Here is a 56,475-nt window from a genome sequence, read left to right as displayed (position 1 = left end):
CCGACCGTGGACCGTCCGCCGGACCGCCCATGGCCCCGGAACGAGAACGTGATCACGGCCGTACGCTGCTGAAACGCCGATGCCACCCGCCGTAGCGCGGGGCGCTCCAGGGCGCCGGAGAAGCCGTGTCCGACCACCAGCGCGAGCCGGCCGGAGGGTTCGGTGTCGGGCCCCGGGGAAGGCTGGTAGCGCGCCTCGATCGAGACCCCGTCATCGGTCAGCAGCATGGCCCGTTGCTCCCCCTCGGCGACCGCGGAAGGACAACGGGGAGCAGATTGAGCCTCTCCGGCGCATGTCATGTGGGTTATTCTGTCGTGAAGAGGATCCGGGCAACGTAGCCCCCGGGTCCTTTTGTGCTTTCAGGGCGGGGTGCGCGTTTGAGCGCACCGCCGCTCCAAGGGCGCTGAGCGTGACCGTACGAAGTAGTAGCCGCAGACTCCCCCGGGCACGGCCCGGGAGGTGCCCCTCTCGCACAGGGACCGAGGAGGAACCGACGTAATGGGCGAGCGAAGCGCGCACAACCTCGAGAAGACGGCCAGGGCAGGTGATGGACGATGAGTTCCCTCCTGCTGCTGACCAACGCACTCCAGCCCTCGACGGAGGTGCTCCCCGCCCTCGGCCTGCTGCTGCACAGCGTGCGGGTGGCCCCCGCCGAAGGCCCCGCCCTGGTGGACACCCCGGGCGCCGACGTCATCCTGATCGACGGCCGCCGCGATCTGCCGCAGGTGCGCAGCCTGTGCCAGCTGCTGCGGTCCACCGGCCCCGGCTGTCCGCTGATCCTGGTGGTGACCGAGGGCGGGCTCGCCGCCGTCACCGCCGACTGGGGCATCGACGACGTCCTGCTGGACACCGCGGGCCCGGCGGAGGTCGAGGCCCGGCTGCGGCTGGCCATGGGCCGCCAGCAGATCACCACGGACGACAGCCCGATGGAGATCCGCAACGGCGATCTGTCGGTCGACGAGGCCACCTACAGCGCCAAGCTCAAGGGGCGTGTGCTCGATCTCACATTCAAGGAGTTCGAGCTGCTGAAGTACCTCGCCCAGCACCCCGGCCGGGTCTTCACCCGGGCGCAGCTGCTCCAGGAGGTCTGGGGCTACGACTACTTCGGCGGCACCCGCACCGTGGACGTCCACGTCCGGCGGCTGCGCGCCAAGCTGGGCCCGGAGCACGAGTCCCTGATCGGCACGGTGCGGAACGTGGGCTACCGCTTCGTCGCGCCGGAGAAGGTCGAGCGCGCCGCCGAGGAGGCCCGGGCCAAGGCGGCGGCACGGGACGCCGGAGCGGGTGGCGCGGCGCGGGACGCCGGAGCGGGCGGCGCGGCACGGGACGTCGGGGCGGCCGGCGCGGCGCGGGGCGGGGTCCCCGACGGCGGGGCCGGCTCCGCGGCGAGGACCACTGCCGCACGACCGGCCAACAGCTAGCTGGACCCGCGTAGACTTCGCGCGTGGCCAAGGTGACGCGGGATGATGTGGCAAGGCTTGCGGGAACGTCGACCGCGGTCGTCAGTTACGTCATCAATAACGGACCCCGGCCGGTCGCCCCGGCCACGCGCGAGCGGGTGCTCGCCGCGATCAAGGAGCTCGGCTACCGGCCGGACCGGGTCGCGCAGGCGATGGCGAGCCGCCGGACCGATCTCATAGGGCTGATCGTTCCGGATGCCCGGCAGCCGTTCTTCGCGGAGATGGCGCACGCCGTCGAGCAGGCGGCCGCCGAGCGCGGAAAGATGGTGCTGGTCGGCAACTCGGACTACCTGGACGAGCGCGAGGTGCACTATCTGCGCGCCTTCCTGGGGATGCGGGTGTCCGGGCTGATCCTCATCAGCCAGGGCCCGAGCGAGAACGCGGCGGCGGAGATCGAGGCCTGGGACGCCCGGGTGGTGCTGCTGCACGAGCGGCCCGAGGCGATCGACGACGTGGCGGTGGTGCTGGACGACGTCGGCGGCGCGCAGCTCGCGGTGCGGCATCTGCTGGAGCACGGCCATGACTATGTGGCCTGCCTCGGCGGCACCGAGATAACCCCGACCGTCGGCGACCCGGTCACCGACCATGTGGAGGGCTGGCGCCGTGCGATGCACGAGGCCGGGCGGCCGACCGACGGGCGGCTCTTCCAGGCCCCTTACAACCGCTACGACGCCTATAAGGTCGCGCTCGATCTGCTCGCCGGCCCCGACCGGCCCCCGGCCATCTTCTGCGCCACCGACGACCAGGCGTTCGGGGTGCTGCGGGCGGCGCGTGAGCTGCGGATCGATGTCCCCGGGGAACTCGCGGTGGCCGGTTTCGACGATGTGAAGGAAGCCCACCTCACCGACCCCCCGCTGACCACGGTCGGCTCCGACCGCCCCGCGATGGCGCGCGCCGCGGTCGACCTGGTCCTGGACGACGGCGTCCGCCTCGCCGGGTCCCGCCGCGAACGCGTCAAGCAGTTCCCGTCGGCCCTGGTGGTCCGCCACTCCTGCGGCTGCGCATAGCGCCTGAGCGCTCCGCGGGAAGTGCCACGAGATGCCGTCGTGCGTCTGGGGCCGCATCGTGGCTGGTCGCCCACGCGGCGGAGCCGCATATCGACACAGCCGCGGCGGAGCCGCACATCGACACAGCCCGCGCCCCTTCGGGGCGCTGCCCGCGCATGGGCGCCGCTGTCGGCAGTGCGGATCCGAGGGCCCGCGCGGTGATCGCGACGGCGTTCGCGTGCATGGACGCCGCGTCGATGGCGTGGGTCGACAACGACGGTAAGGGCGACATCATGGACCTGTACGACGAGTGCCTGGCCGCGGTGCGCGGCTGATCCGCGGTGACACCCTTATGTCGGGCATACCGACTTCTGGTGGGGTTCTCAGCGGGCACTCAGGGGACTCTCATACTCCGGCCGCACAGTCATAGCCATGACGGACAGCACACGCCGCAGCGGCGCAGACGAGCCCTATCCCTACGCGTACGGTGGCGGCGCGGGGTATCCCGATCCGCCCGCGTACCAGCCTCAGCAGCCGGTCACCACGCCGTCCGGGGTCACCGTATGGCCGGGTGACGGCAGCGGCGGTGGCAGTGGCAGTGGCAGTGGGAACGGAGCGGGGGAGGACGGCGGCGCGTTCGCGAGCGAGGGGGCGCACAGGGGCGAGGGACGGCGCAGGGCACGGGTCTCGCGGCCGGTCGCGCTGATCGCGGCGGTGGCCGCGGTCTCGGCGCTCGCGGGCGGCGGGGCGGCCGCGCTGGTCACCAACGCCACCCAGAAGTCCGACACCACGGTCTCCACCCCGGTCGTCAACGCCAACTCCGCCAGCCACAGCGGGGTTTCGGCCGTCGCGGCGGCCGTCAGCCCCAGCATCGTGGAGGTCAGCGCCACCGGTACCAGCGGCCAGTCCACCGGCTCCGGCGTGGTCATCACCAGCGGCGGCGAGATCATCACCAACAACCACGTGGTCTCCGGCGCCGACGCGATCAAGGTGACGTTCAGCGACGGCAGCAAGAAGACCGCCACGGTCGTCGGCACGGACAGCAAGAAGGACCTCGCCCTGATCAAGGTGGAGGGCGCGAGCGGGCTGAAGGCCGCGTCCCTCGGCGACTCCAGCAAGGTCGCGGTGGGCGACCAGGTCGTCGCCATCGGCTCGCCGGAGGGCCTCACCGGCACCGTCACCAGCGGCATCGTCTCCGCGCTCGACCGTGACGTCACCGTCTCCACGGACCAGGGCCAGGGCCAGGACGGTCAGGGGCCGGGCGGCGGCGGGCAGTGGCCGTTCGAGTTCGGCGGCGGCCGGTACAACGGCGACGTCGGCTCCTCGACCACCACCTACAAGGCCATCCAGACCGACGCCTCGCTCAACCCCGGCAACTCCGGCGGCGCGCTGATCAACATGAGCGGCCAGGTGATCGGCATCAACTCCGCGATGTACTCCGCGGCCTCGGGCCAGAGCGCCGGCAGCGCGGGCAGTGTCGGCCTCGGCTTCTCGATCCCGGTCAACACCGTCAAGTCCGATCTCGCCTCCCTGCGCGCGGGCGGAAGTGACAGCAACACCTGATGGACGTGCGAGGCTGGCAGCAGCGCCGCACAGCCCGCCGCGGCCACCCTCCCCGTCCCGCCGTCACCCGCTTTGAGGAAACCGACCCATGAGCCCCGCCGACCACGGCGATCAGCCGTCCCGCATCCTGATCGTCGACGACGAGCCGGCCGTCCGGGAAGCCCTTCAGCGCAGCCTCGTCTTCGAGGGCTACGCGACCGAGACCGCCGTGGACGGACTGGACGCGCTGGCCAAGGTCGGCTCCTACGACCCCGAGCTGATCGTGCTCGATGTGCTGATGCCCCGGATGGACGGGCTGACCGCCGCGCGGCGGCTGCGCGCCACCGGGGTGACGCTGCCGATCCTCATGCTCACCGCGCGGGACACGGTCGGCGACCGGGTCACCGGGCTCGACGCGGGCGCCGACGACTACCTCGTCAAACCCTTCGAACTGGACGAACTGCTGGCCCGCATCCGCGCCCTGCTCCGCCGCAGCTCCTACGCCGCCCAGCAGGGCGCGGCGCTGCCCGAGGGGGACGTACTGGCCTTCGGCGATCTGCGGATGGACCTGACGACCCGCGAGGTCGTCCGGGGCGCGCGCCGCGTGGAGCTGACCCGGACCGAGTTCACCCTGCTGGAGATGTTCCTGGCCCATCCCCGTCAGGTGCTCACCCGCGAGCAGATCCTGAAGGCGGTGTGGGGCTTCGACTTCGAGCCGTCGTCCAACTCGCTGGACGTGTACGTGATGTATCTGCGCCGTAAGACCGAGGCGGGCGGCGAGCCGCGGCTCGTGCACACCGTGCGCGGGGTGGGGTACGTCCTGCGGCCCGCGGAGGGCGAGCCCTCGTGAGGTTCCGCAGACTGCCGCTGCGCTCGCGGCTGGCCCTGCTGACCGCCGTGGCGGTCGCGGTCGCGGTGGCGGTGTCCGCGTTCGCGTCCTGGCTGATCGTCCGGGAGCAGCTCAGCGCCCAGCTCGACTCGTCCCTGCGCAACGTGACGGTGGACGAGCGCAATGTGCTGAGCATCCTGGAGGCGTGCCAGAGCCCCGACGGCGCCGACGACCGCACCCCGCACGCCCTCGGCTCGTACTCCGTGCAGATCGTGCTGGCCGACGGGAGCCGCTGCACCCAGCCCGGGGCGACCAAGCTGCCGGTGACCACCGCCGATGTGGCCGTGGCCGTCGGGGAGCGGCCGAGCGCGCTGCATGACGCGACGGGCGCGGGCGGCGAGGACATGCGGGTGTTCACCTACCGGCCGACCTCCGGCCCCGGCAGCCCGCTGCCGCGCGGGATCGCCGTCTCCATGGCGCGCCCGCTGAGCGAGGTCGCGCATCCGCTGGGCACGCTCGCGCTGGTCCTGGCCCTCGTCGCCGGGGTGGGCGTCGTGGGCGCGGGAGCGGCGGGCCTGTGGATCGCCAGGACCGGGCTCAAGCCGGTGGACCGGCTGACCGAGGCGGTCGAGCATGTGGCCCGCACCGAGGATCTGGCCGTGCGCATTCCGACGGAGGGCGATGACGAGATCGCCCGGCTGTCCCGGTCGTTCAACTCCATGACGGCGGCCCTCGCCTCCTCCCGCGACCGTCAGCAGCAGCTGATCGCGGACGCGGGGCATGAGCTGCGCACCCCGCTGACCTCGCTGCGCACCAATATCGAGCTGCTCGCGCGCAGCGAGGAGACCGGCCGCGCGCTCCCGCCCGCCGACCGTAAGGCGCTCATGGGGAGCGTCAAGGCGCAGATGACCGAGCTGGCGGCGCTGATCGGCGACCTTCAGGAGCTGTCCCGCCCCGACGCCGTGCCCGGCAGCGGGCCCCTACAGGTGGTCGCCCTGCACGAGGTGGCGCGAACGGCCCTGGAGCGGGCCCGGCTGCGCGGCGCCCATCTCACGATCAACGCCTCGATCGAACCCTGGTACGTCCGCGGCGAGGCGACCGCCCTGGAGCGGGCGCTGGTCAATCTGCTCGACAACGCCGTGAAGTTCAGCCCTTCGGGTGGTGTGGTCGACGTCGTCCTCAGAAGCGGAGAGGTACGGGTGCGCGACCATGGCCCCGGCATCCCCGCCGAGGAACTGCCGCATGTCTTCAAGCGCTTCTGGCGCTCCCCGTCCGCCCGCAGCATGCCCGGCTCGGGCCTCGGCCTGTCGATCGTGGCCCGTACGGTCCAGCAGTCGGGCGGCCAGGTGGGCCTGGAACCGGCCCCGGGCGGCGGCACGGTCGCCTGGCTCAAACTCCCGGGCGCGCCAACGGCTCCACCCGAGATCGCCCTGGGCTGACCCCGGCCCCGTCCGGCCCGGAGCCGTGCAGCCGTGCGTACGTCCCGCCCAGCGCCAGCAGTTCGTGATGGGTGCCCGACTCCACGACCCGCCCGTGGTCCAGCACCAGGATGCGGTCCGCGTCCGGCGCCAGGTTCAGATCGTGGGTGATCATGATCGTGGTGCGGCCGGACATCAGCCGCCGCAGCGGCCGTACGACCCGCCGCGCGGCCAGCGCGTCCAGCCCCGTGGTGGGCTCGTCCAGGACGAGGACGGGCGCGTCGCGCAGCATCGCGCGGGCGATGGCGATGCGCTGGAGCTGCCCGCCGGACAGCCGTGCCGTACGCGGGTCGATCCGGGTGTCGTAGCCCTCGGGCAGCGCCGCGATGAAGTCGTGCGCGGCGGCGTCCCGCGCCCGCCCGGACGATCTCGTGCTCGGTGGCCCCGGGGCGGCCGCAGGCGATGTTCTCGCGGATGGTGTCGTGCAGGAGAGCGTCTCCTGCGGCAGCAGCGTCACATGCGTCCGCAGGAAGCCCAGCGGCATCGCGTACAGCGGTACGCCGTCGAGCCGTACGAACCCCTCCGCCGGGTCGTAGAAGCGGGTCAGCAGCTTGGAGACGGTGGACTTGCCCGCCCCGCTCGCCCCGGTGATCAGCACGAACTCACCGGGCCTGGCGGTGAACGAGACCCCGGCCAGGGTGCGCCGGTCGCCCCCGGGATAGCGGAAGCCGACACCGTCGAACTCCACCGTGCCGTGCACCCGCCACGGCGCCATCGCGGCCCCCGGCGGCGGATCGCTCACGGCGGGCTCGGCGTCGAGGATCTCGGCCAGCCGCTCGGCGCCCGCGGTGGCGGCCGTAAGGGTGAGACCGAGCTGTCCGAGGTTGCGGATCGGCGGATAGAGGTAGCCGAGGAAGGCGGCGAAGGCCAGCAACTGGCCGATGGTCATCCGGTCCTGGGAGATCTCCCAGGCACCCAGCCCGATCACGGCGAGCACGCACAGCGTCTCGATGACCTCGACCAGTTGCTCGTACAGCTCGCTCATCCGGGCACCGGCCACCGACGCCCGCAGCCACGCACCGGCCTCCCGGCCCAGCCGCCGCTCCTCGGCGTCCTTACGGTGGTACGCCTGCGTCAGCACGACGTTGCCGAGCGACTCCTCGACCACGGAGGTGATCGCGCCATCGGCGACCCGCTCGTCCCGCGCGACCGAGCTGATCCGCCCGGAGAAGCGCCGCGCGGCCAGCCAGAACAGCGGCGCCAGGACGAAGGTGACCAGCGCCAGGTCCCAGCGCAGCCGGAAGGCGGCCACGGAGAAGAAGACCGTGCTGAAGACGGCGGAGACGGTGCTCACCACCCCGGAGACCACCATCTGCTCGATGGACTCCACGTCCCCGGTGAGCCGTTCGACCAGATCGCCCTGGCGGTGCCGCTGGAAGAAGTGCGGCGGCAGATCCTGTACATGCGCGAAGACCCGGGCCCGCAGCCGCAGTACGAACCGTTCCGCGGTCCATACGGCGAGCGAGTTGCCCATATAGCCGACACCCGCGCCGAGCACCGCGACCGTGAGCCACTGCGCGGCGGGAACCCAGAAGGCGCCGAGCGAGCCCTGCCGCAGGGCGTTGTCGGTCAGATCGGAGAAGAGGAGGATGGCGGCGGTCTCGGCGAGCGCCGCGGCGATGACACAGGCGCAGATGAGCACCAGCCAGCGCCGGTCGCCCCTGGTGAGCGGCCAGAACCGGCGGAACGCCTGCCGCGCGGCCAGCCGCGGAGCGGCGGTCCGTTCCGCCTCCTCGCCGCCGGGCTCGCCGTCCCCCGCGTCTACCGGCAGATACTCCTCGGGGAGGTGCGGGAGCTGCGGGAGCTGCGGGGTGGCCTTCGGCTGATGACGACCGTAAGGGCGCGGCCGCCCGGAGCGCCGATGCCGTCCCAGGCCACCGGCCGGGTCGGACCCGAGCGCGCGCAGCTGCATGGTGGGCGGGTCTTCGTATGGGGTCACGGTCGGTCTCTCCCGCTCGGCTCCGGACAAGGCCGAGGCGGGCCCGCGGCGCGCTGCCGCGGACCCGCCTCTCGAGGTGTGGGGTCAGCCGCCGATGGGGCGGCGGTGGGGCTTCTTCGGGGCCGGCTTCGGGCCCGGCTTGTGGGCGTGGTGCTTCTTCTTCGGCTCGGCCTTGCGGGCGGGCTTGACCGGGACGATCTTGTGGAAGCTCATGATGGTGCCTTTCGGAATTCGCTGTTTCTTTTCCTTCGCCGTAGCCGTTCGGCTTCGACACGGAAGACATTAGGAGCGATATCCGTGAGGGAGATCGGACTGAGCTGTGCGTTTGCCCAGAACGGTAGAGGGTGCGGGGCATGCGAAAGGGGCTGGTGGCTAGCGCCACCAGCCCCTTTCATGAAACCGAATTCGTCAGCGGGTTTTTCCGAAATTCAGCCCCGCACCGGTCAGATCCGCCCTGATCCCCTCCGGGGAGACACCGATGTTCGCCAACCGGATTCCCTTGGCCTTTTCGGGCAGCTGGAAGGAGAGCTCCAGCTTGTCCGTCAGCTCCGGCACCTTCATCCGCGCCAGCGCGGCGGCGACCGTCGGATCGATGCCGAGCTTCCTGGCCAGCTGGGGATGGTCGTTGGCCGCCTGGACGAGGTTGACCGCGAGCAGCGCGGGGACGAACCGCGGCGAGCCCGTGATCTCGTCCAGCTTCCGCTCGTCGTTCAGCGCCTGCCCCGCCTCCGCCGGCGGCACCCCGAGCTTCTCCGCCACCGACGGGATCGACAGCAGCGCCTCCGCCTTCTCGGAGTCCTCGCTGATCTGCGTGGCCGCCTTCTTGTGCAGATACAGCCCGGGGCGCGGCTCGGGGCCCGGCCGGTAGGTTGCGATCCCGGGGATGTCCAGCCGCATATCGGTGACGCTGGTGGAGATCCCACGGTCTCCCTGGCGCCGGATATGTGCCTGGGCGTGCAGCGACACCTGCTGGCCCGCGACCGGCAGCTTCCCGTCCGCGCGCACCGAGTTGGGCCCCAGCGCCCGGAACCGCACCTGGGAGGCGCCCAGTTCACGGCTGAGGTCCTCGAAGGACAGCAGCACATCGCCCTTCATCCGGCCCACCGTCGCGCCCCTGAAGGAGCTGGGCAGATCCCCCACGATCCGGATGTCCTGAACCTGGGCGCGCACCTCGGCGAGCGAGACCCGGTCGGCCGCCACGTCCGGCACGGCGATGTCGACCTGCTGGAGGTCCTTGCCCAGCACCTGGGTGAGGAACGGGAAGCCGTGGATGGTCACGTTCGGTGCCGTGGCCAGATTCAGCTTCTTCTGGAGCTCCTGCTCGGCCTTGCGCTCGGCGTACATCACCGCGCAGCGGTCGGCCAGCACCAGCAGCAGCGCCAGCACGACCACCCCGATCAGCGCCTTCGCGGTGCGCGGCACCGCCCGGAAGCGGCCGCGCCGACGCCGGGACGAGCGGCGGTGGTTGGGCGGTGACCACTGCTCGCCGTCGTCCCCGGAGCCCGAGGCGGCCGGCTTGTCTCTGCGCCCGCCGAGGTCGGCGTCGTCGTCATCGTCCGACGTCAGGCCGAGACCCAGGGGATCGTCCGGATCGTACGGGTCGGCCAGTTCGGCGAGTTCCTCGTACGGGTTCCGGTAGTGAACGCCAGGTGAACCGTCGTGAGGGTATGAGGGCTGTGGTGAAGGTATGCGTGTGGGGGATCGCATCACTCAATACCACCACGGGACACTACTCCACCCGCAAGTCCTAGCGGCGATACGTGGCGAACGGCACGTTCCGTTTTTGCCTTCCGTGCACGTGCCGTTCTTCAGCGCGTGCCGCGTGATACCGCCTCAGCGCGTGCCGCGTGATACCGCCCTACCGCGTGCCGCGCGAGACCGCCCTCGCCTCGGTGACCGTCACCGCCCTGCCGTCCATCTCGCAGCCGTCGAGCTGGGCCATCGCCTTCTCCGCGGCCATCTCGTCCATCTCCACGAACCCGAACCCCCGCGAGCGGCCGCTCTCCCGGTCGGTGATCACGGTCGCGTCCAGCACCTCGCCGAACTGCCCGAACAGGGTCGCCAGGTCCCGTGTCGTCGTCTGATAGCTCAAGTTGCCCACATGCAGTCGTTTGGACATGACCGGCTCTCCTTGTTCTCCGTGGTTCCCAGGGGAGCGAACCGGCTCAATCCTCTCAGCGAGGTAGGAAACCGGCCATTCGCATGGGCTGAACCGGTCATCCCGTACGACTGCTCAGTGCAGCGTGCCGAGCTGCTCCACGGAGTACGGCACGAGTGCGTCCGCGCGTCCGGTCAGCACCTTCTCGGCCCACTCGGGGTCGGCGAGCAGGGCCCGCCCGATGGCCACGAGATCGAACTCGTCCCGCTCCAGCCGGTCCAGCAGATTCTCGATGTCCGCCACCTGGGCCGACCCGCTGCCGGTGCCCGGCACGAACGTCGGCAGGAAGTCCTGGTTCAGGCCGACCGAGCCGACCGTGATCGTCGACTTCCCGGTGAGCTTCTTCGTCCACCCCGCGAGGTTCAGGTCCGAGCCCTCGAACTCCGGCGTCCAGTAGCGCCGGGTGGACGAGTGGAAGACGTCCACCCCCGCCTCCGCCAGCGGCGTGAGCAGCGCCTCCAGCTCCTGCGGGGTCTCGGCCATGCGCACGTCGTAGTGGTCCTGCTTCCACTGGGACATACGGAAGATGATCGGGAACTCGGCGGAGACGGCCTTACGGCAGGCGGCCACCAACTCGGCCGCGAAGCGGACCCGGGACACCGGGTCGCCGCCGTACGCGTCGGTGCGGCGGTTGGTGGTGCCCCACAGGAACTGGTCGATCAAGTACCCATGCGCCCCGTGCAGTTCGACCCCGTCAAAGCCGATCCGCTCGGCCGCGGCGGCCGCGTCGGCGAAGGCGGCGATCACCGCGTCCACGTCGTCCTGCGTCATCGCCCGCCCGACCGGCCGGCCGTCCAGCCCGACACCGGACGGACTCAGCACGGGCGCCTCGGGGTACGGGGGTGCCCCCTCCTCCCGCGAAACCCCCACATGCCAGATCTGCGGCGCGATCCGCCCACCGGCGCTGTGCACCTGCTGCACGACCTCGGCCCACCCGTTCAGGGCGTCCTCCCCGTAGAACCGCGGCACGCTGTCGCTCAGTCCGGCCGATCGATGATCGACATAGGTCCCCTCGGTAATGATCAGCCCCACCCCGGCGGCGGCGCGACGCGCGTAGTACGCCACCACATCGGCATTCGGCACCCCGCCCGGCGAGAACATGCGGGTCATCGGCGCCATGGCGATCCGATTGCGTACGGTGAGCCCACCCACGCTGAACGGACGGGACAGCACCTGGGCCGCGCGCTCGGCACCACTGCTTATGGACACGTGAACACTCCTTGACCTGACGTCATCACCACGCGGAATCGCGCGGCCCGGCCAAGCTAAAACCTGACGCCAACGTCAGAGGCAAGTACCGGAGGCTGCCTCCGGGGAGCCTGCTCAGTCGGCCCGTCGGGTGGAGCCGAGAAGCTCGCGGTAGCGCTTGGCGTGCGTGGCGAGGTCCTCGTCGGAGACGGTGCGGGCGCCGTGCAGAACCAGCGGCTCGGCGAGCCGCATGCCGATCAGGCGGGCGGTGGCGTCGAGGGGCGCCAGCAGCTGGGTCATCGTGAAACGGGAAGTGGGATCGACGGCGGCGTACGACTCTTCCGGCCCGCCGGTGGAGGTGACCAGTTGGAGGGTCTTGCCGCGCAGCGCGGAGCCGCCGCTGCCGTAGGCGAAGCCGTGGGTGAGGACCTGGTCGATCCATGCCTTCAGCACCGCGGGGACGGAGTACCAGTACCAGGGGAACTGCCACACGATCCGGCCGTGGTCCCGCAGCAGTCGCTGCTCACGGGCAATGTCGAAGCGGCCGTCGCGGTAGGCGGCGCCGAGCTCATGGACGGTGACATGCGCGAGGTCGCGCACGGCCTCGGCCAGGCGGGCGGTGATGCGGGAGGAGGTCAGGTCGGGGTGGGCAACGACAACGAGGGTGCGCATCGGGGGTGATCCTTGACTGTGGTCGTTGAATGTGACGGATCGTTCCGTCACGGAGTTTGTGACGGAACGATCCGTCTGTCAAGCTGAGCCCGTGCCCACCGCGCGCCGCGTCATAGCAAGCAGAAGGAGCGCACCATGCCTCGCAAGACAGCGGAGGAGAACCGGCGCCACGTCCTGGCCGTGGCGAGCCGCCTGTACTACCAGCGCGGCATCCGCGCTGTCGGTATGGACCTGGTCGTCAAGGAGAGCGGCGTCGGCAACGCCACCGTCTATCGGCAGTTCCCCACCAAAGACGCTCTCGCCAGCGCCTACACACAGGACCGCGCCGACGCCTGGTTCGCGCGTATGCGCCAGGTCGCTGACCAGGCCGACGACCCGCGCGAGAAGCTTCTCGCGATCTTCACGGCCGTCATCGAGGAGACCAGGCAGCCCACCTTTCGCGGCTGCCCCATGCTCAACACCCACACCGAGTTTCCCGACCCGCAGCATCCCGCTAACCGTGTGGCGGTCACCCACGAGCAGCGGGTCCGTGACTGGATGCGTGACTTGGCGGCCGACGCCCGCGCCTCCGACCCCGAGCAGCTCGCCGACGACCTGACGCTCGTCCTCAACGGCGTCTACGTCACCGCCACCGTCCTCGGCCCCCAGGGCCCCGCTCAGCGCACCGGCGAGCTCGCCCGCCGCCTCATCTGGACCGCCTGCGACGAATCTGACCGCGCCTGAATCCGGGCCTGATCGGCCGGTTGGTGCATACGCGCTCTACTGCCCCTCGACGGGCGAAGCCCACACTGGTTGCTTGACCAACGATGCGAGGAGACGCACCGCACGTGACCGACCTGGAAGGGCTGCACGCGCGGGCGGCCGAGACGCTCGACATCGCCGAGCCGTGGGTACGGCGCGCGTTCGAGGCCGTCCCGCGGCACGAGTTCGTCCCCCGCACCGTATGGGTGGTGGACGGCGGCGTATACCGGCCGCTCCGCCGAGCGGACGACCCGGAACGGTGGGCCCGCATGGTGTACGACCCCGCACAGGCCATTGCCATCCAGGTGGATGACGGTGCCCCCGATCCCGCCGGCGGCGATGTTCCCACCAGCTCCATCTCGGCATTGGCCGCCGTGGTGACCATGCTCGCCGCGCTGGACCTGCGGCCGGGACATCGAGTGCTGGAGATCGGGGCGGGCACCGGGTACAACGCGGCGCTGCTGGCCGAGCGGGTGGGCGTTGAGCGAGTGACCACCCTGGAGATCGACCCGGACGTGGCCGACGGCGCACGAGTCGCGCTGCACCGGGCCGGGTACGGCGGGGCGACGGTGCTGGAAGCGGACGGCGAGCAGGGGTGGCGCAGCGGCGCACCGTACGACCGGCTGGTGGCGACGGCCTCGGTGACGTCGATCCCCTGGCCATGGGTGGAGCAGGTGTGGCCGGGCGGCCTGATCCTGGCCCCCTTCCGCACCGCGTTCTGCTCGCATGGACTCGCGCGGCTGACCGTCTCGGAGGGCCGCGCCGAGGGCCGGTTCGCGGGCGCGGTGACGTTCATGGCGGTGCGGGGCCAGCGCGCGCGCCCGCGCATCGATGCGGTCTTCTCCACGGAAGCGTGGGAGGAGAGCCGCGAGAGCAAGGCCGATCTGGACGTCGCGGTTCTCGCCGACCCCCACGCCGAGTTCGCGGTCGGACTGAGGCTCGCCGACGTGGCGCACTGGCCGCAGGACGGTGGGCACTGGTGGTGCAGCCGGGACTCGTGGGCGTACGCGACGGATGGCGCGGTGCATCAGTGGGGCCCGCGAAACCTGGCCGACGAGACCGCCCAGGCCCTCGCCTGGTGGGAGGGCGCCGGGCGCCCGGAGCTGTTCGACTTCGGGCTGACGGTCACGACCGACGGTCACCGGGTGTGGCTCGGCGACCCCTCGGCGGCGTGGCCCTTGTCCGCCGCGTATCCGGACCGCCTACGCCGGGGCGCATCGGGCGGGTGCGGTGCGTAGGTCGGGTGCGGTGCGTGGGTTGGGTGCGGCGCCGTCTCGCGCGCTTCGCGCGATTGAGCAGCGGGGCAGGGGGCGGGGGCGCAGGGCGCGTTGCCGACCGCCGGGCCGGTGGGAGCGACCGCCGGTGGCGGCATCCGTCTGCGGGGGCGAGGCCCGTCGCCGGACCGCCGCACTCAGGGGGTACCTCTCCCGAAAACCTTTGACAAGGTAGTTGCTTCAGATCAAGTGTTTTCGGAGAGGGTACCCGGAGGGGGCGCCCCACCGGGCCGCGCTCCGGATCGGCATCGGCCCCCGGTCGCGGTTGCCGTCAAGGCGCGCACCCCCACCGGCCCGCTGGCCGGCAACGCGCCCCGCGCCCCGGCCCCCCTGCCCCGCTGCTCAATCGCGCGAAGCGCGCGAGACGATGCCCGCGCATGACATCCGGCCCGCGCTCAGAGGGTGTGGTCCAGACGGCCAGTCTTTATGGCGCGTATGAAGCCGCCGAGCGCGGCAGGCGTCGTACGGACCACCGCGTCCGGCTCGTCGCTCTCGCGTATGTGGAGGCCGTCGGGGGCGACGGCGAGTTCCATGCAGTTTTGGTGGACGTCCGCGCTGAAGGATGACTTGCGCCACTTGAGGTCAAGCATGACCACGCTTCCTAGTAATGGCTGTAGAGGATGTGTTGGATCAGGCCAAGTGAATCCCGAACGTCATGGCTGATCGCGGAAGGGCTGGTATCCACTGGCGGTAGGGCTACGCCACGGAGCCGATCGAAGTGCCTTCCGTACTGGGCGACCGAGTCCGGGTCGTGGAGGAACATGGACTGGCTTGCGTGGTCCAACTGGATCGTTTCCAGAATCCCGCCGTGTGAAGCGATCAGGTTGAAGGGCGTCTTCACCATTGGGAGGCCGTCCGCCGTAAAGGGCAGGATCTGAACGGTCACATGCGGCAGTTCCGCTAATTCCACGAGCCGCAGCAACTGCTTGCGCGTCGTAGCCGAGCCGCCGAACCGCATGTGCAGCGCGGCCTCGTGGACGACGGCATGGACCGTGGGCGGATCTTCAACGGTGAGCGCTGCCTGGCGCTGCATGCGGAACTCGACCGCCCGATCGATGTCCACGGGATTCGTCACTACGTCGCTGACCCGGAAGATGGCGCGGGTGTAATCCTCCGACTGGAAGATCCCGGGGATGAACAGCGACTCGTAGGAGCGGAGGCCGACAGCGCGGGACTCAAGTTCCGCCAAATCGAGGGCTGCGGCGGGCATGTCGCCTTTGTAGCCGCTCCACCAGCCCTTGCCCTTGTCTTCCGCCAGGCTGACCAACGCCTCGACAAAGGGCACACTTGTGCACCCGTAGCCCTTGCAAAGCCGACGCAGTCGGTCGGTCGGGATCGCCGTGCGGCCGCCCTCGACATGCGTCAGGTGCACACGACCCATGTCGATGAGCGCGCCCGCCTCATGCAGCGTCAACCCGGCTTGCTCGCGCAACCTTCGCAGCTCTGCGCCAAGGCGGCGCTGTCTCTCGGTGGGGTTGGTTCGCAGTGCCAACGGGGTCTCTCCTCAGGGTGTGGGCCACAGTCTGCCGTCAGGGGGTGGGCCGGTCCACTCATTCTCGCGATTAGGTTGAACTTGTCATCCTTCATCTCTACCGTATGTGTGGTGGCAGTCACACAGCGGAGCTGTGTTGGGCCGCACGATGCCCGTTCACGAAGCGCCACGGAGGCGTCGCATGGGAGCACCCGCACACCCGGAACACCCGCACCGCTACACCCTCTCCGCCCCCGCTCTCCCCACCTCACCCCGGCTGTGCCGCGACTTCGTGCGCGGGGTCTTCGCGGCCTCAGGACTCTCCCAACTGGCCGACGCGGCAGCGATCTGCACGTCGGAGTTAGTCACCAACGTCCACCGGCACGGCAAGGGCGACGTACGGATGGCCGCCACCGTCCAGCACGACCGCGTCCGGGTGACCGTCCACGACGACAGCCCCGAACTCCCCTCGCCGCGCCGCGCGGCGACCGATGAGACCAACGGGCGCGGCCTCTTCCTGGTCACGGCCCTCTCCGATGTCTGCGGCATGACCCCCGACGAACCCACCGAAGGCACCGGCAAAGCGGTGTGGTTCGAGTTCAACGTCCCGCCCACGCACACGAAAAGCCCCGCATGAACCCCACCCCCGCCGAGCGGGTCGCCGCGATCCTCCGCGACGAGTTCGCCGCCCACGGCGTACGGCTCCCCGACATACGAACGGACCTCAGCGACCCCCGCCACCCACAACTGGAACTCGGCACCGTCCCCCTCGGCACGGGCTTCGCGCTGCTCCGCGTGCTCACGGATTACCAGCGGCTGCTGAAGGCCGAACGGGCCCGGTCGGACCGGAGGGGTTAGTGGGCAGTTCTCAGGTGCCCAGAACTTGGCGGGCACGAAGCGTTTCGGGGTGATGGGGGCCAAGGACACGCTCACATAGCGGAAGGGCTACGCGTGCCGTACTTTCGGCTTCCGCCGTCCGCCCCGCGCCAGCAAGATAGTGGGCCAACTGGCTGTAGTTCTCCACCAGAACGGGACTATCAGCGGGGAGCGCTTGCTCACGTCCAGCGATGGCCCGGCGGGTCAGTTCAACCGCTTCTTCCCAGTGCCCGCGCTTCGCCAGTACCTGACTGAGTAGAACGACAACGCCGAGCGTCATGGGGTGGGCGAACCCCTGTACGCGTTCCCGATCCGTCAGAACTCGGCGGACAAGGGGTTCCGCTTCCGCAGGGTCACCGAGTCGGGAGACGCCAAAGGCGTATGCGTGCCGGGCGGACAAGGAAGTGGGGTGATCTGCGCCAAGGTACCGCTCGCAGTCGACCACGATCTCCGTTGATACGCGCGTGAACTCCTCGTTCTTGCCCGATGTGGCCAGTTCTTCGATCAACATGGCCCGGCTGCGCAGCGCTTTAGGGTGCTCCACGCCCAAAGCGCTCCGCAGCCCATTCGCCGCGCGACGCAGCAGAGAGAGCGCTTCGGACCGTCGCCGCATTCTGAAAAGCGGTTGCTGGAGTCCGTGGCAGGATTCAAGCGTGTCGGGGTGGTCAGGGCCCAAGACCCGTTCACGTACTCGTAGCACCCGGCTGTGCACGTCCTCCGACTCCGCGATGCGACCAAGCCGGAACAGCGAGCGCCCCGTGCGCTGGAGCGCGCTCAGCGTCAGAGGATGCTCAGCCCCAAGCACTCGTTCCCCCGCCCCCGCGGCCTCCTGAGCCAAGGCCAGGGCGGCGGCGTAATCACCGGTCTCGTGGATGCGCTCCGAGAGACGTACGGACAGATCCACCACCTGCTCCACCGCTTCACCGTCCACGCGCCGCAGCAGCCCCGCCGCGTGCGGGACCAGCAGCGCCACGTACCCGTCCCCGCCGCCGGACCCGGCCTCCGCCGGAAGGGCCGCCTCGAGCAACGACGCCGCAGCCTCGGTGAGAGCGGCGCGCTGGTCAGCGAGGATGCCCGAGGAGATGCTGTCGAGGAGCACCCCATGCACCTGGACGCAGCGCACCGGCCGTTCGCCATCCGCACTCGCAGGCGCGGAGACGATCGTGGCCAGCGAGTGGTCGATCAGCCCGCGCAGCGCCGGTTCGACGCGCGCGCTGTCCAGTAGGCCCGTTCCGCCCAGCGATGCTGGAGACAGAACGGCGAGCGGCAGTGGGTCCGCGCTCCAGCAGGACAGCAGCCGCAGCAGCGTCGTCGCTTCGGGGAGGCCCTGGTCGGCGAGGGCGTCCAGGGACAGCTGCCAGGTGCGGCTGACCAGGTGACGCGACTCCGAACGGCTGGAGTCGAGGGCCGCTCCCTGGTCGATGAGACCGATCGGGTCGTCTTCGAGGCGGCTTCGGTATTCGTCCATGGACCAGGACTCCAGTAACTGGTGGTGCAGATAGGAACCCGCGAGGGTCAGCGCGAGCGGCAGGCAACCGAGGCGGATGGCGACCTGTTCCGCCGCCGCCGGAGTGCCCGCATGCGGCGCGAGGTCACACAGGACCTGGGCCGCGTCCCCGCTCGGCAACACGCCGACAGGGTGGAGGATCGCGCCTTGCCAGACGCGCGAGGTCGCGTATCGCGTGGTGACCAGCACGGTGCCGCGAGGACTGGCACGCAACCAGCCGCCTTCCACCAGAATCGCCGGATCGTCAGCGTTGTCGATCACCAGGAGCCAGGGCTCCGGGGAGCGGTCCAGGTGGCGCCATACGAGGTCCGCGGCGGCGCGCTGCCCGCTGTGCGCGGCGGCCAGTTCGCCGGGGCCCGCGCCCCGGTCGGCGGCGACAGCCAGCATGCCCGCGCGCAGGGACATCCGCTCCGAGGCGTTGACCCACAAGCCAATGCGGGCCTGGTCGTGGACGGCCTCGGTGAACAGGGCATGGGCCACCGCCGTCTTGCCGCAGCCGCCCATGCCGTGCAGTACGTGGATCTGTCCGCCGTCGCCCTCCACGGCCGTCCGTAATCGCCGCATCAGGTCCGCGCGGTCGCGCAGGACGGACGGGGCTCGGCCGACCAGCGGGATCCGCACGGAGTCCGGGCCCATCACCGTGGCGGAGAGCGATGGAGACGACGGGGCGGCCGTCTCAGCGAACAAGGAGGCGCCGGGGCCCGGCGCGTAGTGGTGATGGTGTTCGGTGATGTGCTGGTCGCCGGTCGACTGAAAGACCCGGCCCTGCCCCGAGGCGCGGCCCTCCGCGTACGGCGGCGGGCCCTCCGCGTACGGGGGCGGCGGGCCGCTCACCGCTCGGTGATGTGCTGGTCGCGGCCCGTCCGGTGGACGCGGCCCCCGCCGGACGCCTCGGCGCGCATACGAATGGTGGTATTCATCGCCTGATGCTTGCCCGGCAGGGACGGGCTCGACTCGTCCACCATCCGCTGCGACTCGTCGACGACGTCCGGGCGCCCGGTACGCCTGCTGCCGTGACCGCATTGGTTCGCCGGATTGCGTGTGGCCCGTGGCCGTCACTCGCGGCGGCTGGCGCGGTCGGCGGTGAGGCGGGCCTCGAAGCCGTCCAGGATGGACTGAAGGCCGAACGCGAAGGTGTCGTCGGGCGCCGCGGCGTACTCCGTGGCGGCCGTGGTGCCGAGGCGCTCGCGCAGGCGGGGGAATCGCATGGCGGTCTCCCGGGCATGGGCCATGGCGTCGGCCATCAGTTGCCCGGTATCCGCGCCGTCCTTGCTCAGCCGGCGGTTCAGCGAGACCTGTGCGGCAGGGCCGAGCGCGCTGCCGAGCACGAAGGTGAGCACGGTGGCGGCCGCCCGGTCCGCGTCGGCGGCGGCGAAGCCCGCCTTTTCGTAGAGGGAAAGGCTGAAGTCGTTGTGCCGGGCCTGGCCGGGTCCGTACAGGAAGTGGCTGCCGAATGCCTGGACGAGCCAGGGGTGCCGGGTGAGCATCGCGTGCATGGCCGAGGCATGGGCGGTGGCGGCCGTGCGCCAGTCGGTGGCGTCGAGATCGGGCAGCTCGACCTCGTGCCAGATCGCGTCGCTGGCGAGTCGGACGAGGTCGTCCTTGGTCTTGATGTGCCAGTAGACGGCCGTGGCGGCCGAGCCGAGCCGTTTCGCCAGGCTCCGCATGTTGAGACCGTCCAGTCCCTCGTCATCGAGCAGTTCGACGGCCGCACGGATGATCCGGTCTGCGGTCAGTGTGTCTCGCCCCATGGCCACCATCTTACTTGTACTTAGTTCATGCCAGGTCTTGCACTTTGTTCAAGCGGCCGTCTACGCTCACTCTCGTACTTAGTTCAAGTGCCTGGAAGGGGAGCCATGTCGCAGGAGAAGCTGTCGGAGTTCGTCACGGCGCAGGCCACGGAGCTGGGAGTGCCCGGTGTCGCCGTCGGGGTGCTCCTGGACGGCCAGGAGATCTACGCCTCGCACGGTGTGACGAGCCTCGGCAATCCGCTGCCGGTCGACGAGAAGACGCTGTTCCCCCTGGCGTCGGTGTCCAAGACCTTCACGGCGACCGCGTTGATGCGCCTGGTGGCCGAGGGGAAGGTGGACCTGGACGCACCGGTGCGGGCTTACGTCCCCGAGCTGGTCCTCGCCGACGAGGAGGCCGCGGCGCGGATCACCGTTCTGAACCTGCTCAACCACACCGCGGGGCTGGACTGGAACTTGATCGACGACGGCGAGGGCGACCGCTCCCTGGCCGGGCTCGTGGCGAAGCTGCCCCAGCTGCCGCTGATCGCGCGGCCCGGGGCCCGCGCCTCCTACAGCCAGGCCGGGTACAACCTGGCCGGGCGGATCATCGAGAAGATCACGGGGCAGTCCTTCGAGCAGGCCATGGCCTCACTCGTCCTGGAGCCGGTGGGCCTTGCGGACACCGTGTACGGCCTGTCCGAGGTGATGGTCCGCAAGTTCGCCGTGGGCTATAACCGCGGCGACGACGGCGAACTGCGAGCCGCCCGGCCCTGGGGAGCGTTCAAGGAGGGGGCGCGCGGCGACAACCCCGGCGGCGGCCTCGCCTCCTCGGTGAGCGATCTGCTGCGCTGGGCACGGTTCCAACTCGGCAACGGCAAGGGCGTGTTGCCCGCATCGGCGCTGCGCCGGATGCGGGAGCGGACGATCGAGCTGCGCGCCAGCACGCTCGGCGACGGCTTCGGCATCTGCTGGTTCCTGCACGACCTGGACGGCCTCCAGGGGATCGGCCACGGCGGCTCGGGCAACGGCCAGTTCGCCGAACTGCTCATCGTGCCCGAGCGCGACTTCGCGGTGGTCTCGCTGGCCAACGCCGGTCCGGACGGCTACCCCTTCAACCAGTCCGTCGTACGGTGGGCGCTCGAGCACTGCCTCGGCATCGTCGAGAAGCCGGCGGAGCCCGTTCCGTACGACCGGAGCCAGGCCCAACAGGTCGTCGGCCGTTACGAGATCGACGCCATGAACCTCCACATCGCCACCGAGGGCAGCCACCTCACCCTGGCGGTCGGGATCAAGCCGGAGATCCGCGAGGCATCGGATACGGACATGCCCCCGGACTACCCGGCCGCGGCCATCGGCTTCCTTCCCGGCGACGGCGACGAGTACATCGTCACCGAAGGCGGCCTCAGAGGGCAGCGCGGCTACTTCTCCCGTGACGTCAACGGCGTGGTCACCGGCGTCGATCTCGCAGGCCGGCTCTTCAGCCGAGTCTCGGACCCATCCTGATCACATCCCGTCCCTCGTCAGCGCGACAGGGGCAGGGCCGTCACGGTGACGCCGGGGAGCGCATGCGGGTCCGTGACCTCCGCGTTGGCGATCGTGACGGTCTCCAGGTCGGGGAGGGCGGCGAGCGGGGACAGGTCGAGGGGGCGGTCGGCGCCATGGAGAAACGCGACGTTCAGATGACGAAGCCTCGGGAACACCATGGCCAGCCAGGTGGCGTCCAGGCTTTCGGCCCGGATACTCAGATCCAGCCAGGTGATGCCGGGTGGGAAGTGGCGGGGGTGGGTGCCCGCCTGGTCGATGAAGATCTTCAGCCGCTCCAGAGCCGTCAGCTCGCCCAGGCCCTTGGGGAAGATGGTCCTGCCCGCCGGGCCCGGTGGTTCGTAGACCAGGGTGTGGAGGGGGAGTCCGGCCAGGCGGGAGAGGTCGCGGGCCGCGAAGCAGCCGGTCAGATAGAGCGTTCCGAGGCCCGACAGGTGGCCGAGCGCGGTGCCGAGGTCGCTGACCACGTCGTTCCTGTTCAGCCGCAGCCGGGTCACCTCCTCCCCCCTGAGGTTGTCCCTGATCTCGTCCGCCGTGAAATCCCCGCGCAGGATCAGCCAAGGACGCGGACCCGTGTCCAGGAGCATGCGCAATTGCTCCATGGACTCGGCCACGAAATACAAGCCGTCCCGGTCCAGGCGGAGGATCACCTCATGGAAGTACCGCTCGGTGTCGAACCGGCCCCAGCTCGACGCCAGTTGCGCGCGCACCCCGACCGCCGGGTGGTCGGCGAACCTCGCCAGATACGGGATCGCCGCGTCCACCGGTATGCGTGAGGCCGTCACCACACAGCACTCCGCCACCTCGTCCGTCAGCCCCTCCGGCCCCGGAAGCAGCTCCAGCACCAGGGGGCCCACCGTGGCCAGCTCCCGGGCTCGCGGGACGGTCAGGGGCGGGACGAACTCCATCGCGTTCCGCGTGACCTCGTCCCGTATCGCCGGATCCAGATCGGGCGCGTGCTCCAGGCAGGCCATGGCCAGCAGAAACAGCCGAAGGGCCGACTCGGCGCTGTTCTCGTGCCGTGCCACCTCCAGCAGCTTGCGCAGCAGCTCCGCCCGCTCGCGCGGCCGCCCGTGCGCGACGGCCATGCGGATGACGTCCTCCCACTGCGCGTCATGCGCGTTGCGGATCAGCAGGCCGACGTCCCACGCCTCGACCGCCGCCTTGGCGCCCAGGTAGTCCTGGAAGGTGCGGTGGACGAAGTCCACCGTGCTCACGGACGGCTCGCGCAAGAGGCCGCTGCGCAGCAGCAGATGGCGCAGGATGGCGGGCGCGTCGCCGAGGGCGCGGGCGGCGGGGACCGAGGGGAGGGCCTCCTCGATGAGGTGTTCCGCGCGGTCGCGGTCCAGCTCGGCCTCGCCGTTGCGGATCAGGTAGTAGGCGAGCCGCTGGAGGAGCTGGATCTGCGGCTCCTCGTCCAGCTGGACGTCGCCCGGCGCGTAGATGTGGCGCTCGGTGTCGCGCCGCGTCAGCAGCATGGACAGCGCCGCGTCGTACAGCGCCTTGCGGCCCGGCGGCAGATAGCCGCGGCGGGCGCGGTGCAGGGCGCAGATCAGGCCGCACATCAGGGGGTTGGTGGCGAGCCGGGTCAGGTCCTGTTTGGTGCGGACGGCGGTGTGCAGGGCCGCTTGATACGCGTTCAGCTCCGCCCGTTCCTCCTCCGTACGGCAGGTCTGGCGCGCCGCCTCGTGCCAGCGGTCGATGAACGCCGCCATGTCCTCGCGGCTCATCGGGGACAGCGTGAACTCGGCGAAGTCCTGCGCCCCCAGCCAGTCGTCCTCGACCGCCGAGGGGCGGGAGGTGACCAGCCACAGATTGTCCGGGTAGGCGATGAGGAGGTCGGCGAGCCAGGCGCGGGTGCGCTCGCGGTCGCGCTCGGGGATCTCGTCGATGCCGTCGACCAGCAGCAGCCCGCGCCCGGCGGTCAGGACGCGGTCGGCCCACCCCGGCGGCTGGGCGCCGTCCAGGGGGTTGTGGACGGAGGCCAGGAAGGAGGCCGGAGAGGGCAGCGACTCCTGGCGGGCGATCGTGCGCAGGGGGAGGACGAAGGGGACGCGGCCGATCAGCTGCTCAAGGCCGCGCAGCGATTCCTGCCGCGCGGTGCACACGGCGAGCCACTGCACCAGCGTGGTCTTGCCGGAGCCCGCGATTCCGCGCAGCAGCACCCGCTGATGGCCGGAGAGCGCCCGGTCGGCGGGGAGGGCGGAGGGAAGGGCGGCGTGCTGCGGGACGGTGGAGGTCTCGTCGGTGAAGGAGCCGAGCGGGCGCTCCTCGCCGGAGGACACCGCCTCCAGGCTGAGATACGCCGCGTCCAGCGGCCACGTGGCCTCCGCGTGGCTGAGGTCGATCCCCACGATCGTCAGCGTGGAGTGCTTGCCGATCATGTACTCCGCGTACCGCCGCTCGAACCCCGCGTCCTGCGCGGATTGCGACGGGATGCGCTCGATCAGGATGTCGATCTTGGTGATGAGATCGCTGAGCTGCCCGCTCTGCTCGACGAGGGAGCGGGCGACGAAGGTCGAGCGCTGGGTGAAGAAGTGCAGGATGTGCAGGCAGGCCGTGTCCAGCAGCCGCTCGTGGAGCGCCTCGCCGCCCTGGCTGAGGCGCAGGGTGTCCCGGCCCCGGGTACGGGTGGCGTGGGCCAGCTCATGGGCCAGTCCGCGGTGGCCGAGCTGCACCGCCTGGATGTCGTTCATATCGAGGTCGCCGAGCGCGTACAGCGTGGTGGCCAGCTTCTCGGCGACGAGCTCGTCCTCGTCGGCGGGGCAGGGCCGCTCGCCGGGTCCGGCGTGCCGGGTGGCCTGCGCGACCAGTTCGGCGGCGAGCTTGGTGAGGTCCTTCTCGGTCAGGGTGCGCTTCTCGCCCCGGAACGAGATGAGGGAGGAGATGCGGACCGGCTGGTTCACCAGCCCGGCGCCCGGCCCCTCCTTGACGAACAGCTTCTTGATGAGCGGTGTGACGACGCTCGACGCGAGGCGAGCGCCGATGGTTGCGGGATCCACGTCCCATTCCCCCCGGTAGTTGTGTCCCCCCGGCCGCGGAGGGCCGTCGACAGCGTACAGCGGGGTAAGGCCCTTGGTCCCGAACCGGACATCCGAAAGTCCCTGCGAAGGTGACATCCCACACAGGTGGCCCCGGGTCTACTACGGAAAATAGGGGATCTCGCAGGTCAGAGGTGTGATGGGAGTTTCTGGGAATTCCGCGCGGGATACGGCTCCTCATAAGTAATTCGCTACGTACCCACTTAGTAGAAGAACACCTTGGCCTATTAACGAGAACGGGATAACAAGAGGCGTTCCGAAGACGCTTCTGGAGGTACTTCCCATGGCCCCGCGCGCCACAAACCGCCGATTCTCGCTTACGTCCGTGTCCAGGGGGCGCGCCGCCGTGGTCGCCATGGGTCTGGGGGCCTCGCTCGCGCTCGGCGCCGGCACGGCGTTCGCCGTGGGGGCCGGTACGGCCGCCTCCGCCCCGTCCGTCAGCCAGGCCGCCGCGAAGGCGCCCGCTCCGAAGGCCCCCGCGAAGGCGGCGAACGCCTGGGAGACCCCGGTCGACAAGTACGCGATAGGCGCCGCCTTCGGCCTCGCGGGCAACCTCTGGTCGCACAATCACAGCGGTCAGGACTTCGTCGTGCCGACCGGCACCCCGGTGCGCGCGGCGCACGGCGGTGTGGTCGTCAAGGCGGGCCCGAACGGCGGCGGTGACGGCCCCGCGTACGGCAACGCGATCGTGATCAAGCACGACAACGCGACGTACTCGCAGTACGCCCACCTGTCCCGGATCGACGTGCGGATCGGGCAGTCCGTGAGCACCGGCCAGCAGATCGGCCTGTCCGGCAGCACCGGCAACTCGACCGGCCCCCACCTGCACTTCGAGATCCGTACGACGCCGAACTACGGCTCCGCCGTCGAGCCGCTCAAGTTCCTCCGCGACCACGGCGTCAAGGTCTGACGCTCAGACCTTGACGCGTCATGCGTCATGCGTCATCCGCGGGCCGATGGCTCATGCGCCTGCTTCATCAGATCGAGGGCGACTTCCAGGACAGCCTTCCGCTTGTCCTCGGGGTCGCCCTCGACCGTTTGCAGCGCGAACATCCGCGCATGCATGCTGAACAGCGCGGTGATGCTCCTGACCTGGTCGACCAGGGGCGCCTCGGGGTCCCGGACCAGGGCGGACATCGCGAGCATCCGGTTCTTGAAGATCTGGCCGATGCTCAGCTCGCGCACCGTCGCCTGGTTCTCCTGCATGAAGCGCATCAGCGGCTCGCCGATGTCCATGGCCGCGCTGTAGCGGCGCAGCAGCTCCTGCTTGGTCTCCAGGGTGCGCGGCTGCTGCTCGCCCCAGGCGATCAGCTCGTCCATCGGCCGTCCCAGGTCCTGGAACAGGCTGTGGACGATGTCCTCCTTGGTCTTGAAGTGGTAGTAGAGGGCCGCCTTGGTGACCTCGAGCCGCTCGGCGATCTCGCGCAGTGAGGTCTTCTCGTAGCCGTGCTCGGCGAAGAGTTCCAGGGCGACGTCCTGGATGCGCTGACGGGTGTCGCCCCGCCGCGGTGTGCTGCCCATGGTGCTCTCCTGATGCTGGTCTGGCTGCCGTCGGCAGGCCGAACGTAACTTACTTGACGCCCGGCTAGTTGGCGCCTTACCTTCTCTACTGTACTGAACTAGCCGGGCGGCAAGTAAGTGGGCGTCAGGGCTCTCATCATCCTGGGGGAGACGGAGAACATGGTCCGTAAACAATCAGACGACGAAGCGTCATCCGCTTCGGCACCGGCTCAGGCCGCCCGGGAGGCCCAGCAGCCCCCGGCCAAGGCCGAGCCCAAGCAGCGCAGCACCAGTGTGGTGATATTCGCGCTGATGATCGCGATGCTCCTCGCGATGCTCGACAACATGATCGTGGGCACCGCGATGCCGACCATCGTCGGCGAGCTCGGTGGCCTCGACCACCTCTCCTGGGTGGTGACCGCGTACACCCTGGCCACCGCCGCCTCGACCCCCATCTGGGGCAAGCTCGGCGACATGTACGGCCGTAAGGGCGTCTTCCTCACCTCCATCGCGATCTTCCTCGGCGGCTCGGCGCTGTCCGGTATGGCGCAGAGCATGGGTGAGCTGATCGGCTTCCGGGCCATCCAGGGCCTGGGCGCCGGCGGTCTGATGGTCGGCGTGATGGCGATCATCGGTGACCTGGTGCCGCCCCGGGAGCGCGGCCGCTACCAGGGCATCATGGCCGGTGTGATGGCCGTGGCCATGATCGGTGGCCCGCTGGTCGGCGGCACCCTGACCGACCACCTCGGCTGGCGCTGGATCTTCTACATCAACCTCCCGCTCGGTGCCATCGCCCTCGCGGCGATCACCGCGGTGCTCCACCTGCCGAAGAAGCGCTCCCAGGGACGGATCGACTACACCGGCGCGGCCCTGCTGACCGTGGGCATCACCGCGCTCGTGCTGATCACCACCTGGGGCGGCAACGAGTACGCCTGGGGGTCGGGCCAGATCATCGGGCTCGGGGCGGTCGGTGTCCTCTCGCTCATCGCGTTCCTCTACGTCGAGACGCGGGTCGCCGAGCCCGTACTGCCGCTGCACATCTTCCGGAACCCGAACTTCTCGCTGGTCACCGCGATCGGCTTCCTCACCGGTTTCGTGATGTTCGGCTCGACCACCTTCCTGCCGCTCTACCAGCAGACCGTCCAGGGCGCCACGGCCACCAACTCCGGGCTGCTGCTGCTCCCGATGCTGCTGGGCATGCTGGTGGTCTCGCTGGTCGCGGGCCGGGTCACCACCTCGACCGGCAAGTACAAGATCTTCCCCGTAGTCGGCGGTCTCCTGATCACCGGCGGGATGTTCCTGCTGTCCACGATGGACACCGAGACCACCCGCTTCACCTCCGGGCTCTTCATGGCGGTGCTCGGCATGGGCATGGGCTGCCTGATGCAGACGACCATGCTGGTGGCGCAGAACAGCGTCGAGATGAAGGACATGGGCGTCGGCAGCTCCTCCGCCACCCTCTTCCGCACCCTGGGCGGCTCCTTCGGCGTCGCCATCCTCGGTGCCCTGTTCACCAACCAGGTGCGGGACACCATGACCGAGCGGGGCGGCGGCAAGGCCGCGGCCATCACCTCCGGGAGTGCCCAGCTCGACCCGGCCAGCCTCAAGCTGCTGCCGCCGCCCATCCGGGACGCGTACACCCACGCGGTGGCCAGCGGTGCCCACCAGGTGTTCCTGTGGGGCGCGCTGATCAGCATCGTCGGTGCCGTCGCCGCCTGGTTCGTCAAGGAGGTCCCGCTGCGCGGGGCCGCCGCCAAGCCGGCCGAGAGCGACGAGGCCGCGGCCGGGGCGGCGCCGATCGCCGAGACCGTCTGACCAACGGTCCGGATGAGCGGGGCCGCCATCGGGAGCCGCTGTCAGTGGGGCATGACAGCATCGGGCCCATGGTGACCTCGCCGGACGAGGCGCGGCTGGCGCAACTGCGCCGGCTGCGCCTCGCGAAGGACGTGATGGACCGCGACTGGGCCGAGCCGCTCGACCTGGACGCGGTCGCCGCGCACGCCTGCTATTCGCGGTACCACTTCATCCGCGCCTTCAAGAGCGCGTACGGATCCACCCCCGGCCAGTACCTTACCCGGCGCCGCATCGAGCGGGCCGAGGAGCTGCTGCGCTCGGCCAATCTCTCGGTCACCGAGATCTGCTCGCTCGTCGGCTTCAGCAGCCTCGGCACCTTCTCCACGAGCTTCAAGCGGCAGACCGGGCTCACCCCCAGCGCCTACCGGGGCCTGTACGTCGGCCGGGCCGCGGCGGTCATCCCGGGGTGTTACGCGATGCTGTGGTACGGCGGGCGCGACGCCCGCGCCCCCGGCTCCAAGGACCGCAATTCTCAAGAAGCGGAATGAATCCGCCGCTGCCTACCGTGGCCACGTCGCGACGACGCGCGCGGCCCACGCCCACCCCGATACCTCCGGAGGCAGCAATGATCAAGGGGATGTCCATCGTCACCGTCTGGGTCCTCGACCAGGACCGGGCCAAGGAGTTCTACACCGAGAAGCTGGGCTTCGAGGTCCGCACCGACATGACCATCGGCGGCGACGGCGAGGGCGGCGGCGGTATGCGCTGGCTGACGGTCGGCGCCAAGGACCAGCCGGATGTGCAGCTGACCCTGATGGTGCCCAGCTCGCCGGGGCTCGACCCGGAGTCCGCCGAGGCCCTTCGGACGCTGGTCGCCAAGGGGGTGCTCGGCGCCGGGGTGTTCACCACGGATGACATTCACGGGGACTACGAGGCGCTCAAGGCGAGGGGCGTGGAGTTCGTCCAGGAGCCCCAGGAGCGTCCGTACGGCACCGAGGCGCTCTTCCGCGACGACTCCGGCAACTGGTTCTCGTTCACCCAGCCCCGCGAGGAGTTGGACTTCAGCAAGCCCTGGGACGGCTGCGTCTCGGACTGAGCGCTGGGTTTCGGGGGGCTGAGCGTCGGGCATCGCGAGCCGAGTGCTCAGTCCGGCACCTCGATGATCGGGAAGCTGCCGGTGTTGGTGGGCGCGGACTCCGGCAGCCAGAGCACGGCGACCGCGCCCTGGCACTCCCCGTCCGCCTCGTCCCCGCTGTCCAGCAGCGGATCGGCGTTGCGGAACGTCAGCCGGGCGCCCAGCACCCGCGCCTGGCCCGCGGCTATGGTCAGCCCCAGCCCGTGCCCGGTCCCCGCGCGGTCCTTGCTGCCGGTGCGGAACCGGCTCGGCCCGTCCTTCAGCAGCTCCTCCGGGAAGCCGGGGCCGTGGTCGCGGACGCGCAGTATCCGCCCTTCGACGGTGACCTCGAAGGGCGGTTTGCCGTGCCGGGCGGCGTTGGCCAGCAGATTGCCCATGATCCGCTCCAGCCGCCGGGGGTCGGTCGAGACATGGGCGTCACGCACCACGTTGACCGCCGCGTCGGGGGCCACCGCCCGGACCCGGCGGGTGATGAACTCGGCCACGGCTATCTCCTGGAGCTCCGCACGCTCCGCGAAGCCGTCCAGCCGTGCCACCTCCAGGACGTCCTCGACCAGGGTGCGCATCGCCTGCGCCCGGTCCCGTACCAGCTCGGTGGGGCGGCCGGGCGGCAGCAGTTCGGCGGCCGTGAGCAGCCCGGTGACCGGGGTGCGCAGCTCGTGGGCGATATCGGCGGTGACCCGGCGCTCGGCCTCCAGCCGCTGCTGGAGCGCCTCGGCCATGCCGTCCACCGCACGCGCCAGATCGTCGGTCTCATCGCGCACCCGGCCGCCTATCGACTCGCGCACCCGCACCTCGGAGTCGCCCTCGGCCAGCTTGCGGGCGGCGGTGGCCGCCTTGCGCAGCCGCCGGGAGAGCTGATCGCCGATGAGCACACCGAGCGCGATACCGCCCAGCACCACCGCGACCGAGCCGATGAGCAGCACCCGGTCCAGGTCGTTGAGGACGGCGAACCGGTCCTGGAACTTGGTGTGGACGGACAGCACCTTGCCGTTCCGCAGCGGCACCGAGGCCCACACCTCGGGGGTGCCGGTGCCGGAGTCCTCCAGATAGGTGGCGCGCTGACCGCGCCACGCCTCCTTCTTCAGCTGATCGGGCAGCTGGGGGTCGTCCAGCTTGGCGCCGAACCCCAGCACCCGGGACTGCTCGTACCACCGCTGGGCGACCTTCACCCGCTCGTCCATCACGGTGCGGCTGTTGTCGAGCATCGAGACGCGGGCCGCGTTGTGGACGACGAGGCTCAGCACCACCGCGACCAGCGTGCTCACGGCGGCGATGGCGAGGCTGACCTTCCACCGCAGGCCGGTGCGCAGTGCGAGCCGCCGCAACGCCGCTCAGCCCTTGAGCTTGTAGCCGAAGCCGCGGACCGTCTCGATGCGGTCCTGGCCTATCTTGCCGCGCAGCCGCTGCACATGGACGTCCACGACCCGGGTGTCCCCGCCCCAGCCGTACTCCCAGACCCGCTCCAGCAGCCGGTCGCGGGAGAGCACGGTGCCGGGCGCGGCCGAGAACTCCAGCAGCAGCCGCATCTCGGTCGGGGTGAGCGCCACCTGGAGGCCGCCCTTGCGGACCTCCATGCCCTCGGGGTCGACCTCCAGATCGCCGAAGCGCAGCACCCCGCCGTCGGGCTCCTCGGGTGCGGGCTCCGCGCCCCGCCCGCCGGGGCCGCTGGCATGGCCGAAGCGGCGCAGCACGGCCCGGATGCGGGCCACCAGCACCGCGCCGTCGAAGGGCTTGGTCACATAGTCGTCGGCGCCGGCCTCGAGGCCGAGCACCACATCGATGGAGTCGGCGCGCGCGGAGAGCATGATCACGGGAACGGTGGACTCGTCGCGGATCCGGCGGCACAGGCTGACCCCGTCCAGGCCCGGAACCATCACATCGAGCAGCGCGATATCGGGGCGGTCGGCCCGGAAGCGCTCCAGGCCGGTCAGCCCGTCGGGCGCGGCCGTCACGAGAAAGCCGTCGCGTTCCAGGGCGAGCTGCGTGGCTTCACGGATGACATCGTCGTCCTCGACGAAGAGCACATGGGTCTCGGCCACAGCCTCGCTTCAGCCTTCCGTTCCGTCGTCGGCGCGCGCGGTCGGCACCGGGGTCGCCTCTTCCTTGGGCACATTCTTGCTGTAGTCGGTGCGCTCGCGGGACCGCACCGTGAACGAGCGGTCCGCCCCGGACCAGCCGTAGGTGATCACGGTCTCGCTCGAAGGGCAACAGACCGAGTCCCCCGAGGTGTAGGAGAGCTTCGTCACCCGCAGCTCGTCCTTGGCGACGTCGGCGTAGACGGGCGGCTGTTCGTCGCTGAAGACGTTCTCGTACCGGTCGCCCACCTTGCGGTACACATACGAGCCGATGCCGAAGCCGTCGGTGCAGCTCATGACGTTGATGACCAGGTCGGAATCGGGGGAGCCGGTCAGCCGGCCGGACGTCACGTCCACCGGATAGCCCTTGATCTCCTGCTTGGCCTCGCGATCCTTGGCCGTGGGGCAGGGCTTGAGGCTCGTCTTCAGATCGTCGCTGACCCGCGGATCCGCCTTGACCAGCTTGATCACGTCGACCTTCTTCCCGGCAGCCGGTGACGGCCGGCTCGATCCACGGCCACCCGCGTACGCGCCGGAGTCCGCGGCGGCCGAGGCCCACTCGGTGCTCGCCGGTCCCTCCTTGCGCACCCCCTGGCTCGCGTCACCGCTTCCGGCCAGCATCCAGCCGCCGACGGCCGCGAGGCCCACGACCGCGCCGCCGGTGAGCATGACTGTCCTGCTGGGAGAGGCCCTGGTCAGGCCGCGCACCGTTCCTGCCCCCGCTCCTGGCGGGCGCGCCGGACCCGACCCGTGTGCTGCCGGACGTTGGTGGCCGGCTTCGTGTCCCCGGCCTGACGGCCGAGCGCGCGGGCGTCCAGATCGCGGCTCTCCAGCTCCTGCCGCAGCCGGGCCAGCGCCCGGTGCAGCGTGCTCTTGACCGTTCCGGTCGACATTCCGAGCGCCTCCGCGGTCTCTTCGGTCGTCATCTGCTCCCAGTGTCGCAGCACCACGACACTGCGCTGCTTGGGAGCGAGCACCGAAAGGATGTCCATCAGCAGGGCGCGGTCGGCGTGCTGCTCGGTGCCGTCGTCGACGCTCGCCTCCGGAAGCTGCTCGGTGGGCACCTCGTCCAGCTTGCGGGCGCGCCACCACTCGGTACGGGTGTTGATCATCACGCGGCGGAGATAGGCGTCCGCGAGCGACTTGTCGGCTATGCCGTCCCAGCGGCCGTAGGTGCGCACCAAGGCGGTCTGGAGCAGATCCTGTGCCTCGATCGGGTCGGGGATCAGCCGACGGGCGCTGCGCAGCAGCGCGTCCTGCCGATTCCGCACGTACTCCTCAAAGTCCAGAACATTGCTGCTGCTCATGATGTGCAGCCTCCATCCCGCTGTTTCCCCGCCGTTGATGTGTCCGGCTTCTCGCTCGGCACGGGAAGGACGCTACGGAGGCGCTGTTGCGGCGCCATGCGCAACTACGCCTCGGCAAACGCACAGCTACCCATAGGTTGTGTAACAACGGAACCCGGCCCGACCGAGTGTCAGAACCGGGTCCTGGGCGTGTCACAGGCTTGTCACAGACAGGGCCGTGACGAGGGAATTCCTCAGGTCAGCGGCAGCCGGTAGAGACCGCCCGAGAGCGGCTCCACCAGTCCGTCGGAGACGAGCCCGTCGAGCGCGCGGGCGCGCTGCACCGGCTCGTCCCACACCTGGTCCAGGGTCGTCTGCGGCACCGGTGCCACCGCCTCCCGCAACACCGCGAGCAGCTTGCCCCGCACCTGGCGGTCCGTACCGGCGTAGGTCTGGCCGCGCCGCGGCGGTCCCTCGTGCTCCGGCGAACCGGCCTGCCGCCAGGCGCACAGCGCGGCGATCGGGCAGCGTGCGCAGTCGGGGGTGCGGGCCGTGCAGACCAGCGCGCCCAGCTCCATCGTGGCGGCCGCCCAGCGCGCCGCGGTCGGCTCCTCTTCGGGCAGCAGGGCGCGGGCCAGCTTGCGCTCGGCGGCGGTGGTGGCGTTCGGCGGGTACTGCGCACCGCTGACCGCGCGTGCGAACACCCGCCGGACATTGGTGTCCAGGACCGGATGGCGCTGGCCGTACGCGAACGAGGCCACGGCCGCCGCCGTGTACTCACCCACCCCCGGCAGCGCCAGTAGCTGGGCGTGGTCGCGCGGTACGTCACCGCCGTGCCGCTCCCTTATGGCGGCCGCGGCGCCGTGCAGCCGCAGCGCCCGGCGCGGATAGCCCAGCCGGCCCCAGGCGCGGACCGCCTCCCCGGGCGGTTCCGCGGCCAGGTCGGCCGGGCGCGGCCAGCGGGCGAGCCACTGCTCGTACACCGGCAGCACCCGGTTCACCGGGGTCTGCTGGAGCATGAACTCGCTCACCATCACACCCCAGGCGCCCGCCTCGGGGCGGCGCCAGGGGAGGTCGCGCGCGTGCGCGTCGAACCAGTCGATGACGGGCCGGTGCAGAGCGGCTCCGTCGGGGTCGGAGGATGCGGCGGCCGGGACGGCGGAAGCGGAAATGGCAGTCATCGCTCTCGATCCTGACATGACGGGACGGCTCGCGGGGCCCAGGGCGCGGGCGTTCGGGTTTCAGCCGCGCCAGTCGTTGCCAAATCGTGCGATACGGCGCCCGTACGGGAACGGATGGCCGCTTGCCGCGCCCGGGTGCGGTCTTCCGGTGCCCCTGGGGTGACCTCGGGGCGCCTTGTGGACGTCTGTGGGACCCCTCATGTGCCGGTTCCGGTCGGATCATGAGAAAAGTAGGGCCCGGAGCGGGGGTTATTGGCCGGTAGTGCTCCCGATCTCTCGTAGAGTTTCCGCGTGGGATCTCTGCGCAATCCGATCGGGCCGCTTCCCTCCTCCATTTACTGGCGGCGGAGGGCCGTTGCGCTGGCCCTGCTCATCGCCATCATTCTCGTGGTCATCTGGGCCTTCGGCTGGGGTGGTTCGGGCGGCGGCGGAAGTGACGAGGGCAAGGGGGGCGGCGGGGGACCCGCCGGCACGATCACCCCGGGCCCCTCCTCCTCCGGGCCGGTCAACAGCGAACGGCCGGGCGGGCGCGATGAGTCGGACAGCGGCGGCTCGGGCTCCGGCGACTCCGGCGGCGGCGCGGGCAGCGGCGGCGGCTCGGACGACGGCGGCGCGGGCGGCTCATCGGGTGGCGGCGCGGGCGGTGGCAGCGGATCCGGCGGCGGGGGCGGCGCGGGTGGCTCATCGGGTGGCGGGGCGGGCGGTGGCATCGGCACCGGGACCGGGCAGGGCCTGCCCGCCGGGTCGAGCCTGCGGGACTGCCGCCCCGGCGACGCGGAGCTGACGGTGCGCAGCGTCAAGGACTCCAAGGTCAAGAACACCTGGGCGCCGGGGGAGAAGCCCAGCTTCGAGATCGTCGTGAAGAACACCAAGTCGAGCTCCTGCAAGGTCGACTTCGGGCGCGCCGCGGCCTCGCTGACCATCACCGACGCCCACAACGCCCATGTCTGGGCCTCCGACGACTGCCCCGAGGGCAGCGCCACCGCGCTGGTCGAGGTGCCGGGCTCCGGCCAGACCAAGCGCACCGTGGAGTGGGACCGCAAGCGCAGCGCCGAGCACTGCGCCACGCCGTCGGGCAGCGCGTCGGCGAAGCCGGGTACGTATCTGGTCGAGGCGAAGGTGGACGGGCTCGGGACGGCCAAGGTGTCGTTCGTCCTCGAGAAGGACTGACCAGGGGCTTCCGGGGGGCGGCGGGTTGTGGCGCCCGCGGCGGGCTCTTCCCCTCCCCGCCCCTTCCCACAACTGGGACTCCGCCCCAGCCCCCGGACCGGGGCTCCGCCCCGGGCCCCGGAGGGGGGTCCTGCCCCCGGGCCTCGGACGGGGGCTCCGCCCCAGACCCCGGACCGGGGTTCCACCCCGGGCCGCGGACGGGGGTTCCTGCCCCCGGGCTGCGGACGGGGGTTCCGCCCCGGGCCCCGGACGGGGGTCCTGCCTCCGGGCCGCGGACGGGGGCTCCGTCCCAGAACCCGGACCGGGGTTCCACCCAGGCCCCGGACGGGGGTTCCGCCCCAGGCCCCGGAGGGGGGTCCTGCCCCCGGGCCTCGGACGGGGGTTCTGCCTCCGGGCCTCGGACGGGGGTTCTGCCTCCGGGCCTCGGACGGGGGTTCTGCCTCCGGGCTGCGGACGGGGGTTCTGCCTCCGGGCTGCGGACGGGGGCTCCGCCCCAGAACCCGGACCGGGGCTCCGCCCCTTCCCGCAGCGTCGATATGTGGCTCCGGCGCGTGGCGGGGGCTCCGCCTCTGGACCACGGGGGGCGAGGCGACCGTCGCCGTCGTGAACACCCGCACCGGTGGGCTGATCGCGGTCGGCACGTCGGCACGTCGGCACGCCGACGCGGCGGACGACCGGGCGGACGCCTGCACACATCCGCGCCGCCCAACCGGGGTCTGGGGTGGAACCCCAGTTTCGGGAAGGGGCGGGGAGGGGAGCAGCCCGCCGCAGGCGCCACAACCCGCCGGACGCCCCCTACCCGTACCGCTCAGCTATCCGTACCGCTCAGCTACACGTACCGCTCCAGGATGGACGACTCCGCCAGCCGCGACAGCCCCTCGCGGACCGAGCGCGCCCGGGCCTCGCCCACACCGTCCACCATCTGGAGATCGTCCACGCTCGCGGCCAACAGCTTCTGAAGGCCACCGAAGTGCTCCACCAGCCGCTCGATGATGGCGCCCGGCAGCCGCGGCACCTTGGCCAGCAGCCGGAAGCCACGCGGCGAGACCGCGGAGTCGAGGGTCTCGGGCGAGCCGGTGTACCCCAGCGCGCGGGCCACGATGGGGAGTTCGAGCAGCTCGGCGTGGGTCAGCCGGTCCAGCTCGGCGAGCGCGTCGGCCACCGTACGGGTGCGCTTGGCGGTCGGCTCGGGCACGTAGTCCCGCACCACCAGCTCGCGCTCGGGCTCCACGCCCGCGATCAGCTCGTCCAGCTGGAGGGAGAGCAGTCGGCCGTCGGTGCCCAGCTCGACCACGTACTCCGCGATCTCGGTGGCGATGCGGCGGACCATCTCCAGCCGCTGCGCGACCGCGCTCACATCCCGGACGGTGACCAGGTCCTCGATCTCCAGGGCCGAGAGCGTGCCCGCCACCTCGTCGAGGCGGAGCTTATACCGCTCCAGCGTGGCCAGCGCCTGGTTGGCGCGGGAGAGGATCGCCGCCGAGTCCTCCAGGACCCGCCGCTGGCCGTCCACATACAGCGCGATCAGCCGCATCGACTGGCTGACCGAGACCACCGGGAAGCCGGTCTGGATGGAGACGCGCTGCGCGGTCCGGTGCCGGGTGCCGGTCTCCTCGGTGGGGATCGCCGCGTCCGGGACCAGCTGCACCCCGGCCCGCACGATCTTCGTGATGTCCTTGTCGAGCACCAGCGCGCCGTCCAGCTTGCACAGCTCGCGCAGCCGGGTCGCGGTGAACTCGACGTCGATGACGAAGCCGCCGGTGCACAGCGACTCGACGGTCTTGTCGGTGCCGAGCACGATCAGCCCGCCGGTGTTTCCCCGGAGAACGCGCTCGAGGCCGTCGCGCAATGCCGTGCCGGGCGCGACCGCGCTCAGGGAGGCACGCATCAGACCGTCGGCCTTGCCGGGTGCCGTTGCCCGGTCGCCTGCTGCCACTGCACTCCTCCGTCGCAAGGTCTGTCGGTGCCACGAGTCGCCCTGCCATGCCGGTGCGCGAGGCCACGTATGGGCGAGACCAGGGCAAAGTCTACCGGCGGCCACCGGCCTCCCGTGGGGTCTCCCGGCGTACGCCCGTAGGTGTGGAGCGGAGTGCGGCCGCCCCGGGCCGCGCGCCACCCGGCTCACCGACCCCCGCCGTACGCCCTCACCAGCGCACTCGGCCGCTGCCGTACGCCCTCACCAGCGCACTCGGCCACGCTTCCGCCACCGCCCCGGTGACGCCCGGCCCACCATCTCAGCCCCGGTCGTCCGCCTCCACCCGGGCCTTCTCGCCGCGCTCCCGGCGCCGCGGCAGCACCCGCAGCGCGTCCCCGATGTCCGCGACCTCCAGCACCCGCATCCCGTCCGGGATCCGGCCCGGGTCGCCCGGCACCAGGGCGTGGGTGAAGCCGAGCCGGGCCGCCTCCGCCAGCCGCCGCTGCACCCCGGTGACCCGCCGGACCTCGCCCGCGAGTCCCACCTCGCCGATCGCCACCAGGTTCTTGGGCAGCGGGGTATCACTGGCGGCGCTGGCCAGCGCGAGCGCCACGGCGAGGTCGGCGGCGGGCTCGGACAGCTTCACCCCGCCCACCGTGGCGCTGTAGATGTCCCGCTTGCCGAGCGCGCTGATCCGGCCGCGCTGCTCCAGCACGGCCAGCATCATCGAGACCCGGGAGGTCTCCAGACCGGAGGTGGTGCGGCGGGGCGAGGGGATCTGGGAGTCCACGGTGAGCGCCTGCACCTCGGCCACCAGCGGCCGGCGGCCCTCCAGAGTGACCGTCAGACAGGTGCCGGGCACCGGCTCGGCGCGGCGGGTCAGGAACAGCCCGGAGGGGTCGGCGAGCCCGGTGATGCCCTCGTCGTGCAGCTCGAAGCAGCCGACCTCGTCCGTCGCCCCGTAGCGGTTCTTCACCCCGCGGACCAGCCGCAGCCGGGCGTGCCGGTCGCCCTCGAAGTGCAGCACGACGTCGACCAGGTGCTCCAGCAGCCGGGGCCCGGCGATGGCGCCGTCCTTGGTGACATGGCCCACCAGCAGCGTGGACATTCCGCGCTCCTTGGACGCGCGGATGAGCGCCCCGGCCACCTCGCGCACCTGCGCCATCCCGCCCGGCGCGCCGTCGATCTCGGGCGAGGCGACGGTCTGCACCGAGTCCAGGACGAGCAGCGAGGGCTTGACCGAGTCGAGATGGCCGAGGACCGCGGAGAGGTCGGTCTCGGCGGCGAGGTAGAGATGCTCGCTCAGCGCGCCGATGCGGTCGGCGCGCAGCCGCACCTGACTCGCCGACTCCTCACCGGTGATGTAGAGCGTGCGGTGCTCCTCGGAGGCGGCCTTGGCCGCCACGTCCAGCAGCAGCGTGGACTTGCCGACCCCGGGCTCCCCGGCGAGCAGCACGACCGCGCCGGGGACCAGCCCGCCGCCGAGCACCCGGTCCAGCTCGTCCACGCCCGTGCCCCGCGCGGTGGCCTGACGGCCGTCCACCTGGCCGATGGGCAGGGCGGCCGAGGTGACCCGGCCGGGCGCGGTGGTGCGCACCGCGGGCGCCCCGTACTCCTCGACGGTGCCCCACGCCTGGCACTCGGGGCAGCGGCCGAGCCACTTGGCGGTGGTCCAGCCGCACTCCGTACAGCGGTAGGAGGGCCGGTCCTTGGCGGATGAGCGGGAGGAGCTACGGGCAGCCATGCCCGTAACGCTAGCGCCGCCCACCGACAGAGCCGAACGGCGCCGGGCGCATAGCAGTTTGCGGCCACTGGAGGGGGACACCTGTCCCCTTATGAGGGAGATGGTCACCCGTAAGGGTTAAAACAGCGCAAGTGGCGCGAGGAAGTCTGCATCATCCGCCTACCGTCGCCGGGTGATGAGCAGCAGGTCCGAGCACTCGACACAGACCACCGGCGCACAGCGGGCGCGGCGCCGTGCGCCCCGCTCCACCACCACCCGCCCCCAGCGGCCTCCGGAACGCTACGAGCCGTACCTGGACGGCCTGTTCACGTACTGCCTGTCGGCCCTGTGCGAGCACGACGCCGCGGCCGTCGCGGTGGGCGACGTACTGGCGGTGGCCGAGCGCCGCACCGGGCGGGGGCGGGGCCGAGGCCGGGTGGCCGCGGAGGGCGAGCTGTCCCGCCCGTGGCTCTACGCGGTCGCCCGCTGGGCCTGTCTGCGCAAACTGGCCGAGCGCCGCGGCCGTACGGGGGCGGACACCCCGGGCGACGGCGCCGGGGGCGGGGCCGGCTCCGGGGCCGAGCTGCCCGAGCCCATCGCCGCCCAGCGCCGCCGCGAACTGGCCGCGCTGGCCTGGCCGGAGGCCGCCGGGACCTCCGCCGAGCAGCGCGAGGCGCTCGAGCTCGCGGTGCGCCACCGGCTGGGCCCCGCCGAGGTGGCCGCCGTGCTCGGCAAGGACCAGGAGGAGACCCGCGCCCTGCTCTCCAGCGCCGCCTGCGAGGTGGAGCGGACCCGCGCCGCGCTCGCCGTCGTCGAGCTCGGCCACTGCCCGGTGGTCGCGCGGCTCGCGGGCGACACCCAGGTGCTGCTCTCCGCCGCCCTCCGCCGTGAGCTGGTGCGCCATGTGGACGACTGCCGCGAGTGCCGCCGGATGGCCGAGCGCGCCACGGCCGACGGGCCCTGGCCCGGTACGGCGGCCGCGCCCGCCGCGCTGCCGGTGGTGGAGGCCCCGCGCGTCGCCGTGCACGCCGCGCTGCTGGGCACGCTGGGCGGACGGCCCGCCCGCGCGGGCGCCGGGCCCCGGTTCGACCGGCGCGGCTTTCCGCTGGAGCCCCAGGACCGGGCCGCCCGCCGCAGCCGGATGCGCGGCCGCGTGCTGACCACCACGGTGGTCGCCACGGTCGTGGCGGCCCCGGTGCTCGCCCTCTGGGCCGCCTACCGGGGCGCCCCGCTCGCCGGTGACGAGCGCGACACGGACTCGGTGGCAGCCGCCGACGCGGACGGCGCGGACCAGGCCCCGGCCGGTCAGGACCGGCCCGCCCGGCGCTCGTACGAGCAGACGGGCGGCGCGCAGGACCGTTCCGGCACGCGGATCGGCTCCGGCCCGCGCGGCGCCAAGGCGGGCCGTGGGGCGTCGGATGTGTCGGTCGAGGTGATCGACGCGGACGGGGTGGTGGAGCGGCCGGGGCACAAGGGCGGCGAGGCATCCCACCTCGACCGCTCCCCGGCCGGTGGCGGCCACCCCGCGGACGGCTCCGGACCCTCCCGGCCCGCGCCAGGGCCGGGGCGGCTCACGGTCACGGCCCACCCCGAGGGCGATGTGACGGTCATCACCCTCACCGCGTCCGGCGGCTCACCGGTGCACTGGTCGGCCTCCGCCGGGGCGCCCTGGCTCCAGCTGAACCACACGGCGGGGGTGCTGCGGCCCGGCGACTCCACGACCGTCACGGTCTCGGTGGACCATGACCGGGAGCCGGCCGGGCACTGGAGCGCGCGGGTCTCGGTGGACCCGGCGGGCGCGGTGGTCCTGATCGAGGGCCGGGGCACGCCCCCCGACCCCACGCCCACCCCCACGACCCCCTCCGACCACCCGACCCCGACCCCAAGCGCCCCGTCCCCGACGCCCTCGGGCTCGCCGGCGGCGAGGCGCTGACGGCGGCCCGGACGCGACGGGGGCGGATCTTCCCCTCCCCGCCCCTTCCCGTAACCAGGGGCTCCGCCCCTGGACCCCTGGGGGCGCGGGGCTCCGCCGCGTGGGCGCAACTAGCCACGATGGCGCCGCAGGCGATCGACGGCAGTTCGCCCATGGACCCCGGGGTCTGGGGCGGAGCCCCAGTTGCGGGAAGGGGCGGGGAGGGGAGAGCACCGCTACGCGGCTCCGCCGCGTGGCCCGCCGGACGCCCCGTAGACGCGCCGTCAGTCGGCCGGGCCGGCCGGATCCGCCGGATCCGCCGGATCCGCCAGGTCCACCGGAACGCCCGGGTCAACCGGAACCACCGGAACGCCCGGGTCCGCCGGATGCGGCGCCAGCAGCGGCAGTGACGATGCCATGCGCTGCTCGCACAGCTCGGCCAGCCGGTCGTACCCCGCCTTGCCCATCAGCTCCATGAGCTCCGGCCGGTACGACCGGTACACCGGCTCCCCGGCGCCGTGCGCCGAGGTGGCCGAGGTGCACCACCAGTGCAGGTCGTGGCCGCCCGGCCCCCAGCCGCGCCGGTCGTACTCGCCGATGGTGATCCGCAGCACCCGGGTGTCGTCCGGCCGGTCGATCCAGTCGTAGGACCGGCGCACCGGCAGCTGCCAGCACACATCCGGCTTGGTCTCCAGCGGCTCGCGCCCCTCCCGCAGCGCCAGGATGTGCAGTGCGCAGCCCGCGCCGCCCGCGAAGCCCGGCCGGTTCTGGAAGATGCACGAGCCCTTGTGGCGCCGGGTCTGCCGCTCGCCATCCTCGTCCTCCTGCACCCACCCCGAGGCGTGCCCCTCGTCGTGGAACTGCCAGATCTCCGGGGTCAGCCGGGCCATATGGCGTCCGACCCGCGCTTCGTCGTCCTCGTCCGAGAAGTGCGCGCCCAGCGTGCAGCAGCCGTCGTCGGCCCGCCCCGCCTGGATGCCCTGGCAGCCCTGGCCGAAGATGCAGGTCCACTTGGAGGTCAGCCAGGTCAGATCGCATCGGAAGAGCTGCTCGTCGTCGGCCGGATCGGGGAATTCGACCCATGCGCGGGCGAAGTCCAGACCGACCTCGTCCTCGGCGCCCGGGGCGCCCGGGGCGCCCGGGGCGTCCTGGGCGGCCTCGGCGCCCTCCGCGCCGGACGACATCGGCTCCTCGGCCGCCCACTCCTGGGCAGCCTTCCGGCGTTTGTCCTGCTTCGCCTTTTTCGTCTTTGCCACGGTGCAAGGGTAGGCGCCTTCGGCGGAAAGCCGGAGGTGGGGACCGGGCACGTCTCCGGCGCCGCTCCTGCGCCGCTCCTGCGCGGCACCCGCGCGCGATCCCGGGGGACCTGTGCATGACATCGAGGGGGGAGCAGTAGCGTTCACGTCATGAGACTCGGTGTCCTCGACGTGGGTTCGAATACGGTTCATCTGCTCGTGATGGACGCCCACCCCGGCGCGCGCCCGTTGCCCGCGCATTCGCACAAGGCCGAGCTGCGGCTCGCCGAACTCCTCGACGGGCACGGAGCCATCGCCCCCGACGGCGTCGACCGCCTGATCGCGACGGTCAGGGAGGCCCTGGAGGCGGCCGAGGACAAGGGTGTCGAGGAGGTTCTGCCGTTCGCGACCTCCGCCGTCCGCGAGGCGTCCAACGCCGATGAGGTCCTGGCCCGGGTCGCCGAGGAGACCGGCGTACGGCTCCAGGTGCTCAGCGGCGCGGACGAGGCGCGGCTCACCTTTCTGGCCGCCCGCCGCTGGTTCGGCTGGTCCAGGGGGAAGCTGCTGGTCCTGGACATCGGCGGCGGTTCGCTGGAGATCGCGTACGGCATGGACGAGGAGCCCGACGCGGCGGTCTCGCTGCCGCTCGGGGCCGGCCGGCTGACCGGGGCCTGGCTGCCCGGCGATCCGCCCGACCCGGCGGACGTACGGGCCCTGCGGCGCCATGTGCGCGCCGAGATCGCCCGGAGCGTCGGCGATTTCAGCCGTCATGGGGCGCCGGACCATGTGGTGGCCACCTCCAAGACCTTCAAGCAGCTGGCCAGGATCACCGGCGCCGCGCGCTCCGCCGAGGGGCTCTACGTGGAGCGCCGGCTCACCCGCCGGGCGCTGGAGGAGTGGGTGCCCAAGCTGGCCACCATGCCCACCCAGGAGCGGGCCCAGCTGCCCGGGGTCTCCGAGGGCCGGGCCGGACAGCTCACGGCGGGGGCGCTGGTGGCGGAGGCCGCGATGGACCTGTTCGGCGTGGACCAGCTGGAGATCTGCCCGTGGGCGCTGCGCGAGGGCGTGATCCTCCGCCGCCTGGACCATCTGCCCACCTGACCCGAGTAGCGTGACCGGGGCCGGAAAACGGCGGCCGTTCAGCCGCAAAGGCCGCCGCGGTTCGGTTGCGGAGAGCAGCCGCCGTACGCTGTCCCTCGTGACAGAGCCAGTGGTGCGCATCCCGGATGCGAAGGTCGCGCTGTCCACAGCCTCGGTCTATCCGGAGTCGACGGCGACGGCCTTCGAGATCGCGGCACGCCTGGGCTACGACGGTGTCGAGGTCATGGTGTGGACCGATCCGGTCAGCCAGGACATCGAGGCGCTGCGTCGGCTCTCGGACTACCACCAGGTGCCGATCCTCGCCGTGCACGCCCCCTGTCTGCTGATCACCCAGCGGGTCTGGTCGACCGACCCGTGGGTGAAGCTCCAGCGGGCGAGGGCGGCGGCCGAGAAGCTCGACGCGTCGACCGTCGTGGTCCACCCGCCGTTCCGATGGCAGCGGGCGTACGCCCGCGAGTTCGTCCGCGGAATCTGGCGGATGGCGGACGAGACCGATGTGCGGTTCGCGGTCGAGAACATGTACCCGTGGCGCTATCGCGACCGCGAGATGCTCGCGTACGCCCCGGGCTGGGACGTCACCCAGGACGACTACCGCCACTTCACGATCGATCTGTCGCACACCGCCACCGCCCGTACGGACGCGCTGGAGATGGTGGACCGCATGGGCGACCGGCTGGCCCATCTCCACCTCGCCGACGGCCAGGGCTCCAACAAGGACGAGCACCTGGTGCCCGGGCGCGGCACCCAGCCCTGCGCCGAGCTGCTGGAACGGCTCGCGGTCGGCGGATTCGACGGCAATGTGGTCGTCGAGGTCAACACCCGGCGTGCCATGTCCACGACCGAGCGCGAGGCCGATCTGGCGGAGGCCCTGGCCTTCACCCGGCTGCACCTCGCGTCGCCGACCTCGGCCACCCGGCGGCGCAGGGCGGTGCCCGGTTCATGACCGCCGCCGCATCCGGGTCCGCCACACCCCCGCGCAAGCGTGGCCGCCCGGCCCGTACGAGCGCCTCCGACGGCCCCGCCGCCCGCGACCGGATCCTGATCGCGGCGCGCAACGAGTTCGCCGAGCGCGGCTACGACAAGACCTCGATCCGCGGCATCGCCAAGGCCGCGGAGGTGGACCCGGCGCTGGTCCACCACTACTTCGGCACCAAGGAGCAGGTCTTCGAGGCGGCCATCGAGCTGATCTTCGCCCCCGCCATGGGCGTCCCGGACGCGGTGCACGGCAGCCGGGAGGGCGCGGGCGAGCGGATGGCCCGCTATATGTTCGGCATCTGGGAGAACCCGGTCAGCAGGCTGCCGCTGCTCGCCGTGATGCGCTCGGCGCTGACGAACGAGACCGCCGCCGCGGTGCTGCGCGGCATGATCGAGCGCCGGGTGCTGGTGCGGATGGCGGGTGAGCTGGACGTCCCGAACCCCGAGTTCCGGGCCCAGCTCGCGGCCGGGCATCTGATCGGGATCGCGCTGCTGCGGTATGTGATCCGGATGGAGCCGGTGGCCTCGGCGGAGGCGGACGACATCGTGGCCATGGTGGGGCCGACCCTCCAGCGCTATCTGACCGAGAGCTGATCGCGGACCGGTCCGGTGCGAACGGGTCCGGTGCGAACGGGCCGGGCACGAACGGGCCGATCGCTGACCGAGAGCTGATCGACCCGTTCCGCTCCGTGACCCGGCCGTCTCTGGATCCGGACGGACCATCCGGATCCATGGACACAGGCGTAGGCTCAGAAGACTCCGATCCGATCCGCAGGACGCACGTATCACGAGGGAGCCGAGCACCGTGCCCGAGCTGAGGTCTCGCACCGTCACCCACGGCCGCAACATGGCGGGCGCCCGCGCCCTTATGCAGGCTTCCGGCGTAGCGCGCGAGGACTTCGGCAAGCCGATCGTCGCCGTGGCCAACAGCTTCACCGAGTTCGTGCCCGGCCACACCCACCTCCAGCCGGTGGGCCGGATCGTCAGCGAGGCGATCCACGCGGCGGGCGGCATTCCGCGCGAGTTCAACACCATCGCCGTGGACGACGGCATCGCCATGGGCCACGGCGGGATGCTCTACAGCCTCCCCTCCCGCGACCTGATCGCCGACTCCGTGGAGTACATGGTCGAGGCGCACTGCGCCGACGCGCTGATCTGCATCTCCAACTGCGACAAGATCACCCCCGGGATGCTGATGGCCGCGATGCGGCTCAACATCCCGACCGTCTTCGTCTCCGGCGGCCCCATGGAGGCGGGCCGGGCCACGCTCGTCGACGGCACCGTCCGCAAGCTGGACCTGATCAACGCCATCTCGGACGCGGTCAACGAGACCGTCTCGGACGAGGACATCCTCCGCATCGAGAACAACGCGTGCCCGACCTGCGGCTCCTGTTCCGGCATGTTCACCGCCAACTCGATGAACTGCCTGACCGAGGCGATGGGCCTCTCCCTGCCGGGCAACGGTTCGGTGCTGGCCACCCACACCGCCCGTAAGGCGCTCTACGAGACCGCCGGCCGTACGGTCGTGGAGATCACCAAGCGCCACTACGAGCAGGACGACGAGACGGTTCTGCCGCGCTCCATCGGCTCCCGCGCCGCCTTCGAGAACGCCATGGCGCTCGACATCGCCATGGGCGGCTCGACCAACACGATCCTGCACCTGCTGGCCGCCGCCCAGGAGGCCGGTCTCGACTACGACCTCAAGGACATCGACGAGGTCTCGCGCCGGGTGCCGTGCCTCGCCAAGGTCGCCCCGAACGTCGCCCCCGGCGGCACGTACTACATGGAGGACGTGCACCGCGCGGGCGGCATCCCGGCGATCCTCGGCGAGCTGTTCCGCGGCGGGCTGCTGAACGAGGACGTCCACTCCGTGCACAGCTCCTCGCTCGCCGACTGGCTCAAGACCTGGGACGTGCGCGGCGGTTCGCCGTCCGCCGAGGCCGTCGAGCTGTGGCACGCGGCCCCCGGCTGCAAGCGCTCCGCCACCGCCTTCTCGCAGTCCGAGCGCTGGGACTCGCTGGACACGGACGCCGCCGGCGGCTGCATCCGCGACATGGAGCACGCCTACTCCAAGGACGGCGGACTCGCCGTCCTCAAGGGCAATCTGGCCGTCGACGGCTGCGTGGTGAAGACCGCGGGCGTGGACGAGTCCATCTGGACCTTCGAGGGCCCGGCCGTGGTCTGCGAATCCCAGGAGGAGGCCGTCGAGCGGATCCTGGGCAAGCAGGTCAAGGAGGGCGACGTGGTCGTCATCCGCTACGAGGGCCCCAAGGGCGGCCCCGGCATGCAGGAGATGCTCTACCCGACCTCCTTCCTCAAGGGCCGGGGCCTGGGCAAGGCCTGTGCGCTGGTCACCGACGGCCGCTTCTCCGGCGGCACCTCGGGTCTCTCCATCGGCCACGCCTCGCCGGAGGCGGCGTCCGGCGGCACCATCGCCCTGGTCCGGGACGGCGACCGGATCCGCATCGACATCCCCGGCCGCTCCATCGAACTCCTGGTGAGCGATGAGGAGTTGGCGGCCCGCCGCGAGGAGCTCGGTGGGGTCTACGCCCCGAAGAACCGCGAGCGCAAGGTGTCCACCGCGCTGCGCGCCTACGCGGCGATGGCCACCAGCGCGGACAAGGGCGCGGTCCGCGACATCAGCCAGCTGGGCTGACATTCGGCCGCCCAGGCTGACGTTCGGCCACCCGGGCTGACCTCGCGGGGCCGTCAGCCGCCCCGGGTAACGTTCGCGCGTCAGCCGCCCCGGCCGACGTCCATCCCGGACGCCTCCAGGGTGTCGTATCCGTAGACCGTGGTGAGCGCGTCCCCGCTCAAGCTCAGCTCGGCGGGGACGCCACCAGGATCCGTACGCGCCTTGGTCCGCCACAGCACCCGGCCGTCCCGGCGGTCCAGCGCGACCACCCGGCCCGCGGCGGTGGCCAGATACAGGGCGTTCCGGCGCCCGGACACCACGGGCGGGCCCAGCCACTCCACCTGCGTCGCCTTGCTCCACAGCCGCTTTCCGGCCGTCGTGACGGCGGTGACCTCGCCGTTCTGCCGGACGAAGTAGAGCGTGTCGCCCACCAGGGCGGGCGTGATCTGCCGGGCGGACAGCCCCGCGGGCAGCTTCACCCGGCGCTCCCGTCCCCCGTCCGCGCCGAGGAAGACCAGATCGGTGTAGTCGTCGGTGTCGTGCTCGCGCTGCTCCAGATAGAGCAGGTCGCCCGAGCGCTCGGCGAGGAAGGAGCCCGCGAAGAGAGTGCCGATCCGCCGGGGCGCCCCCGTGGTGGGGGAGAGGGTGTAGAGCCCGTTCGGAACGGCCGGGTCGCCCCGGTCCTCCAGCGTTCCGCAGTCGGCGAGGGGGCGTCCGGACACCACGTCCGGGCCACAGGTCAGCCCGTGGCCGACCCGGCGCGACCAGAGCGTGCGGCCGGTGCGCACGTCCACCGCCTGGAAGGTCTCCTCGTCCCAGCTCTGGGTGAGCACGGCCGGATGGTCTCCTCGCCGGAACACCGCCCCCTGGTACGCGCTGCCGATGTCGGTACGCCAGACCCGCTCACCGTCGCTGGTGCGGTAGCCCTCCAGCCTGGCCGTGCCGTCCGACTTCTCCACGGTGCCCAGCACAAGACCGCCGGCCACTCCGATCAGCTCGCTCGGCTCCGTCGACCGGTGCCAGGCCACCCGCCCCCGGACGTCCAGCCGGGTCAGGGGGATCCCGGAACCGCCGCAGTACAGATCCGTGCCCGAGGGCAGACAGCGGCGGCCGGTCGGCCCGCTGACCGAGCGCGGCGCGCCATCGGCGCTGGTCACGATGTCGGTGCCGGGCCCGGCGAGGGTGCGCTGCCAGGGGCGCCAGCCGGACGGGAGCGAGCCGTTCGCCGATGCGCGGGTGGTGGGGCGGGCGTCCGGCTCGCCCTCGGGTCCCGACCCGGCCCGCAGGAAGACGATCGTCCCCACGATCGCGGCGACCAGGCCCGCGGCAGTCGCGGCGGACACCAAGGGGCGGCGCGTCAGTTGGGCGCGGCCCGGCGCACGGCCGGCTTCGGTCGGCACGGCGGCGTTGTCTTCGTCGGCCCCACTGGTGCCGCCGTCCGTGACGTCCTTACGGTCGTCACGGTCGTCCTTACGCCCGTCGTCACCGCCCTTACCGTCGTCACCATCGTCCTCGGGCAGCGTCCGCAGCCGGTCCAGCAGCTCGTCAAGACCGGGCCGCGCGGACGGCTCCTTGCTCAGGCAGTCCCCGACCACGTCACGCAGCGGCCCGGTCACCGTGTCCAGCGCCGGGGGCTCGTACACCACGTGATAGGCGGTCATATACGGGCTGTCCGCGTCGAACGGGCTCTGGCCGGTCGCCGCGTACACCAGCACCGTCGCCAGCGAGAACACATCGGACTCCGGGCCGACCTCACGCGGATCGCGCAGCTGCTCCGGCGACATGAACGGGGGCGTGCCCATGACCCGGCCCGTCATGGTCAGGGTCTGGTGGTCGGCCGCCCGGGAGATGCCGAAGTCGATGACGCGGGGCCCCTCGTCGGACAGCACGATGTTGGCCGGTTTCAGATCCCGGTGCACCACACCCGCCCGGTGGATGTCCCGCAACGCCTCGACCAGCCCGACCGCCAGCCGCCGCAACGCGGCGCCGCGCAGCGGACCGTCCGCCGCGACCTGCTCGGCGAGAGTGCGGCCGGGGACGTACGAGGTCGCCATCCACGGCAGCACGGCCTCGGGGTCCGCGTCCACGACGGCGGCGGTGAACGCGCCGCTGACCCGCCGGGCGGCCGCGACCTCCTGCCGGAACCGCACCCGGAACTCGTCGTCGTCGGCGAACTGCTGATGCACCACCTTCAGCGCCAGCCGCCGCCCCGACGGCGACCGGGCCAGATACACCGTGCCCATCCCGCCACGGCCGAGCCGCCGCTCGAGTGCGTAGCCTCCGATGGACTCCGGGTCCCCGGCGCGCAGTGCCATTCCTGTCTTCTCCCACCGACCCACGATCCGGCGGTCACTCTAGGCCGGGCTCGCGCCGGGGCCCGTGACGCCGCTCACCAACCGGCCGGATTCCGCCCGTCCACGGCGAAGAGCGTGCCGTCCGGGGCCGTCGCGAACACCTTGCCGTCCGCCACCACCGGTGCGGGCATCAGATCCAGGAAGCCCTGACCGGCCGCGCCCCCGCGCGAGCGGGTCTCGCCGATCACCTCGCCCCGCCGGGCGTCCACGGCCAGCAGCCGGCCGTCCGCCGCCGAGAAGTACAGCCTGCCGTCCGCCGCCACCAGCGGCGAGGCGTTGGAGACCGAGGTCTCCACGCGCCAGAGCCGCGCCCGCGCCGCCCCCTCGCGCGCGGTGTCGACGGCCACCAACCCGCCGTCCGTGCCCAGTACATACACTCGGTCGCCGCTGGTGACGGCGCTGATCGCGGACACCGGCGCGGACAGCGCGACCCGCCGCGCCGAGCGCCGCTCCGGGTCGTAGCGCACCACGGCGGTGGTACTGGTCCGGCTGTCCGTCTCGGTCAGCAGCAGCACGCCATCGGGGCCGCTTCCGGCCGGGGTGAGGTTGCCGCCGAGCGAGGCGTGCCAGCGCGTCGTACCGCGCACCGTGTCCACCGCCGTGACCAGCGTGTGCGAGCCGTCGCCCGCGGTGGTCACGGCGTACGCGGTGCGGCCGTCGCCGTACGAGAAGAAGACGGGTCGGGCGTGGCCGGGCAGCCGGTGGCTCCAACGCTCCTTGTTCGTCGTCCCGTTCACCGAAGTGACCATGCCGTCCGGCGTGACCAGCAGCACGGTGTCGCCCGAGGAGTAGACCCCGCCCTGGTAGCGGGACACATCGCGGCTCCAGCGGACGCGGTGGGTCGTGGGGTCGAGCGCCCGCAGCCGCCCGCCGTCCGGGGACACCGTCCGCACCAGGCCGCCCGCGACCACGGGCGCGGAGATCGTCGCGCCGTCCCCGGGGCGCGCCGCCGCGGACGGCCGCGACCAGACCACCCGGCCGTCGTCCGGATCGACCCGGGCGGTCTCGACACCGCGCCGGGCGCAGTACAGCGCGCCCGCTCCGTACGAGCAGAACGCGGGCCGCGCCCCCGAGCCCGCTGCCTTTCCGACGTCCAGCCCGGTCGCCCAGGGGCGCCACGCCTCCGCGGTCGCCGCGCTGATGCGCGGTCGGCCGCCACCGGAGGAGTCCGTACCGTCGAACGGGCGCAGTGCGGCGACCGTGCCCGCGCCGAGCAGTACGGCGGCCGCGAGCCCGGAGAGGGCCCACCGCCGGATCCCCCGGCGCCGCGCCACGGGCTCGCCCGGCACCGACTCGGGCTGGTCCGGCACCGACTCGGGCTGGTCCGCGGCCGGTTTCGGCTCGGGAGCCGCCTTCACATGCGTATCGGTGGTGCCGCCGTCGTCCTGCCCCCAGCGCACACCCGGCAGCGAGTGCGGCTCCGGCGTCCGCTGCTGCGGCACCAGCGGAACGGATCCGCGCGGCACCGCCGACTGGGGTCCGCGTACAGCGCGCAACACCGTCATCAGCGCGTCGGGCGTGGGGCGGTCCTCGGGGTTCTTGGCCAGACACCGCTGGACCAGCGGCAGCAGCTCATCCGGCACCCCCGCCAGATCCGCCTCGTCGTGCACCACCTGGTACGCCACGATGTACGGGCTCTCGGACTCGAACGGGCCCCGCCCGGTGGCGGCGTGCACCAGCACCGACCCCAGCGCGAACACATCCGCCGCCGGTCCCACCGCACGCGGCCGCTGGAACTGCTCCGGGGCCATGAACGGCGGAGTGCCGATCAGCTTCCCCGTCTCGGTGCGCAGTTCGCTGTCCGACGGCCGGGAGATGCCGAAGTCGATGACCTTCGGGCCGTCCGCCGCCAGCAGCACATTGCTCGGCTTGAGATCGCGGTGCACCACGCCCGCCCGATGGATGTCCCGCAGCGCCTCGGCGAGCCCCGCCGCGAGTCGCACGGTCTCGTCCGGCGCCAACGGGCCGCTCCGCTTGACGTGTTCGGCGAGGGTCGGGCCGGGGATGTAGAGGGTGGCCATCCAGGGCCTGGGCCCCTCCGGGTCGGCATCCACCACGGGCGCCGTGAACGCGCCGCTGACCCGCCGGGCGGCCGCCACCTCCTGCCGGAACCGCGCCCGGAACTCGGGGTCTTCGGCCAGCCCGGCATGGACGACCTTCACCGCGAGCCGCCGCCCCGAGGGCGAGCGGGCCAGATGGACCACGCCCATGCCACCGGATCCGAGACGCGCCTCGAGCTGGTACTGCCCGGCGTACTCCGGATCCTCCGCTTCCGGGCCCGTCCCGGCTCTGTGCACCGGTGGCATGCCCCACCCCCGTGAGTTCGGCCGCATTCGCGACTCGGCGAGCCTAGTCGATGACACGTGCGAGCCTTGTTAGCCTCCGCATGTCGTGTCACTTCACACGACATGTGCACAACTTCGGAAAGAAGTTCAACGGGGGAGGGGCCGACATGGCCATCGAAGAGACCGCGGATGCCGTAGCCACCACCGACGCCACGGACACCGCCACTGGCACCGTCGCGGACACCGTGGAGACCACCGCCGGAGCGATCACCTATCCGGTCGCGCCCGGCTACCAGCTGAACGTCCGCAGCGGGCCCGGCACCAACTACCGGCTGGTGAAGGTGTTGCCGTACAACAGCCGGGTCCCGATCCGCTGCCAGCGGCACGGCGAGAAGGTCTCGGGGCCGTACGGCACCTCGGACATCTGGGACAGCATCGCTCCGGGCCAGTACGTCTCCGACGCGTATGTGAAGACCGGCAGCGACGGCTTCGTCACCGTGCCCTGCGGCTGAGCCACGGCGCCCTGCGGCTGAGCCACAGCCCGCCGGCCGGAGCGCAGCCGGCCCCCGGCACCGCGAGTGCGGCGCCGGGGGCCGGGCGGCGGAAAGGGGGGCTCCTCCTATATGGGGCTCCCCCTATATATGGGTTACGCCGGGATCCGCTCCTCGAGGGCGGCGCCCCGCTTGACCACCGCGTTGTGCCGCTCGGTCCAGGTGGCCAGCGCCATCTCGCAGGCGTGGTCCACATGGCGCAGCCCGGTCAGGTCGAGCTCCACCTCGCGCTCACGGGGCAGCCCCTCCAACTCGTCCAGCAGCTTGGGCAGCCGCAGGAAGGTCGCGTTGCCGCGCACCCGGACGCGCAGGGGCTTGTCGCCGGAGCCAGAGCCGGCGCCGTCGACGCCCTCGTCCTCGCGCCCGCTGACCTCGACATGCACGTGCGAGGTCTCCCAGGCGGTCTTGGCCACGGCCATCAGCAGACCGATGATCACGCCCTCGAACATATTGGTGATCACGATCGCGCCGGCGGTGACGATCAGGATGATCGCCTCACCCCGGTGGGTCTTCCACAGCGGCACCATGTCCTTGGTCGGGATCAGCTTCCAGCCGGAGTACACCAGCACACCGGCGAGCGTCGCCACCGGGATGATGCCCAGCGCCGAGGGGAAGAGCACCGCGAAGACCAGCAGCCACACACCGTGCAGTACCCGCGACGCCTTCGTCTTCGCACCGGCCTGCACATTGGCCGCGCTCCGCACGATCACCGCGGTCATCGGCAGCGCACCGAGCAGACCGCACACCGTGTTGCCCGCGCCCTGCGCCATCAGCTCCTTGTTGTAGTCGGTGCGCGGGCCGTCGTGCAGCCGGTCCACGGCCGCGGCGCTGAACAGGCTCTCGGCGGAGGCGATCAGCGTGAACGCGAGCACGGTGCCGATGACGCCCACCTCGGCGAGGGCCTGGAACTCACTGCCGCCGGGCGGCTGGACGGCGTCCAGCAGACCCTTGACCTCGACCCGCGCGATCGGCAGGTCGAAGATCGCGGTCGCGGCCGTGGCGAGCGCGACGGCCGCCAGCGGCGCGGGCAGCACCTTGGCACCCTGGCGGAAGCGCGGCCACAGCACCAGGACGACGATGGTCCCGGCGCCCACGGCGACCGCCTTCAGGGCATCCGCGGAACCGGCCACATCCCCGATGAGCTCCGGAATGCTGAAGATCTTGTCGAGCCCGCTGCTCGGGGCCTTGGTGTCGGCGAGCGCGTACAGCTGTCCGGCGATCAGCACCAGGCCGATGCCCGCGAGCATGCCCTGCACCACGGCGACGGAGATCGCCCGGAACCAGCGGCCGAGGCCGAGCGCGCCCATGGCCAGCTGGAGCAGTCCGGAGATGAGGACGAGGACGCCGAGCGCGGCGACGCCGTATTGCTCCACGGCCTCGTAGACCAGCACGGTCAGACCGGCGGCCGGGCCGGATACTTGCAGGCTGCTGCCCGGCAGGAAGCCGGTGACCAGCCCACCGACGATGCCGGTGATCAGGCCGAGCTCGGCCGGCACACCGGAGGCGACCGCCACCCCCACGCACAGGGGGACGGCCACCAGGAAGACGACGAGAGAAGCGGTGAAGTCGGCGCGGAAGGTTCCGGCGCCGGATGAGCCTGAGGTGCCTCCGGCACCACGGAAACGGTCAAGGAGATTTCGCATGAGGGTTGCCTCCAGTGCGCCCCGTCACCGGCTCATGGGCAGGCGGGGGCACGGCATAGCGCTACGTCAGTGGGATCGATGGAATCGGTCGCTGGCGGTTGAGATCGCTTGCTGCGAGACGCGTGAAAAGCGTTGAGATGTGCGTGAGAGGACCGCCGGGCCACGGCGGTGTAGCTCTCAGCAGCGGAAGATCTGAAGGATGACGGGCAATTCGCCCGATCTCGACACCGGAACGGCTTGGCGTCCGGTGACCGAGGTGGAGATGGCGGTACGCGGCACCGGAACACCGGCATCGCAACCGCACACACATCCGTATTTGCCGCTCGGGGTGGGAGCGGTGAGCGGGGCCCTTCCGCGGAGCCCCTTGCAATCTTCAGTTCCGTGGTCGCCGTGCGCGGATACCAATGATTCGGTGGTCGGCCGCGGATCGGCTGATGCGGAGGCGCTGACCGTTTCGGGATGGGTGACCTGCGCGGACGCGCAATCAGCCGCGATGAAGAGGGCAAGCAACACGGCAACCGCCGTTACCAGTGCGTGAGCGGTATGCCGGATCGTCCTCACCATCGCCCCCTTCCCGTACGTATAGACACCGAGCCCTATTGTGTCCATAAGACTGTGACCATTTGCAAGTCGATATGTAACCGACTTGTGAACTCGGAGTCATCGAACAGGACTGTTTCGTTCCGGGCGCCCTGGTCGGCGCGGGCGCAAAGCCGCCTCCCCGTCACGCCGGATGGCGCGAAAAATTAATTCATCGAACAATGAATAAGAAATCGATAAGAGCCAGGGGGAATGGGCCACCCGTGCGAGGATGGCGAAGAACACCTCCGCAGCACACGCACGAACCGCGTAGGCATATCGCATAGGCATACCGCACAGGCATGAGGAGAGCCGCACCATGACGGAGAAGGTCGCCGTGCTCGGCACGGGAAAGATCGGCGAAGCCCTTCTCAGCGGAATGATCCGAGGCGGCTGGTCGCCGTCCGACCTGCTGGTCACGGCCCGCCGCCCCGAGCGCGCCGAGGAGCTCCGGTCGCGCTACGGCGTCGAGGCCGTCTCCAACGCCGAGGCCGCCAAGGCCGCCGAGACCCTCATCCTCACCGTCAAACCCCAGGACATGGGCGCCCTGCTCGATGAGCTCGCCCCACACGTCCCCGCCGACCGGCTGGTCGTCTCCGGCGCCGCGGGCATCCCCACCTCCTTCTTCGAGGCGCGCCTGGCCGCCGGCACCCCCGTCGTCCGGGTCATGACCAACACCCCGGCGCTGGTCGACGAGGCCATGTCCGTTATCTCGGCGGGCAGCCACGCCACCGAGGAGCACCTCGCCCACACCGAGGCGATCTTCGGCGGCGTCGGCAAGACGCTGCGCGTCCCCGAGTCCCAGCAGGACGCCGCGACCGCGCTCTCCGGCTCCGGCCCGGCCTACTTCTACTTCCTCGTCGAGGCGATGACCGACGCGGGCATCCTGCTGGGCCTGCCCCGCGACAAGGCCCATGACCTGATCGTCCAGGCGGCCATCGGCGCGGCGGTGATGCTGCGCGACAGCGATCAGCACCCGGTCAAGCTGCGCGAGGCCGTGACCTCCCCGGCGGGCACCACCATCAACGCCATCCGCGAACTGGAGCGCCATGGGGTGCGCGCCGCGCTGATCGCCGCGCTGGAGGCGGCCCGCGACCGCAGCCGCGAGCTAGCCTCCGGCAACAGCTGACGAAGAGCCCGACGGAGAGCTGTTCCGCTCAGGCGGGCGGCAACAGCCCGATCATGCTGGCGGCAGCAGTCCGACCGCCGCATACGCCTCGTCCACCCGGGGCCGGGCCAGCCCACGCGCCCGCTCGGCCCCGGCCCGCAGCACCCCGTCCACATACGACGGGTCGGCGCACAGCTCGGCGTGCCGGGCCTGAAGCGGACGCAGCACCTCCAGCACCGCCTCCGCCGTGGCCCCCTTCAGCGCCCCGTACGAGCCGAACTCCTCGGCCAGTACCTCCGGCTTGCCATCGGTGCACGAGGCGAGAATGTCCAGCAGATTGGCCACCCCCGGCTGCTCCGTCCGGTCGTACCGCACCTCGGTGCCGCTGTCCGTGACCGCCCGCATGACCTTCTTCCGCACCACATCCGGCTCGTCGAGGAGGTAGACGATGCCCGCCGTCTCCGCGTGCGACTTCCCCATCTTGGAGCTCGGGTCCTGTAGATCCATCACCCGCGCCGAGACCCGCGGACTGGTGGCCCGGGGCACGGTGAAGACCGGTCCGTACCGCTGGTTGAACCGCTGCGCCAGATCCCGGGCCAGCTCCACATGCTGCGTCTGGTCCTCGCCGACCGGCACCTCATGCGTTCCGTAGACGAGGATGTCGGCGGCCATCAGCGCCGGATAGGTGAGGAGCGACAGCCGTACGCTCCCCCCTCCCGCCCGCTCCCGCGCGGACTTCTCCTTGTACTGGATCATCCGCCGCATCTCGCCGTCGGTGGCCGTGCACTCCATGAGATAGGACAGCCGCGTGTGCTCATCCACATGGCTCTGCACGAACAGCGTGCAGAGCTCGGGATCGAGCCCCGAGGCGAGCAGCAGCGTGGCGGCCTGCCGGGTGAGCCGCCGCACCCGCGCCGGATCGTGCTCCACGGTGAGCGCGTGCAGATCGACGACGCAGAGCAGCGCGTCGGCACGGTGCTGGTCCTCCTGAACCCACCGGCGTACGGCCCCCAGGTAGTTCCCGAGGGTCAGATGCCCGCTCGGTTTGATCCCACTGAAGATCCGGCGCCCCGCCGTCTTCGTCTCTGTCATCTCTCCGCGTCTCCCGCTGTGTCGGGACCGCCGGCCCGGCCGGCCGGGATTCGCGGGAGGGAGAAACGCGAACGGCCGCCGGAGCGGCGGCCGTGGTTGCGCATGTGGGGAAAGGGGCGGCCGCCGTCAGGCGGCCCACCACCGTGGGTGAACACATGCGCTCGTCATGCCATAGACAGTACGCCCTGACGGGGGGTCCGGCCATGGGTTTGATGGTCCTCGGGGCGTCGTGTAGTGTTCACCGAGTTGCCACGGGGCCCTGCGGGGAAACGCGGTGACCATCGAGCCGCACCGGCGGCAAACCACTACTGCACGGCCCCTCATCGGGATGGATTTCGGCATGCCGGAATTCGGACTGGGGAACTCGATTATGAGCATCCGGGGGAATCCGCTAAAGTAGTGGACACGCCGGAAGGCGCGAAAGACCCCGCTCCAGCAGGGGGCCGGAAACGTAATTCGGATCGGAAACGAACCGGAAATCGGATCTGGTAAGGTTGGAAACACCGAAGGGAAGCGCCCGGAGAAACCGGTGAAACGGTTTCGAAGGAAGCGTCCGTTCCTTGAGAACTCAACAGCGTGCCAAAAGTCAACGCCAGATATGTTGATACCCCGTCCACTCGTGGACGAGGTTCCTTTGAAGAAAAACACAGCGAGGACGCTGTGAACCATCGGATTATTCCTCTGGTGGTTCCGCTCTCGTGCAGTGTTCACCGGGATATCCCGGAGGCATTCACGGAGAGTTTGATCCTGGCTCAGGACGAACGCTGGCGGCGTGCTTAACACATGCAA

The 56,475-nt window shown here is 71.4% G+C and carries 49 protein-coding genes and 1 rRNA gene (1 of these 50 only partly in view); 25 read left to right on the top strand and 25 right to left on the bottom strand.

The window, feature by feature from the left end; all coding sequences use genetic code 11:
* A protein-coding gene (locus ACT2CW_RS45985) for an alpha/beta hydrolase (protein WP_445520891.1) crosses the window boundary here: on the bottom strand, window positions 1-299 show its 5' end (the start). Its footprint begins 748 nt before the window's first position; only the first 299 of its 1,047 coding nucleotides appear in the window; its start codon is at window positions 297-299; its stop codon lies off the left edge, out of view.
* Window positions 300-554: 255 nt separating this feature from the next.
* On the opposite strand from ACT2CW_RS45985, the gene ACT2CW_RS45980 reads away from it, so the two are divergent.
* From ACT2CW_RS45980 to ACT2CW_RS45955, 6 genes are all read left to right on the top strand, one after another.
* Complete coding sequence (locus tag ACT2CW_RS45980; RefSeq protein ID WP_445520890.1) at window positions 555-1,421, top strand: response regulator transcription factor; 867 nt, start codon at window positions 555-557, stop codon at window positions 1,419-1,421.
* Between the two features lie 23 nt (window positions 1,422-1,444).
* On the top strand, window positions 1,445-2,467 hold the full coding sequence (locus ACT2CW_RS45975) for a LacI family DNA-binding transcriptional regulator (RefSeq protein WP_164432095.1): 1,023 nt from the start codon (window positions 1,445-1,447) through the stop codon (window positions 2,465-2,467).
* Between the two features lie 155 nt (window positions 2,468-2,622).
* The gene (locus ACT2CW_RS45970) at window positions 2,623-2,781 is read left to right on the top strand and encodes a hypothetical protein (RefSeq protein ID WP_445520889.1); all 159 of its coding nucleotides are present in this window, start codon (window positions 2,623-2,625) and stop codon (window positions 2,779-2,781) included.
* A 97-nt stretch (window positions 2,782-2,878) separates the two neighbouring features.
* The gene (locus tag ACT2CW_RS45965; protein ID WP_445520888.1) at window positions 2,879-4,009 is read left to right on the top strand and encodes a S1C family serine protease; all 1,131 of its coding nucleotides are present in this window, start codon (window positions 2,879-2,881) and stop codon (window positions 4,007-4,009) included.
* An 88-nt stretch (window positions 4,010-4,097) separates the two neighbouring features.
* On the top strand, window positions 4,098-4,838 hold the full coding sequence (locus ACT2CW_RS45960) for a response regulator transcription factor (RefSeq protein ID WP_138914538.1): 741 nt from the start codon (window positions 4,098-4,100) through the stop codon (window positions 4,836-4,838).
* Window positions 4,835-6,256: a sensor histidine kinase gene (locus ACT2CW_RS45955; RefSeq protein WP_445520887.1), complete on the top strand. Its 1,422-nt coding sequence runs from the start codon at window positions 4,835-4,837 to the stop codon at window positions 6,254-6,256. Before ACT2CW_RS45960 ends, ACT2CW_RS45955 begins: the two co-directional genes overlap by 4 nt.
* Here ACT2CW_RS45955 and ACT2CW_RS45950 read toward each other — a convergent pair.
* The 6 genes from ACT2CW_RS45950 to ACT2CW_RS45925 form a co-directional block, all read right to left on the bottom strand.
* Complete coding sequence (locus tag ACT2CW_RS45950; protein WP_445520886.1) at window positions 6,207-8,234, bottom strand: ABC transporter ATP-binding protein; 2,028 nt, start codon at window positions 8,232-8,234, stop codon at window positions 6,207-6,209. The two genes, ACT2CW_RS45955 and ACT2CW_RS45950, sit on opposite strands and share 50 nt — an antisense overlap.
* An 84-nt stretch (window positions 8,235-8,318) precedes the next feature.
* Entirely contained in the window at window positions 8,319-8,447 is a 129-nt protein-coding gene (locus ACT2CW_RS45945) for a hypothetical protein (protein WP_269146388.1), read from the bottom strand.
* A gap of 195 nt (window positions 8,448-8,642) precedes the next feature.
* A complete protein-coding gene (locus tag ACT2CW_RS45940; RefSeq protein ID WP_445520885.1) occupies window positions 8,643-9,941 on the bottom strand; it encodes an LmeA family phospholipid-binding protein in 1,299 nt (432 codons plus the stop codon).
* Between the two features lie 151 nt (window positions 9,942-10,092).
* Window positions 10,093-10,353, bottom strand: coding sequence for an RNA recognition motif domain-containing protein (locus ACT2CW_RS45935; RefSeq protein WP_164432101.1), 261 nt, complete (start codon window positions 10,351-10,353; stop codon window positions 10,093-10,095).
* A gap of 114 nt (window positions 10,354-10,467) precedes the next feature.
* Window positions 10,468-11,601 carry an NADH:flavin oxidoreductase gene (locus tag ACT2CW_RS45930; RefSeq protein WP_445520884.1) on the bottom strand — a complete coding sequence of 378 codons (1,134 nt, stop codon included), beginning with the start codon at window positions 11,599-11,601 and terminating at the stop codon, window positions 10,468-10,470.
* A 114-nt stretch (window positions 11,602-11,715) separates the two neighbouring features.
* A complete protein-coding gene (locus ACT2CW_RS45925; RefSeq protein WP_445520883.1) occupies window positions 11,716-12,252 on the bottom strand; it encodes an NAD(P)H-dependent oxidoreductase in 537 nt (178 codons plus the stop codon).
* A 135-nt stretch (window positions 12,253-12,387) separates the two neighbouring features.
* Here ACT2CW_RS45925 and ACT2CW_RS45920 point away from each other — a divergent pair, with 135 nt between their 5' ends.
* Together ACT2CW_RS45920 and ACT2CW_RS45915 are read left to right on the top strand one after the other, a co-directional pair.
* Window positions 12,388-12,975 (top strand): TetR/AcrR family transcriptional regulator, encoded by a 588-nt coding sequence (locus tag ACT2CW_RS45920; protein ID WP_445520882.1) that lies wholly within the window; start codon window positions 12,388-12,390, stop codon window positions 12,973-12,975.
* A gap of 104 nt (window positions 12,976-13,079) precedes the next feature.
* Window positions 13,080-14,231 (top strand): methyltransferase domain-containing protein, encoded by a 1,152-nt coding sequence (locus ACT2CW_RS45915; protein WP_445520881.1) that lies wholly within the window; start codon window positions 13,080-13,082, stop codon window positions 14,229-14,231.
* A gap of 431 nt (window positions 14,232-14,662) precedes the next feature.
* On the opposite strand, the gene ACT2CW_RS45910 is transcribed toward ACT2CW_RS45915, so the two are convergent.
* Together ACT2CW_RS45910 and ACT2CW_RS45905 are read right to left on the bottom strand one after the other, a co-directional pair.
* Window positions 14,663-14,857 carry a DUF397 domain-containing protein gene (locus ACT2CW_RS45910; RefSeq protein ID WP_445520880.1) on the bottom strand — a complete coding sequence of 65 codons (195 nt, stop codon included), beginning with the start codon at window positions 14,855-14,857 and terminating at the stop codon, window positions 14,663-14,665.
* Window positions 14,858-14,868: 11 nt separating this feature from the next.
* Window positions 14,869-15,759, bottom strand: a complete 891-nt coding sequence (locus ACT2CW_RS45905) for a helix-turn-helix domain-containing protein (RefSeq protein ID WP_164432111.1) — start codon at window positions 15,757-15,759, stop codon at window positions 14,869-14,871.
* Between the two features lie 181 nt (window positions 15,760-15,940).
* Here ACT2CW_RS45905 and ACT2CW_RS45900 point away from each other — a divergent pair, with 181 nt between their 5' ends.
* Both ACT2CW_RS45900 and ACT2CW_RS45895 read left to right on the top strand, forming a co-directional pair.
* Window positions 15,941-16,375 carry an ATP-binding protein gene (locus ACT2CW_RS45900; protein ID WP_445520879.1) on the top strand — a complete coding sequence of 145 codons (435 nt, stop codon included), beginning with the start codon at window positions 15,941-15,943 and terminating at the stop codon, window positions 16,373-16,375.
* Window positions 16,372-16,596: a hypothetical protein gene (locus tag ACT2CW_RS45895; protein WP_164432113.1), complete on the top strand. Its 225-nt coding sequence runs from the start codon at window positions 16,372-16,374 to the stop codon at window positions 16,594-16,596. The genes ACT2CW_RS45900 and ACT2CW_RS45895 overlap by 4 nt, the downstream gene beginning before the upstream one ends.
* 10 nt (window positions 16,597-16,606) lie before the next feature.
* Here ACT2CW_RS45895 and ACT2CW_RS45890 read toward each other — a convergent pair whose 3' ends face one another.
* Complete coding sequence (locus ACT2CW_RS45890) at window positions 16,607-18,955, bottom strand: tetratricopeptide repeat protein (protein WP_445520878.1); 2,349 nt, start codon at window positions 18,953-18,955, stop codon at window positions 16,607-16,609.
* Window positions 18,956-19,176: 221 nt separating this feature from the next.
* On the bottom strand, window positions 19,177-19,872 hold the full coding sequence (locus ACT2CW_RS45885; protein WP_445520877.1) for a TetR/AcrR family transcriptional regulator: 696 nt from the start codon (window positions 19,870-19,872) through the stop codon (window positions 19,177-19,179).
* A 105-nt stretch (window positions 19,873-19,977) separates the two neighbouring features.
* Between ACT2CW_RS45885 and ACT2CW_RS45880 the strand changes: the two genes are divergently transcribed.
* Window positions 19,978-21,354 (top strand): serine hydrolase domain-containing protein, encoded by a 1,377-nt coding sequence (locus tag ACT2CW_RS45880; protein ID WP_445520876.1) that lies wholly within the window; start codon window positions 19,978-19,980, stop codon window positions 21,352-21,354.
* 17 nt (window positions 21,355-21,371) lie between these two features.
* Here the strand turns inward: ACT2CW_RS45880 and ACT2CW_RS45875 are convergent, their stop codons facing one another.
* Window positions 21,372-24,395, bottom strand: a complete 3,024-nt coding sequence (locus ACT2CW_RS45875) for an NACHT domain-containing protein (RefSeq protein ID WP_445520875.1) — start codon at window positions 24,393-24,395, stop codon at window positions 21,372-21,374.
* A gap of 322 nt (window positions 24,396-24,717) precedes the next feature.
* Here ACT2CW_RS45875 and ACT2CW_RS45870 point away from each other — a divergent pair, with 322 nt between their 5' ends.
* Window positions 24,718-25,344, top strand: a complete 627-nt coding sequence (locus ACT2CW_RS45870; RefSeq protein WP_445520874.1) for a M23 family metallopeptidase — start codon at window positions 24,718-24,720, stop codon at window positions 25,342-25,344.
* A gap of 32 nt (window positions 25,345-25,376) precedes the next feature.
* Here the strand turns inward: ACT2CW_RS45870 and ACT2CW_RS45865 are convergent, their stop codons facing one another.
* Window positions 25,377-25,955 carry a TetR/AcrR family transcriptional regulator gene (locus ACT2CW_RS45865; protein WP_445520873.1) on the bottom strand — a complete coding sequence of 193 codons (579 nt, stop codon included), beginning with the start codon at window positions 25,953-25,955 and terminating at the stop codon, window positions 25,377-25,379.
* Between the two features lie 159 nt (window positions 25,956-26,114).
* On the opposite strand from ACT2CW_RS45865, the gene ACT2CW_RS45860 reads away from it, so the two are divergent.
* The 3 genes from ACT2CW_RS45860 (at window position 26,115) to ACT2CW_RS45850 (ending at window position 28,824) form a co-directional block, all read left to right on the top strand.
* Window positions 26,115-27,749, top strand: a complete 1,635-nt coding sequence (locus ACT2CW_RS45860) for an MDR family MFS transporter (protein ID WP_445520872.1) — start codon at window positions 26,115-26,117, stop codon at window positions 27,747-27,749.
* 68 nt (window positions 27,750-27,817) lie between these two features.
* Window positions 27,818-28,276, top strand: a complete 459-nt coding sequence (locus tag ACT2CW_RS45855; RefSeq protein ID WP_445520871.1) for a helix-turn-helix transcriptional regulator — start codon at window positions 27,818-27,820, stop codon at window positions 28,274-28,276.
* A gap of 77 nt (window positions 28,277-28,353) precedes the next feature.
* Window positions 28,354-28,824: a VOC family protein gene (locus ACT2CW_RS45850; RefSeq protein WP_445520870.1), complete on the top strand. Its 471-nt coding sequence runs from the start codon at window positions 28,354-28,356 to the stop codon at window positions 28,822-28,824.
* Window positions 28,825-28,871: 47 nt separating this feature from the next.
* On the opposite strand, the gene cseC is transcribed toward ACT2CW_RS45850, so the two are convergent.
* The 5 genes from cseC to ACT2CW_RS45825 all read right to left on the bottom strand — a co-directional run bounded on the left by cseC (window position 28,872) and on the right by ACT2CW_RS45825 (window position 33,408).
* On the bottom strand, window positions 28,872-30,191 hold the full coding sequence (gene cseC, locus ACT2CW_RS45845) for a two-component system sensor histidine kinase CseC (protein ID WP_445520869.1): 1,320 nt from the start codon (window positions 30,189-30,191) through the stop codon (window positions 28,872-28,874).
* Between the two features lie 6 nt (window positions 30,192-30,197).
* Complete coding sequence (cseB, locus tag ACT2CW_RS45840; protein WP_210945866.1) at window positions 30,198-30,905, bottom strand: two-component system response regulator CseB; 708 nt, start codon at window positions 30,903-30,905, stop codon at window positions 30,198-30,200.
* A 9-nt stretch (window positions 30,906-30,914) separates the two neighbouring features.
* The gene (locus ACT2CW_RS45835) at window positions 30,915-31,610 is read right to left on the bottom strand and encodes a hypothetical protein (protein ID WP_445520868.1); all 696 of its coding nucleotides are present in this window, start codon (window positions 31,608-31,610) and stop codon (window positions 30,915-30,917) included.
* 26 nt (window positions 31,611-31,636) lie between these two features.
* Window positions 31,637-32,248 carry a SigE family RNA polymerase sigma factor gene (locus tag ACT2CW_RS45830; protein WP_445520867.1) on the bottom strand — a complete coding sequence of 204 codons (612 nt, stop codon included), beginning with the start codon at window positions 32,246-32,248 and terminating at the stop codon, window positions 31,637-31,639.
* A gap of 233 nt (window positions 32,249-32,481) precedes the next feature.
* Window positions 32,482-33,408 (bottom strand): A/G-specific adenine glycosylase, encoded by a 927-nt coding sequence (locus ACT2CW_RS45825; RefSeq protein WP_233361599.1) that lies wholly within the window; start codon window positions 33,406-33,408, stop codon window positions 32,482-32,484.
* Between the two features lie 291 nt (window positions 33,409-33,699).
* Between ACT2CW_RS45825 and ACT2CW_RS45820 the strand changes: the two genes are divergently transcribed.
* A complete protein-coding gene (locus tag ACT2CW_RS45820; protein WP_445520866.1) occupies window positions 33,700-34,578 on the top strand; it encodes a hypothetical protein in 879 nt (292 codons plus the stop codon).
* 829 nt (window positions 34,579-35,407) lie between these two features.
* Here ACT2CW_RS45820 and disA read toward each other — a convergent pair.
* Together disA and radA are read right to left on the bottom strand one after the other, a co-directional pair.
* On the bottom strand, window positions 35,408-36,466 hold the full coding sequence (gene disA, locus ACT2CW_RS45815) for a DNA integrity scanning diadenylate cyclase DisA (protein WP_044581604.1): 1,059 nt from the start codon (window positions 36,464-36,466) through the stop codon (window positions 35,408-35,410).
* A 346-nt stretch (window positions 36,467-36,812) separates the two neighbouring features.
* Window positions 36,813-38,237 carry a DNA repair protein RadA gene (gene radA, locus ACT2CW_RS45810; protein ID WP_445520865.1) on the bottom strand — a complete coding sequence of 475 codons (1,425 nt, stop codon included), beginning with the start codon at window positions 38,235-38,237 and terminating at the stop codon, window positions 36,813-36,815.
* A 175-nt stretch (window positions 38,238-38,412) separates the two neighbouring features.
* Between radA and ACT2CW_RS45805 the strand changes: the two genes are divergently transcribed.
* Window positions 38,413-40,149, top strand: coding sequence for a BACON domain-containing protein (locus tag ACT2CW_RS45805; protein WP_445520864.1), 1,737 nt, complete (start codon window positions 38,413-38,415; stop codon window positions 40,147-40,149).
* Window positions 40,150-40,412: 263 nt separating this feature from the next.
* Here ACT2CW_RS45805 and ACT2CW_RS45800 read toward each other — a convergent pair whose 3' ends face one another.
* Window positions 40,413-41,384: a hypothetical protein gene (locus ACT2CW_RS45800; protein WP_445520863.1), complete on the bottom strand. Its 972-nt coding sequence runs from the start codon at window positions 41,382-41,384 to the stop codon at window positions 40,413-40,415.
* A gap of 150 nt (window positions 41,385-41,534) precedes the next feature.
* Here ACT2CW_RS45800 and ACT2CW_RS45795 point away from each other — a divergent pair, with 150 nt between their 5' ends.
* The 4 genes from ACT2CW_RS45795 to ilvD all read left to right on the top strand — a co-directional run bounded on the left by ACT2CW_RS45795 (window position 41,535) and on the right by ilvD (window position 46,095).
* Window positions 41,535-42,464, top strand: a complete 930-nt coding sequence (locus ACT2CW_RS45795) for a Ppx/GppA phosphatase family protein (protein WP_164436972.1) — start codon at window positions 41,535-41,537, stop codon at window positions 42,462-42,464.
* A gap of 97 nt (window positions 42,465-42,561) precedes the next feature.
* On the top strand, window positions 42,562-43,407 hold the full coding sequence (locus ACT2CW_RS45790; protein WP_164436974.1) for a sugar phosphate isomerase/epimerase family protein: 846 nt from the start codon (window positions 42,562-42,564) through the stop codon (window positions 43,405-43,407).
* Window positions 43,404-44,033 (top strand): TetR/AcrR family transcriptional regulator, encoded by a 630-nt coding sequence (locus tag ACT2CW_RS45785; protein ID WP_445520862.1) that lies wholly within the window; start codon window positions 43,404-43,406, stop codon window positions 44,031-44,033. Before ACT2CW_RS45790 ends, ACT2CW_RS45785 begins: the two co-directional genes overlap by 4 nt.
* 211 nt (window positions 44,034-44,244) lie before the next feature.
* Window positions 44,245-46,095, top strand: coding sequence for a dihydroxy-acid dehydratase (gene ilvD, locus ACT2CW_RS45780; protein WP_445520861.1), 1,851 nt, complete (start codon window positions 44,245-44,247; stop codon window positions 46,093-46,095).
* Between the two features lie 80 nt (window positions 46,096-46,175).
* On the opposite strand, the gene ACT2CW_RS45775 is transcribed toward ilvD, so the two are convergent.
* Window positions 46,176-48,389, bottom strand: a complete 2,214-nt coding sequence (locus tag ACT2CW_RS45775; protein ID WP_445520860.1) for a protein kinase domain-containing protein — start codon at window positions 48,387-48,389, stop codon at window positions 46,176-46,178.
* Window positions 48,390-48,463: 74 nt separating this feature from the next.
* Window positions 48,464-50,734: a protein kinase domain-containing protein gene (locus ACT2CW_RS45770; RefSeq protein ID WP_445520859.1), complete on the bottom strand. Its 2,271-nt coding sequence runs from the start codon at window positions 50,732-50,734 to the stop codon at window positions 48,464-48,466.
* Window positions 50,735-50,880: 146 nt separating this feature from the next.
* On the opposite strand from ACT2CW_RS45770, the gene ACT2CW_RS45765 reads away from it, so the two are divergent.
* The gene (locus ACT2CW_RS45765) at window positions 50,881-51,225 is read left to right on the top strand and encodes an SH3 domain-containing protein (RefSeq protein ID WP_445520858.1); all 345 of its coding nucleotides are present in this window, start codon (window positions 50,881-50,883) and stop codon (window positions 51,223-51,225) included.
* 134 nt (window positions 51,226-51,359) lie between these two features.
* Here the strand turns inward: ACT2CW_RS45765 and ACT2CW_RS45760 are convergent, their stop codons facing one another.
* Window positions 51,360-52,907, bottom strand: a complete 1,548-nt coding sequence (locus ACT2CW_RS45760; protein WP_445520857.1) for a SulP family inorganic anion transporter — start codon at window positions 52,905-52,907, stop codon at window positions 51,360-51,362.
* A 199-nt stretch (window positions 52,908-53,106) separates the two neighbouring features.
* On the opposite strand from ACT2CW_RS45760, the gene ACT2CW_RS45755 reads away from it, so the two are divergent.
* Entirely contained in the window at window positions 53,107-53,445 is a 339-nt protein-coding gene (locus tag ACT2CW_RS45755; protein WP_445520856.1) for a hypothetical protein, read from the top strand.
* A gap of 360 nt (window positions 53,446-53,805) precedes the next feature.
* On the top strand, window positions 53,806-54,615 hold the full coding sequence (proC, locus tag ACT2CW_RS45750; RefSeq protein ID WP_138914509.1) for a pyrroline-5-carboxylate reductase: 810 nt from the start codon (window positions 53,806-53,808) through the stop codon (window positions 54,613-54,615).
* A gap of 51 nt (window positions 54,616-54,666) precedes the next feature.
* On the opposite strand, the gene trpS is transcribed toward proC, so the two are convergent.
* Window positions 54,667-55,686: a tryptophan--tRNA ligase gene (trpS, locus tag ACT2CW_RS45745; RefSeq protein WP_445520855.1), complete on the bottom strand. Its 1,020-nt coding sequence runs from the start codon at window positions 55,684-55,686 to the stop codon at window positions 54,667-54,669.
* Window positions 55,687-56,415: 729 nt separating this feature from the next.
* Here trpS and ACT2CW_RS45740 point away from each other — a divergent pair.
* Window positions 56,416-56,475: ribosomal RNA gene (locus tag ACT2CW_RS45740) — 16S ribosomal RNA — on the top strand; the annotation flags it as partial.

The organism is Streptomyces sp. NEAU-174 (assembly GCF_052665095.1).
This window is presented reverse-complemented; position numbering and strand designations above follow the sequence as displayed.

What these genes read in the sequence shown, in the direction of transcription:
- ACT2CW_RS45980 (WP_445520890.1), top strand. Translation starts at nt 555, where the DNA reads ATGAGTTCCCTCCTGCTGCTGACCAACGCACTCCAGCCCTCGACGGAG.
- ACT2CW_RS45970 (WP_445520889.1), top strand. Translation starts at nt 2,623, where the DNA reads ATGGGCGCCGCTGTCGGCAGTGCGGATCCGAGGGCCCGCGCGGTGATC.
- ACT2CW_RS45965 (WP_445520888.1), top strand. Translation starts at nt 2,879, where the DNA reads ATGACGGACAGCACACGCCGCAGCGGCGCAGACGAGCCCTATCCCTAC.
- ACT2CW_RS45960 (WP_138914538.1), top strand. Translation starts at nt 4,098, where the DNA reads ATGAGCCCCGCCGACCACGGCGATCAGCCGTCCCGCATCCTGATCGTC.
- ACT2CW_RS45945 (WP_269146388.1), bottom strand. Translation starts at nt 8,447, where the DNA reads ATGAGCTTCCACAAGATCGTCCCGGTCAAGCCCGCCCGCAAGGCCGAG.
- ACT2CW_RS45940 (WP_445520885.1), bottom strand. Translation starts at nt 9,941, where the DNA reads ATGCGATCCCCCACACGCATACCTTCACCACAGCCCTCATACCCTCAC.
- ACT2CW_RS45935 (WP_164432101.1), bottom strand. Translation starts at nt 10,353, where the DNA reads ATGTCCAAACGACTGCATGTGGGCAACTTGAGCTATCAGACGACGACA.
- ACT2CW_RS45925 (WP_445520883.1), bottom strand. Translation starts at nt 12,252, where the DNA reads ATGCGCACCCTCGTTGTCGTTGCCCACCCCGACCTGACCTCCTCCCGC.
- ACT2CW_RS45920 (WP_445520882.1), top strand. Translation starts at nt 12,388, where the DNA reads ATGCCTCGCAAGACAGCGGAGGAGAACCGGCGCCACGTCCTGGCCGTG.
- ACT2CW_RS45910 (WP_445520880.1), bottom strand. Translation starts at nt 14,857, where the DNA reads ATGCTTGACCTCAAGTGGCGCAAGTCATCCTTCAGCGCGGACGTCCAC.
- ACT2CW_RS45900 (WP_445520879.1), top strand. Translation starts at nt 15,941, where the DNA reads ATGGGAGCACCCGCACACCCGGAACACCCGCACCGCTACACCCTCTCC.
- ACT2CW_RS45895 (WP_164432113.1), top strand. Translation starts at nt 16,372, where the DNA reads ATGAACCCCACCCCCGCCGAGCGGGTCGCCGCGATCCTCCGCGACGAG.
- ACT2CW_RS45885 (WP_445520877.1), bottom strand. Translation starts at nt 19,872, where the DNA reads ATGGGGCGAGACACACTGACCGCAGACCGGATCATCCGTGCGGCCGTC.
- ACT2CW_RS45880 (WP_445520876.1), top strand. Translation starts at nt 19,978, where the DNA reads ATGTCGCAGGAGAAGCTGTCGGAGTTCGTCACGGCGCAGGCCACGGAG.
- ACT2CW_RS45870 (WP_445520874.1), top strand. Translation starts at nt 24,718, where the DNA reads ATGGCCCCGCGCGCCACAAACCGCCGATTCTCGCTTACGTCCGTGTCC.
- ACT2CW_RS45865 (WP_445520873.1), bottom strand. Translation starts at nt 25,955, where the DNA reads ATGGGCAGCACACCGCGGCGGGGCGACACCCGTCAGCGCATCCAGGAC.
- ACT2CW_RS45860 (WP_445520872.1), top strand. Translation starts at nt 26,115, where the DNA reads ATGGTCCGTAAACAATCAGACGACGAAGCGTCATCCGCTTCGGCACCG.
- ACT2CW_RS45855 (WP_445520871.1), top strand. Translation starts at nt 27,818, where the DNA reads ATGGTGACCTCGCCGGACGAGGCGCGGCTGGCGCAACTGCGCCGGCTG.
- ACT2CW_RS45850 (WP_445520870.1), top strand. Translation starts at nt 28,354, where the DNA reads ATGATCAAGGGGATGTCCATCGTCACCGTCTGGGTCCTCGACCAGGAC.
- ACT2CW_RS45835 (WP_445520868.1), bottom strand. Translation starts at nt 31,610, where the DNA reads ATGCTCACCGGCGGCGCGGTCGTGGGCCTCGCGGCCGTCGGCGGCTGG.
- ACT2CW_RS45830 (WP_445520867.1), bottom strand. Translation starts at nt 32,248, where the DNA reads ATGAGCAGCAGCAATGTTCTGGACTTTGAGGAGTACGTGCGGAATCGG.
- ACT2CW_RS45825 (WP_233361599.1), bottom strand. Translation starts at nt 33,408, where the DNA reads ATGACTGCCATTTCCGCTTCCGCCGTCCCGGCCGCCGCATCCTCCGAC.
- disA (WP_044581604.1), bottom strand. Translation starts at nt 36,466, where the DNA reads ATGCGTGCCTCCCTGAGCGCGGTCGCGCCCGGCACGGCATTGCGCGAC.
- radA (WP_445520865.1), bottom strand. Translation starts at nt 38,237, where the DNA reads ATGGCTGCCCGTAGCTCCTCCCGCTCATCCGCCAAGGACCGGCCCTCC.
- ACT2CW_RS45805 (WP_445520864.1), top strand. Translation starts at nt 38,413, where the DNA reads ATGAGCAGCAGGTCCGAGCACTCGACACAGACCACCGGCGCACAGCGG.
- ACT2CW_RS45795 (WP_164436972.1), top strand. Translation starts at nt 41,535, where the DNA reads ATGAGACTCGGTGTCCTCGACGTGGGTTCGAATACGGTTCATCTGCTC.
- ACT2CW_RS45785 (WP_445520862.1), top strand. Translation starts at nt 43,404, where the DNA reads ATGACCGCCGCCGCATCCGGGTCCGCCACACCCCCGCGCAAGCGTGGC.
- ACT2CW_RS45775 (WP_445520860.1), bottom strand. Translation starts at nt 48,389, where the DNA reads ATGGCACTGCGCGCCGGGGACCCGGAGTCCATCGGAGGCTACGCACTC.
- ACT2CW_RS45770 (WP_445520859.1), bottom strand. Translation starts at nt 50,734, where the DNA reads ATGCCACCGGTGCACAGAGCCGGGACGGGCCCGGAAGCGGAGGATCCG.
- ACT2CW_RS45765 (WP_445520858.1), top strand. Translation starts at nt 50,881, where the DNA reads ATGGCCATCGAAGAGACCGCGGATGCCGTAGCCACCACCGACGCCACG.
- ACT2CW_RS45760 (WP_445520857.1), bottom strand. Translation starts at nt 52,907, where the DNA reads ATGCGAAATCTCCTTGACCGTTTCCGTGGTGCCGGAGGCACCTCAGGC.
- ACT2CW_RS45755 (WP_445520856.1), top strand. Translation starts at nt 53,107, where the DNA reads ATGACGGGCAATTCGCCCGATCTCGACACCGGAACGGCTTGGCGTCCG.
- proC (WP_138914509.1), top strand. Translation starts at nt 53,806, where the DNA reads ATGACGGAGAAGGTCGCCGTGCTCGGCACGGGAAAGATCGGCGAAGCC.
- trpS (WP_445520855.1), bottom strand. Translation starts at nt 55,686, where the DNA reads ATGACAGAGACGAAGACGGCGGGGCGCCGGATCTTCAGTGGGATCAAA.